Genomic DNA, 57,671 nt, shown 5'->3' with positions numbered 1-57,671 from the left:
CCGCACCCGGCGTTCGGAAATCCTCGAGGCGGCCGTCCCCCTGTTCGAGCGGGACGGCTTCGCCGCCGTCACCAACGGCATGATCGCCGAGGCCGTGGGGCTGGTGCCGTCCGCGCTCTACCGGTACTTCCCGGGCAAGGCCGACATCCTGGCGGCCGCGTGCCTGCAGGCCGCGGGGCTGCTGGCCCAGGCGGTCGAACAGAACCTCCGCCGGACGGCCGGTCCGCACGACGCCCTGATCGCCCTGACGGCGACGTACGTGGCGTACAGCTTCGAGCACAACGCCCTCAACAGCGTGGCGAACGCCGAAATCGTCGGCTTGCCGGCCGCCCTGCGCCGTCCTCTGGTCGCGGCGCAGCGCGAGCACATCGCCGTCTGGGAACAGCACTTGCGGCAGGCTCGTCCGGAGCTCGACGCGCGCCAGGCGCGGGTGCTGGTGCACGCGGGCTTCGGTGTGGTGGTCGAGGCCGGGCGCCGGCTGCGGTGGCAGGACAGCGCCGAGCACCGGGCCGCCGTCGCCGCTTTGGTGATGAGTGCGCTGGATCTATGACGTGAGTGCGGCCGGGGTGCGGGTTCAGCGGGTGGCGGTGCCCGCGGCCTGGCGGGCGCGGTAGGCGCGCATCTTGTGCCGGGCGCCGCAGACCGACGTCTCGCACCAGCGGCTCGCCGCGTTGGGGGAGCGGTCGTAGAACGCCCATTGGCAGTCCTCCGCGCCGCACGTCTTCAGGCGGGACAGGGAACCGTCGAGGCGGGCGGTGACCACGGCGGCGAGCACCCGGGTGATCGCCGCGTCCAAGGACGTAGTGCAGTCGCCGGTGAATTCCGCTCCGGGCGGGCCGGCCTGCAGGAGGGGACGGGTGCCGGTCCGCGCCAGTTCGCCGTTCAGGACGCTCACCGCGCCCGGTAGGCCGGCGCCGCCGCCCAGCAGCTGCCGCAGCGCTTCGCGGAGCCTGCGTACGCGGGTCAGGTCCGCCTCCGCCGGCCGGGCCAGGCCGGGCAGTCCCTCGGCTTCCGCCCACGCCGCCAGGCCGGCCGGGGTGCTCAGGTCGTCCCGGTCTTCGAGCAGTTCGCGGGTGTTGACCAGGCTTTGGACCAGGGTGAGCGGGGGCGGTGCGGCGGGGCGTGGAACCATTCCTGGAGGTTACCACCAGTCCCCGATTTGGGTTACGTCTCAGCGGAAAATACCAGGTGATTCGAGGTTTATTCAAAGAAATGCTGGGTACGACCACGCTCTCGGGTTACCACCAGACGGCTTTGCTAGTAACGTCGAGGTGTGCCGACTCCGAGGAGATGAGCTTCGTGACCGAAACGACCACCGAACCCCGTTCGCCGGCCCAGGTCGTGCGCCCGGTGCTGCCGGTGGCCGCGGCCGACCTGGCGGACGGCATGGCGTTCGGCGCGCTCGCGGCTTCCGTCGGCATGGGTGTGCTGGCCCCGGTGGCCATGTCGCTGCTGGTGTTCTCCGGCAGCGCCCAGTACGGCGCGGTGGCCGTCATCGCGCAGCACGGCTCGGTCTGGGCCGCGGTCGGCGCGGCGGCCGCGCTCAACGCGCGTTACCTGCTGATGGGCACCACGATCGCCCCGGCGCTGACCGGCTCCGCCTGGTCGCGGGCGGGGACGGCGCTGCTGATCACCGACGGCTCGTGGGCGATCGCCCAGCGCGGGGAAGGGCGTTACGACCTGCGGACCCTGCGCGTGGCCGGGTTGCTGTGCCTGTGCGGCTGGACCATCGGGACCGGGCTGGGCGCCGTCCTCGGCGACGCCATCGGCGATCCGGGACGGCTCGGGCTGGACGCCGCCTACCCGGTGTTCTTCCTCGGCCTGCTGCGCCAGCACCTGAAGAACGTGCGCGCGTGGGGCCTGGCGGTGCTCGGCGTCGTCACCGCGGCCGCGCTGGTCTTCTGGGCGCCGCCGGGTATCCCGGTGCTGGTGGCCGGGGCCGCGGGCGCCGTGGCGGGGGCGATCCTGGGGGTGCGGCGATGACGTACCACTGGACGATCGTGCTGGCGCTCGGCGTCACCGCGTTCACGTTGCGGGTGGTGGTGCCGCTGGCCGCGGGCGGCCGGGAGCTGCCCACCTGGCTTCGCAACGCGCTGACCTGCGCGACTCCGGCCCTGATCGCCGGCTTGGTGGTCACCCTGCTGTGGCCGTCCTCGGGTGACGTGTCCTCGATGCGGACGCTCACCGCGCTCGCGGGGGTCGGCGCCGGGGTCGTCCTGCTGGCGGCCAAGCGGTCCATCCTGACCGCGATGATCGGCGCCGCGGTGGTGACCGCCCTGCTGCGGCTGGCGTTCGGCTGATTCCTTTGTCTCGCGCGGAAGCGCTATCGGAAATCGCAGAAGGAAATGCCGGAGATCGAGAAATGAGTGTTTTCCGCAGGTATGGTGATTGAGGTGGCGAGTGCGTCACTGGTCTCTTGGAGTGAAGAACCCGCTGAACCGGCCACGTTCGGTGAGTAGTGTCCCCTTGTTTGCTGCCCGATAGAGCCAGTTTGTCGGTCATTGCCCGGTGGTATTCACAGTGAGTGGCGCGCAATGACTTCGGCGCCACTCGAAGGGGCGTCGATCGGGGGAACATCGCAGTGAAAGGTGTCGTGCCGACAGTGTGGATCCGGCAACCGGGAGGGCTCGTGTCCGGGACCGAGTTGTTCTACGACAGTGGGATTTCGACTGGGATTTCGACTGGGAGAACGGCCCTACCGGCCGATCGGGGTGCCCACCGGCAGAACGCCGCGGACCCGCGAAAACTCCCTCCGCCCCGCGCGGGAGACACCGGCGAGGACGCGGGGATCGCCCCCCGTGCCGCCCACCTGGGCCGGTGGTGATCCGCAGCTGTGGACACCGCATCGCTTGACACGTTCCTCACCGTGGCGGAGCAGTCGAGTTTCACCAAGGCCGCCAGCGACCTGAACCTCGCCCAGCCGACGGTCACCGCCCGGATCAAGAAACTGGAGCGCGACCTCGCCTGCGACCTGTTCAACCGCAGGGGTGCGCTCATCCGGCTCACCACGGCCGGCCAGCGGTTCCGGCGCTACGCGCACAAGATCGTGAAGCTGAGCCGGATGGCGGAAGAGACCGTGCTCGAGGCGGGGAGCGCCCCCGGTGACGCGCTGACGGTCGCCGCGGACAGCGGCCTCACCACCTACCGGCTGGTGCCGATCGTCGAGTACCTGTACCGGCGGTATCCCGACCTGGCACTGGAGATCCGGCCGCTGGAAGCCAGTCCGTGGACCCGGCTCGGCGACTCCGACGTCGACTGCGCGTTCTTCATCGACGTCTGCGCGTCCTCGCCGAGGGCCGATTCGACCCTGCTGTGCCCGGAGCCGCTCGTGGTGGTCGCCGACCGGGACGGGCCGCTGGCCCAGGAGCCGGTGACGACCCCGCAGCTGGCGAAGCAGCCCCTGCTGTGCGCACACCGGGGAAGTGGCTATCAGCGCATGTTCGAGCGGACGCTGGGCGCCGCCGGCGACACCGGGGTCCGGGCGTTGTCCTTCGGCTCGGTCGACGCGGTGAAACGCGCGTTGACCGCGGGGCTGGGCGTCTCGCTGCTGCCCCGGCTCAGCGTCGCCGCGGAACTGGCGGAGGGCCGGCTGACCGAGGTGCCGTGGACGGCGCCCTTCCAGGTCTTCACCCAGGTCGCCTGGCACCGCGAGATCCGCAATGACCCCCGGTTCTCGGTCCTGCTCGACGCGGCGGCCCGCGCGACCGCCGAACAGGTCGCGGACGCGGGAACGCGCCCGGCCCGCCGGTCCACCTCCTAGCGGCAACGCCGTGAAGGCCACCTTGAGGAACTTGAAGTTCCTCAAGGTGGCCTTCACGGCGTTTGCCACGGACCGTCAGGCGCCGAGCGGGTACTGCTCTCGTCCGTAGAGCACCGTCGGCGCCGCGTTCGTGTCCCGCAGCCAGACCACCTTGCCGACGACCACGGTGTGGTCCAGCAGGGTCGCGGTGTCACCCACCTCGCAGACCAGCGCCATGCCCGCGGCGGACAGCACCGGAGTCCGGCGCTCGGCCCGCCACGGCACCCCGGCGAACCGTTCGGCCGGGGTGCCGGTGGCGAACTTGCGGGTCAGCGCCCGCTGCGACCAGGACAGGGTGTTGACGGCGAATCGCCCGGCGTCGAGGATGGCCGCGAGGGTCCGGCTGTGGCTGCCCAGCGACACCAGCACGCTCGGGGTGTCGGCCGACAGTGACATCACCGCGTTGGCCGTGCACCCCACGGGAGCGTCGTCGGTGACGGTGGTCAGCACCGTGACTCCGGTCGGCAGCTTCGCGATCGCCCGGCAGAACCCTTCCGTGGGCACCAGTCCCGGGTCCGGTGGGCCCTGCGCCGAAGCCTCCCCGACCGGATTTCCTTGCGCCGCCTGGCTTTCCGCGGGCAAGCACGCGGTGCGGAGTGGCGGCTGGGTGACGTGTGCGGTTCCCATGCTCTTCCCTTCCGGGGGTGTGGTGGTCATCCGCGCTGCCCGATCGCTTCCGCGGTGAGGGCCGAGCGGTCGATCTTGCCGTTGACGTTGAGCGGCAGCGTGTCCAGCACGCTGAGCCGGCGGGGCACCATGTACCCGGGCAGCCGGCCGGCGACGGCGGCGAGCAACTCGTCGGGGTCGAGGCCCTGGCCCGTGCACACCGCTTCGAGCTCGGTGGTGCCGCCGCTGCCGGGCAGGGCGAGCACGATCGCGTCCCGCACCGCCTCCTGGTCCCGCAGCACGGCCTCGATCTCGCCGAGCTCCACGCGGTAGCCCTGGACCTTCACCTGCTGGTCCGACCGTCCCATGTGGACGAGTGAACCGTCCTGCCAGGACACTCGGTCCCCGGTGCGGTACCAGGCGTCGTCGTCGAGTTCGTCGTCCGGGCCGTGCGGCCGCGCTGTCTCGTCGCCCGGGCCGAAGTGGTAGAAGCGGCCTTCGTTGGCGGCCGGGTCGAGGTAGCCGGGGAACCGCTGGGGCCCGCGCGCGCAGAGTTCTCCTTCGACGGCGGGCCGCCCCTGCTCGTTGAGCACGATGTGGTTGACACTGGGGTAGAGCCGGCCGATCGGCACGGTCCCGTTCGCGGTGACCGGCCAGTCCGCCGGATCGGCAGGCAGCCGGAACTCCGCGCAGCTGATGGTCAGTTCCGTGGGGCCGTAGAGGTTCTCCACGACACCGCCGGGGGCGGCGCGCTGCCAGGCCTCGGCCTGCTGCGTCGTCAGCGGTTCACCGCAGAACAGGCTCCAGCGCAGCGAAGGCATGCTGCCGGGCCGCAGGCTGCGCAGGCGCTGGGCGTACGACACCATCGACGGCACGGCGAACCAGTGGGTGAGCTGCTTCTCCGCGACGAACCGCACCGGCGCGAGCAGGTCCTCACGGCTGGGGACGACGAGCGTCGCGCCACCGGCCCAGGCGGTGAACATGTCGAACACCGACAGGTCGAAGGTCAGGTCGAAGGTCTGGGAGACGCGGCTGCCCGGCGCCATGCCGTACCGCGGCACGACGTGGCCGAGGTAGGCGCAGACGTTGCGGTGCCGGATCGGCACGCCCTTGGGCTGCCCGGTCGAGCCCGACGTGAACAGGATGTAGGCCAGGTCCCCGGTCCGGGACTCCGGCGGTGTGCGCGGGGAGCCGTCCCCGGGTTCGGCCATCACCAGTTCGGGCACGCCGAGGCCGGCGCGGGCGTCTTCGGTGAGGAGCAGGTCCAGGCCGGCGGCCTCGGCGATCATGCGGTTGCGCTCGGTGGGGAAGGCGGGGTTGAGCGGCACGACGGTGCTGCCGAGCCGTTGCGCGGCGAGGTAGCCGGCGTAGGTGAGGACGCTGCGTTCGGCCAGCACGCCGATCCGGGCGGGCACGGCCCCCAGCGCGTCGACGGCCTCGGCCGCGATGTGCCCGGCGAGATCCCGCAGTTCGGCGTAGGTCAGGGTGCGCGCGCCGACTTCGAGCGCCGGGGCGTCGGCGTGCTCCGCGGCCGACGCGGCGAACCACTGGTACAGGGTTTTCATCGTGCTCAAGCCTCCTCGGTGGTCGTCTTTTCGCTGGCGTGCAGCAGGTCGTCGAAGGTCCGTTTCAGCAGTCCGGCCCGTGGCCTGCCGCGGGCGGCGGACTCGGCGGCGAACCGGACGACCTTGGGCAGCTCGCCCCAGCAGACGGCGGCCGCGGCGGCGTCCTCCGCGCAGATCTCGCCGTTCGCGGCGAGCACGCCGAGGCGGTAGGTGTAGTGCCTGCTCGCCGCCCACAGGTCGTCGCCGTAGCGGGCCGCGGCGGTCTCGTCCTCGGCCAGCACGTCGCTGACGCGTCCGAGCACCTCGGGCAGGCCGCAGATCCAGTCGCCCGGGGTGGCCGGGACTTCGCCGGTGGTGCGCGCCAGCCAGCGGAACTCCTCCGCGTGCACCGGCTCCACGGCGGCGCCCAGCGCGTGGCGGTCGCGGTTGGCGATCTCCGCCGGCCACGGGGCGTGCGGGGTCAGCGCGCGCTCCAGCGCGGCCTCGTTCAGCCAGCCGAGGAAGGGTTCCTGCGCGCCGAGCGGGGTCAGCGCGCTGAAGTGGTCGGCTACCAGCCACTGTTCGTCGCGCCGGTCGAGCAGCAGCAGCCAGTGCGGCGAGTGCGCGGTCTCGTGCGCGGGGGACCAGGGCAGGTGGAAGGTGTCGGCGACGGTCAGCACCCGCCCCGAGCGGGCGAGTTCGGCGTCGAGACCGGCGGCGGCCGTCGTCCAGTTCGCCGCGCCGCGGTAGCCGAGCGGGTCGTGCGCGGTCCCGCCGTCGATGCGGGTGTGCTGGGAGAAGACCAGGTCCGCGGAGCCGCCGTCGAGGACTGCGAGGCGCACGGCGTGCGCGAAGCGGGTCTTCGCGCCGGGTTCGTCGGTTTCGAGGTAGGCCACCAGGTTGGTGGTGTAGCAGCTGAGTTCCGGGACTACGTCCGGGGCGTTGATGAGGTGCATGTCGGCCTCCGTGGGGATCATCGGTGGGGGAAGGCGCAGCTGAGCGGCACGGGTGACCGGGTTCGCAGGCTCAGCCACGCGAACCGGCCCCAGCGCCCGGACACCGCGCCGGGCGGGACGTCGATCGACCAGGGCCGCCCGGCCAGGCCCGTGCCGGCGGCCTTGACGCACGCCTCCTGCACGGACCACACCCAGGCGAACTCCCAAGCCCGCCGGGCACGCGGCAGCGCGGCGACCTCCGGAGCATGCTCACCGAGGCACCGGCGCACGGCCGCGTCGGTCAGTTGTTCAGGCGGCAGCTGGACGTCGACGCCCACGTCCCCGTGCGCGCACACCGCCACGGCGATCCGGTCCCCGTCGTGGGAGATCGTGATGCCGGGCAGCGCGAGGTCCGGCGTGCCGCCGGGGTCCAGCCGCGGTTTCCCGGCCGGGTCGGTCCGGACGGGCAGCGCGGCCAGGCTGGGACGCACCCGCCGCAGCAGGCGCCGGAGAAGGTACCGGCCGGCGAGGAACTCCGGTCGGCGCCAGCCCGGCCGGGTGCGGGCGTCGGCGAGATCGTCGGCGAGGGCGGGTGGATCGCCGAAGTCGGCGCGAGTGGCCGACGCGACCCAGACGCCGGGGGCGACTTCGGTGCCGTCGACGGTCATCTCCGGGAGACCGCCCCCCGCGCCACTTTCCCGTGAAAGTGGCGCTTTCGGGACGGAGCTCGGGGGGTTCATGCGCGCAGTTCCTTCAGCACCGTCTCGGCGCCGTCGGCGACCGCGCCGAGCATCAGCTCCGTCACGCCGCCGCCGATGCCGAACACCGCCGCCTCCGCGCGTTCCAGCTGCAGGCCGTCGTCGGCGAAACCGTTCGCGCCCTGCCACTTCGCGCAGCGGGACAGCACCTCGTCCGCCGTGAGGCCGACCGCGGCCTTCAACATCGCCGCGCTCGTCAGGTCGTGTTCCTCCACGACCCGTTCGCCCAGTGCTTCGTACAGCGCTCGCAGTTCGCGTACCCGCACCAGGCAGCCCGCGAACTCCTGGCGGACCGAATCGTGGTCCCACAGCGCGCGCCCGTCGATCTCGCGCCGGGTCAGCTCTGTTCTCGTCCGCTCCAGCACCCGGCTCGTGAGCGCCGTCGCCCACTGGGCGCCGGCGAGCCGTTCGGTGCCCATGTGCCGGGCGAACAGGGCCAGCCCGCGGCCCGGCCGGCCGACGACGGCCGAGGCGGGCAGCCGGACCCCGGAGAACTCGACGTGCCCGATGCCCGCTCCCGCGAGCAACGTGGTCGTCGCGGGTGAGACCCGGACCCCCGCCGCGTCCGCCGGGACCAGGACCCACGTGAACGCCGTGAAGTGCCGTCCCGGCCGGTGGCGGGCCAGCACCAGGAAGTACGCCGCGCGGGTCGCCGTCGTCACCCACCGCTTCGCGCCCTCGAGCCGGACGGAGTCCTCGTCGATCTCGACCTCCGTGCCCAGCCCGGTGAGGTCCGACCCGGCCGCCGCGGCGTCCGTCGCGGCCAGCGCGACCTCGCACTCGCCGGCGACGACCCGGTCGAACGCCGGCCCCGTCGCGGTGGCCAGGATCGGCAGCGCGCTCGCCGACTGCACCAGCACGCTCAGCGTGATCCCGTTGTCCGCCCGGGCGTCGACCGCGCGCAGCGTGGCGCCCAGCCGGTCCGGGTCGGCGATCAGCCCCGCGGGCGTGCGCCGCCGGTACTGCTCCCGTAGCACGCCGGCCGAGCCGAGCTGTTGCCACACCCGGCCGCCGCCCGCGGAAGAATCCACAGTGGACAGGACCGCTGACTCAGGCAAAACGCACCTCCCGGTCGAGCAGGGCCAACCGGCCGTCGGCGAGGTGCAGCCGGTCGTTGCTGTAGTTCAGCACCGCCGAGCGCAGGTCCCGCAGCGCCTGCTCGAGCCGCGTGGGCGAGTCGCGCAGGTAGCCGTGGCGCATCCCGACGGCGTCGACCAGCTCGTCGACGGCGCGGTAGCACTCCTCGGCCGCGGTGATCTTCACGGCGTTGATCAGCAGCTGCACCTTGGGCGCGCTGAGGTCCGCGGTGGTCTCGACCACCTGGCGGGCGTGCCCGATCAGCGCGTGCACGGTGTCCAGCCGCTGGCGCGACCGCGACAGCCGCGTCAGCAGCAGCTCCGAGTTCAGGTCCGTCTTGCCGCGGCTGCCGCGCAAGGAGGTGATCACCCGGGACAGCGCGCCGGCCGCCGTGCCCAGCCAGCAGGACGCCCAGCCGAGGTGGGCCAGCGGGCCGAACACGGTCGTGACGATCGTGTGGAAGTCACCGTGGCGCCCGACGACCTGGTGCGCGGGCAGCCGCCCGCGCAGCTTCAAGGCCCCGCTGTCGCTGGCCCGCATGCCCAGCGGGTTCCAGCCGCCGGCCGGCTCGATCTCCAGCTGCCCGCGGGCGGCGTAGACCAGCGACACCTGGTTGTCCGCTTCCGCGTCCGGGGCGCGCATCGTGATGAGGAACCCGTCCGCGTGCCGGCCCCCGGTGACGATCGGGGCGAAGCGGTCGACGAGCAGTTCGCCTTCGCTCCAGGCCGCGGCGGACTCGGCGGTCAGCAGGTGCCCGCCCTTGCCCGCCTCGGTGGTGACCGAGCCGAGGTAGAGCCGGCCCGCGGCGATCTCGGGCAGCAGTTCCGCGCGCAACCTGCCTTCGGCGTGCGCGAGCACGGCCGCGACCTGCTGGCAGTGCATGGCGAAGATCATCGCCAGGGACATGTCGACCCGGCCCAGCTCGGTGCTGGTCTCGAGGACGTCGGCCAGCGAGCCGCCGAGCCCGCCGTCCTCGGCGGGGACGAGCAGCCCGAGCAGGCCGGTGGCACGCAGCTCGTCGAGCGCCTGCACCGGGAACGCGGCGTCGTCGTCGGCCTGGCGGACGTGCTCCTCGGCGACCTTGGTCACGCGCCCGACGAGTTCGGCGAGCGGGGCGGTGGTCATGACGAGACCTCCTGGCGCTCCAGCTGGGCGTGCACCGCGTTCCACAGGGTGGCGCCGGTGGCGAAGGTGGCGTCGGTGATGTCCTCGTCCGGCAGGGAGACGCCGAAGACGTCCTCGATCTCGAACAGGACGTTGATCGACTGCATCGAGTCCAGCCCGCGCTCGCGCAGCGAGTCGTCCGGGCCGAGCTCTCGGCCGTTGAGGAACTTGAGGTAGGGGGTGAGCAGTTCGGCCATGCGGGGGTCCATTTTTTCGCTCCTCATACTCGGTCCGCCGAAGCGGGGTCAGTGGTCCTGACCAGTTCCACGCGCGAGGTCCGCGCGGGGGCGCCGGGGCGGTCGCCGTCGACGACGACCTCCGCCGGCAGGGGGTGGCCCAGGAAGGCGACGAGGCTGGCGCAGAGCCCGTAGGCGCCGACGTTCGGCACCGCGACCAGGTCGCCGGGGTTCAGCTCGGGCAGCCGGGCGCCGCGGGTCCAGGTGTCCAGCGGCGTGCACAGCGGACCGGCGACGAGCGCGTCGAGCACGTCCGGGCCGGCCGGGCCGAGCAGGCGGGGCGCGAGCGGGGGCAGCCGCCGCATCCCCGACATGCCGCCGAGGTGGTTGATGCCGGACTCCAGCACCACGATGTCCTTGTCGTGCGAGCGTTTGACGTCCAGCACCGCCGTGACGAGGGTGCCCGCCGTGCCGACCAGGTACCGGCCGGACTCGAACACCACCTCCGGGCCCTGCTCGCGCCAGCCCGGCAGTTCCTCGCCGAGCAGCGCTTCGAGCCCTTCACACAGGCCGGGCAGTTCGATCGCGGTGCCGTCCTTCGCGAACGGGGCGCCGAAACCGCCGCCGAGGTCGAGGGTCCGGAAGCGGACCCCGTGCGGTGCCAGGGCTTCCCGCAGCCGCGCGGCGGTGCCCAGCGCGCGGCGGAACTGCCCGAGCAGGTCGTCGACGGCGGTGAGGTTGGTGCCCATGTACAGGTGCAGCCCGGACGCCTCGGCGTGCTCGCCCCCGGCGAAGCGGGCGGGCTCGGCGAGGATCCAGCCGGTGTCGGCGCCGAACTGCGAGGGCACCCCGGTCATCGCCAGGCCCTGGCCCGGCACCGGCTGGTCGTCGTTGACGCGCAGCAGGTAGCGAGCGCGGACCCCGGCCTCGCCGGCGAGCCGGTCGAGCTGGGCGACGGCGTGCGGGGAGTCCACGGAGAACTCCCGCACCCCGGCCCGCAGCGCGCACTCGATTTCGGCGTCCCGCTTCGCCGGTCCGGTGTAGAGCACCTGCGCGCCCGTCCAGCCGGCTTCGAGCGCGGCCCGCAGCTCGCCGGAGGAGCAGACCTCCGGGCGGGCACCGGCTGCGCGCAGCGTGCTCAGCACGTCCGGGTGCGGGTTGGCCTTCAGCGAGTACAGCAGCCCGGTGCCGTCGGGCAGGGCACTGTCGAGACGCCGGTGGTTGCGGCGGACCTCGGCCAGGTCGTAGACGTAGGCGGGGGTGGGCATCCCGGCGAGTTCGCCGGGCAGTTCCGCGAGCGCCGGGTGACGCTCATCGAGCAGCTCCACTGGACACCTCCTCGGCCATCGACGCCAGTGCCTTGCGGTCGACCTTTCCGTTTCCGGTCAAGGGAAGCGCCTCCACCCGCAGGCAGCTCGCCGGGATCTTGAACTCTTCGATCCGGGTACGCATCCCGTCGAGCACGCCCTCTGCGGCCAGCTCGCCGGTGACGAACAGCCACGCCGGGCGGGTGTCCTTCGGGACCAGCACCGCGGCTTCGCGGACACCGGGCACGCCGCGCGCGGCGGTCTCGACCTCGGTCGCGCTGACGCGGAACCCGCGCTCCTTGTAGATGTCGTCGCGGCGGCCGTCGAAGTAGAGGTAGCCCTCCTCGTCGAGCCGGCCGTAGTCGCCGGTGCGCAGTTCCGGGAACAGGCCGTCCACGCGCGGGAACTTCTGCGCGGTGAGCTCCGGGCGGCGCCAGTACCCGGCCATGACGTTCGGGCCGCGCACCACGATCTCGCCGATCTCCCCGGCCGGCAGCCGCTCACCGGACTCGCCGATGACGAAGACCTCCGTGCCGGGCAGCGCCTTGCCGCTGGAACCGGGCCGCTCGAGATCGCCGTCCACCGGCATGATGGTGGCGCGCTTGCACTCGGTCAGCCCGAACATCAGCTGCACGCGCAGGCCGGGAATGGCTTCGCGCAAGGACTCCAGCGTGCCCGTCGGCATCGCCGCGCCGGTGTTGGTGAGCAGCCGCAAGGCCGGCGCGGGCTTCGGGCGGCGCCGCAGCAGCGCGCTGAGCGCCTCGGCGACGGCCGGGACGGCGGGCAGCACGGTCGCGTTCGCGCGCACCAGGTTGCCGACCAGCGACGGGCCCACCTCGGTGGGAGCGCCCATGACCAGGTTCGACCCCGCCGCGACGGCCAGGAACACCTGGTACAGCCCGTAGTCGAAGGACAGCGGCAGCGGGCTGTAGACGACGTCGTCGGTGCGGTACTCCAGCACCGAGGAGATCGCCCCGGCGGCGAACAGCAGCTGCTGGTGGGTGCTGACCACGGCCTTGGGCAACGACGTGGTGCCGGAGGTGTAGATCAGGCACACCGGGTCGACCGGCAGCGGGGGAGCGGGCAGTTCGACGTCGTGGTCCGCGCCGGCGGCCAGGTCCTCGACCGAGGCCGCGGGGACGCCGGCCGCTTCGGCCGAGCGCCGCACGTCCTCGTCGCCGGTCACCATCAGCACCGGTTCGGAGTCCGCGAGCACGTGGTCGAGGCTGTTGCCGCGAACCTGTTCGTGCAGCAGGGAAAACGCGACGCCGGCCCGGGCGGCGCCGAAGACCACGGCGGGCAGCAGCGTGCTCGCCGGGGCGTTGATCAGCAGCCGGTCCCCGCGGCGGGCGCCCCGGGCGGCGAGCGCGGCGGCCACGCGGTTCGCGGCGGCGGCGAGTTCGCGGTAGGTCACCGAGGTGTCCCGGCAGGTCAGCGCGGTCCGGTTCGGCCACTGCCGGGCAGCGTGGCCGAGCAGTTCGTGGAGCACGCGTGGTGAGTAGGTCATCGTGTTCCTCCGGCGTCCAGGACGGCGCGGCAGAGGCCGTCGACGTGGGTGAGTTTTTCCGGGACCAGGTCCTCGGCGGCGAATTCGACGCCGAGGTCGCTTTCGATCCGCTCGACGATCTCCATCATCCGGAAGGAGCTGAAGCCGGGGATGTCGCCGAGCGCGTGATCGCCTTCGGCGGGCCCGGTGCCGAGCACGGTCCGGATCACCGCGGCGACGGACTCGCGGACCTCCGGCGGGACCCCGATGGTGTCCACTGTGGACTCCGTGGTGGTTCCGGCGGTGCCTTCGAACGCGGTGTGGTCCGCGGCGAGGCAGTCGGCGAGGCGGCCGAACACCGAACGTGGTTCGTCCCGGCCCGCGGTGACCCGGCGGCTCGCCAGGTAGACCTGCTTGGCGAGCGCGTCCCACTCGGCCAGGTGCGCGTGGACCGCCTCGGTGTCCAGTCCCATCGCGGCGGCGTGCAGGCGGCGGCTGCGGGTGAGCAGCCAGGTCTGCAAGGTCAGCCCCTGCAACGCCCGCACCCGGTCCGGGTGGTCGGCGTAGGTCGCGACGTACGCATGGGCGTCGGCCAGTTCCACCAGCGGCGCGCGTCCGGCCGGGCGGTCCCCGGCGACGATGGCGAACGTCAGCGCGCCTCCGGGAAGTGCTTCGGCGAGTTCCGCGTGGTCCAGCGTCCACCGGCCCGGCCGGGCCGCACCCCACTGGGTGTCGTTGTGGTAGCCGTCCACGACGGTGACGCCGTCTCCGGCCGGCTCGACCAGGAAGCTGTGCTCCAGGTGCTGCTTGCGGTGGTAGGGGACCCAGGGCAGGTGGTAGGCGTCCGCCACCACGTAGCAGCCGGGGCCGGGTTCGAGCTCGTCCGCGGAGGCGATCCGCGCACGCCGGGTGACGCGCAATCCCAGCAGGCCGGCGGATTCGGCCACCTGCGAGTCGACCAGCGGCTCGACGGTGGGTATCCCGTCCGCGCCCGGCCGGGGCCAGAAGCGCAGCACCCGGCCGAGCGCGAGGTGCGTGCCTTCGCCGTGCAGGCGGTCGGCGAGCTCGGCGAGGTTCACCTGGACGCAGTCGAAGAGGCGGTGGTCCAGCGGTTCAGGCACCATGACCACTCCCCGCGATCGCGAGCCCGGGAACGGGCTGCAGCCGGTCCATCGCCGCGTCCAGTGCCTGCTCCGCCGGGGGCTCGTTGCTGAGTTCGCCGTCGGCCAGCTGCTGGTAGGCGGAGAGGTCGAGATAGCCGTGCCCGCTCACGCAGGCGACGACGCCGCGGGAAGACCCGCCGTCCGAGGCCAGCTGGGCGGCGACGGCGAGCGCGTGCCCGGATTCCGGCGCGGGGAGCACCATCTCCGAGCGGGTGAAGACCTGCCCGGCCTCCAGTGCTTCGACCTGCCCGACGGCGCGGGCAGTGACCTGGTCCCGGTGCCGCATGGCGGAGATGACCTTCGCCGCGCCGTGGAAGCGCAGGCCGGCCGAGTGCGAGTCCGGAATCGGGTAGGTACTGCCGATCGTGTACATCGCTTCCATCGGGCTGACGCCGGTGGCGTCGGTCTTGTCGTAGGCGTAGACACCGCGGCTGAGCTTCGGGGTGGTGCTGGACTCCGCGGCCACCAGCCGCGGGCACGCCGTCCCGGTCGCGGCGGCCTCGGCGAAGAACGGCAGGGCGAGCCCGCCGAAGTTCGAGCCGGCGCCGACGCAGCCGACGACACTGTCCACTTCGGCCTCCAGCCCGGCGAGCTGCTCGATGGCCTCCAGTCCGATGACGGACTGGTGCAGGATGCTGTAGGTCTCGCCGCTGCCGATGCAGAACGCGGCCCCTTCGGTGCGTCCGGCGTATTCGACCGCTTCGCCGATGGCCAGGGCGAGGCTGTTCACCCCGCCGCCGGTGCGGGCGGCGACGTCGGTCAGGTCGCTCGGGCTGGCGTGCACGGTGGCGCCCAGAGTCCGCATCAGCGTGCCCCGGTAGGGCTTGCGCTGCAGGCTCGTGCCCACCATGAACACGCGGCAGCGCAGCCCGAACATCGCGCAGGCGGCGGCGAGCGCGGTGCCCCACTGTCCCGCCCCGGTGCCGGTGACCAGTTCCCGGACACCGGCCTTGGCGTAGTAGTAGGCCTGCGCGATGGCGGTGTTCAGCTTGTGGCTGCCGGAGATGTTGCCGCCTTCGTACTTGACGTAGATCGGCACCCGCGCGCCGACGGCTTCCTCGAACCGCCGCGCCCGCCACAGCGGGGTGGGCCGGAAGCTGCGGTAGGCGTCGAGCACCTCGGCGGGGATGTCCCAGAACTCCCGGTTCTGGGTGGACTGGCGCACCAGCGTGAACGGCAGGTTCACCGAAACCCCGGTGTCCGAGCCGCCCGCGGTGGCTTCCGGGCTGCGGTCGGGCGGCAGCGGCTCGTCCAGGTGCGGCAGCACGCTGCGCCAGCTGGTGGGCAGGGATGCGGGGGTCATCACGGCTCCTCCGTCGTCTCGCGGGCGCCTTCGGCGACGACTTCGACGAGGTCGTCGACCGTCTTGAACGTGCGGCCGACGAACAGGTCGTCGGGCAGGGTCACGTCGAGTGCGTCCTCCAGGTGCACGAGCATGCCGACGAAACCCAGCGAGTTGATGCGCAGCAGGTCGCCGTTGAGCGGCTCGTTGTCGGGGATCTCCTCCGGCGCGAGGGAAAGCCGGGATTCGGCGATCACCACGCGCTTGACGGATTCGGAGACCGCCGTGTGGTCTGGTCCGGTCGTCATCGTTGCCCTCCAAGGCATTTCGTGGATCGGTTTCGGTTTCCGGTCAGGAACTCGTCGAGGTGGGCCAGCACGGCCGGAAGCGCTTTCCGGCCGAACACGTCGAAGTGGCCGCAGTCCAGTTCGCGGACCCGCAGCCGCCCGGACAGCCGGGTCCAGTTCTCGACCTGGGTGCGGCGGTGCGGGCTCGCGCAGGCCATCAGCAGCGCGGGGCCCGGGTGGGTGCTGGTCACCTGATGCCGGCCCGACGCGGTGACGTGGGCGTGGGCGGTGGCCTCGGCCCAGCGCTGGTCGCGGGGGGCGACCCTGGCGTGCACCGACCGCATGATCCGCTCGATGACCGCGTCCCGCCGCGCCGTGGTGCCGAACTCGTCCCGGCGGGTGAAGCTGTCGATCATCACCACGGCCGGGGCCGGGCCGGTCGCGGCGAGCCGCGCGCCGAGCTCCCAGGCGAGCACTCCGCCCATCGACCAGCCGACCAGCAGTTCCGGACGGCGGGGCAGCGTGTCCAGCAGCGGCAGGTACCGCTCGGCCATCACCTCGACGTCGTCGTCGGGCCGCTCACCGGCGAACAGGCCGCCGGCGCGGATCCCGCTCACGCCGTGCCGCCGGCCCAGCCGCACGGCCAGCGGGGTGTACGGGCTCAGGCCGCCCCCGCCGGGGTGCACCAGCACCGCTTGCGGGGCCTGCGGCCGCCGGCTGAGCGGGAGCAGCAGCGGCGGCCGCGTCGCCGGAGCCGTCGCCGGGGCCGCCATCAGCTCGCCTCGCGCAGCCGGCCGTTGGCCTCGATCACCCAGCAGTAGTTCACCAGCGCGGCCAGGGTGATCGGCCCGCGGGCGTGCAGCCTGCTGGTGCTGATCGCGATCTCCGAGCCCAGCTCCAGCGTGGGCCCGTCGTTGAGCCGCAGGGAACCGTTGATCACGATGGTGGCCGCGTCCACCCGGTCGGTGAACTCGCCGGTGACCACCGGGTCGGTGGCGGCGATCGCCTCGCTGTGCCCGGAGCCGTGCCGCTGGATGAACTCCACGGCTTCGTCCGGGGAGTCCACGGCCACCACGCCGACGGTGCTGTCGAGGAACTCCCGGCCCAGGTCGTGCTCGGCCAGTGCCTCCACCCGCCACTGCCCGGTGGTTTCCGGCTGCCGGAGCCCCTCGCCGACCCGGATGGTCAGCGGCCTGCCGTCTTGGCGGGCACCGTCGAGCAGTGCCGCCACGAACTCGTCGGCCACCGGCCGGTCGACCAGCGCGATCTCCAGCGAGGTGCACCCGGCCGGGGCGGGCAGCTTGCTGTCCAGCGCGATCGCGACCGCCTGGGCGAGCTCGGCACTGCGGTGCACGTAGAGGTGGTTGACCCCGCCGCCGCTGGCCAGCACCGGGATGGTGCTCGCGCGGTGGCAGTAGTCGATCAGGGACGGGCTCCCGCGGGGGATGAGCACGTCGATCGCGTCGGGACGGCGAAGCAGGTCCCGCAGCAGCGAGCGGCTGGGGTCGTCCAGCACGGTGACCAGGCCCGCGGGCAGCCCCGCGTCCGCCAGTGCGGCGGTGACGGCGGCGCCGAGCGCGGCGTTCGTCCGCGCGATCTCCTTGCCACCACGCAGGATCACCGCGTTCCCGGCCGCCGCGTTGAGCAGCGCGCCTTCGACGGTGACGGTCGGGCGGGCCTCGAAGATCATCAGCACCACGCCCAGCGGCCGCGGCACGCGGTGGCGCACCCCCCAGTCGCCGATCGGGGTGCCCGGCGGGCGGCGGGTCAGCTCCCGCATCTCCCCGGCGACCGTCGACGTAAGGGTCACCAGATCGGCTAGGTGGTCGTCGGTCAGCCGGAGCCGGTCGACGAGCACGGCGGGCAGTCCCGCCTCCCTTGCCCGGCCGACGTCGACGTCGTTCGCCGCGCAGATCCGCGGCCACTCCGTCGTCAGCCGGCGGGCCAGCCCGGTGCAGAAACGCTCGTATGCCTCGTTGCCCAGCGGCGGTGCCGCCACGGTCGCCGCACGGGCGGCGCCGATCATCTTGTCGACCATTGTTCTCCCGACCTCGAACCGGATTCCAGCCGCGGCGACTCCGCGGCGATTCCGGTGATTCCCCCGACAGATGCCCCACGCTGCCATCGGGAAATCGCCGGGGCAAGGCGGAGAACAGCCCGGCTGATGGCCTCATAAAGATTTTCTATGACCGCATCGGCGGCACCTTGTTCCCCGGTTCTAAACGTTGACTGTGCCGGAAATTCCTTGGAGTGTCGTAAGGCATGGAACATCGTCGACTGGGCCGCAGCGGCCTCTCAGTGAGCAAGATTTCCTACGGCAACTGGATCACCCACGGGTCCCAGGTGGCCGAGGAACAAGCCAGGAAATGCGTGGAAGCGGCACTCGACGCCGGGATCACCACGTTCGACACCGCCGACATGTACGCCAACACCCGGGCCGAGGAGGTGCTGGGGCGCGCGCTGTCGGGTCACCGCCGGGAGAGCCTGGAGATCTGCACCAAGGTGTACTGGCCGACCGGCCCCGGCGGCCCCAACGACCAGGGCCTCGGCCGCAAGCACATCATGGAGTCCGCGCACGGCTCCCTGCGCCGGCTCGGGACCGACTACCTCGACCTCTACCAGGCCCACCAGTTCGACCCCACGGTCGAGCTGGAGGAGACCATGCTGGCCTTCGCCGACCTGGTGCGGCAGGGCAAGATCCTCTACGTCGGCGTCTCGGAGTGGACCGCCGAGCAGATCACCCGCGCCGCCGCACTGGCCCGCGAGCTGCGCGTCCCGCTGATCGCCAGCCAGACGCAGTACTCGATGCTGTGGCGGGTCATCGAGGCCCAGGTCGTGCCGGCCTGCGAGCGCGAGGGCATGGGCCAGCTCGTCTGGTCGCCGGTGGCCCAGGGCGTGCTCACCGGCAAGTACCTGCCCGGCGAGCAGCCCCCGGCCGGCTCCCGCGCCACCGACGGCGAGGGCAGCGGCTACATGGTCCGCTGGCTGCAGGACGACGTGCTGCGCAAGGTGCAGGAGCTGCGCCCGATCGCCGGCCAGCTCGGCCTGACCATGGCGCAGCTGGCCATCGCCTGGGTGCTGCAGAACCCCAACGTCGCCACCGCGATCACCGGCGCTTCGCGCCCCGAGCAGGTCTCCGACAACGTCAAGGCCGCCGACGTCGTGCTCGACTCCGCCGTCATGACCAAGATCGACGAGCTGCTCGACGGCGTCAGCCGCTTCGACCCGACGTTCATCGGCGTGCCGCTGACCGCCCTCGTCTGACCTCGACCCAGGGAGAACCGTGTCGGACACCGAGTGGGCCTACGACGGGAAGCGCTACCGGACGCACCGCTTCCCCACGGAAGTGCGGGCCCGGATGAAACGCCTCAACCGCAGCGACAACTGGCACGCCGGGCTCGCGTGGCTGGAGGACGTCGCCTGGATCGCGGCCTGCGTGTGGTTGTGCGTCGCCGTTTCGTGGTGGTGCTACCCGCTCGCGGTGCTGGTCATCGGCGCCCGGCAGCGGGGGCTGTCCACGATCCTGCACGACTGCGCCCACGGCGTCGGCGCGGCCGACCACCGGGTGCGGATGCTGCTCGGCACCGTGCTCACGGCGTACCCGATCTTCCAGCAGCACTACGCGTACAAGATCTCGCACGTGTTCACCCACCACCCGCGGCTGGGCGACCCGGACCGCGACCCGGACCTGCGGTTCTTCATCGAACAGGGTGCCTACCGGGCCGCCTCGCCGCGGGCGTACGTCCGCCGGGTGGTGCTGATGCCGCTGTTCGGCACCCAGACCTGGGCCTACCTGAAGTACCTGGTGCGCAACCGGTACCGGGTGCTGCGCGAAGGCCGCAGCCAGGAGGCACCCGCGGTCCACGGCCCCAGGCGGGCGTTCGACCGCGCGGGGTTCTGGGTGTTCTGGGCCGCCGTCGCCGGCGTGTGCTGGTCGCAGGGGTGGACGGCCGAACTGCTGCTGTTCTGGTTCGTGCCCTACCTGACGAGCTTCCAGATCCTGGGCTGGTACATCGAGCTGTCCGAGCACACCCCGCTCGTCCGGGACGCCCGGGTGGACCTGCACATGACGCGCAACCGCAAGAGCCGCGGCTGGGAGAAGTTCCTCACCGGCATCCACAACGACAACTACCACCTGGAACACCACCTGGACCCGCGCACACCGTTCTGGAACCTCGGCAAGGCGAGGCGGGTGCGGCTGGCCGATCCGGACTACGCCGCGGTCGACGCCGTGCTGGGCGGGCTGTTCACCCGGGGGCCGCAGGGCCAGCCCAGCGCGGTCGGCGCGATCGTCACCTCCATGTCCGAACCGAAGGAGCACGCCCATGCCGGTCGGTGACAGGCCCGCCAGCGAGCCGAAGAAATACCGGCGGCCGGAGTCGGCGGTGATGCACGCGGGGGCCGAGCTGCGCACCGGCCCGACCGCTCCGGTGGTCACCCCGATCTACCAGACCGCGGCCTACGAGCTGCCGGACACCGGCGCCGCCGCGGGGATCTTCGACCTCAGCGAGGACGGGCACGCCTACACCCGCCTCAACAACCCCACCTGCGACGTCCTGGAAGCGCGGATCGCCGCGGTCGACGGCGCGCCCGCGGCGCTGGCCGTCTCCTCCGGCCAGGCCGCGACCACCGTGGCACTGCTCAACCTGTGCCAGGCCGGGGACAACATCGTCAGCTCCGACGAGCTCTACGGCGGCACGTGGAACCTGCTGGCCAACACTTTCGCCCGGTTCGGGATCGAGACGCGGTTCGTCAGCCCGGAGAAACCGGCGAACTTCGCCGCCGCCACCGACGACCGCACCCGCTGCTACTTCGGCGAAACCCTGCCCAACCCCAAGCTGCGCATCTTCCCCATCGAAGACGTCGCCGGGCTCGCGCGGGAGGCCGGAGTGCCGCTGGTGCTGGACAACACGCTGCTCCCGATGGTCTGCCGCCCCCTGGAGTTCGGCGCGGACATCCTGGTGTACTCGGCGACGAAGTACATCGGCGGGCACGGCAGCGCTCTGGGCGGGCTCATCGTGGACGCGGGCACCTTCGACTGGACCCGCCACGCCGCGCGGCACCCGCTGCTCACCGAACCCGACCCCGCGCACGGCGGCGTCGTGTGGACCGAGGCCGGCGGCGGGCTCGACAGCGCGCTGGGGCGCAGCCCTTACCTGCTCAAGGCGCGGGAAACGCTCGTGCGCGACCTCGGGACGTGCCTGAGCCCGTTCAACGCCTTCCTGCTCATCCAGGGCATCGAGACGCTGCCGCTGCGGATGCGCGCGCACGGGGAGAACGCGGCCGCGGTCGCGCGGTTCCTCGCCGCGCACCCGTCGGTGGCGTCGGTCAGCCACCCGAGCCTGGCCGACGGCGAGCAGGAGGAGCTGCTGCGGCGCTACCTCGGCGGCAACGGCGGCCCGCTGGTGCAGTTCGAGCTCACCGGCGGGCAGGAGGCGGGCAGCCGGTTCATCGAAGCCCTCCGCCTGTTCTCGCACGTCACCAACATCGGCGACGTCCGGTCGCTGGCCACGCACCCGGCGTCCACCACGCACGCCCAGCTGCCGGTCGCCGACCAGCTCGCGGCGGGCGTGACCCCGGGCTCGGTCCGGCTGTCGCTGGGCCTGGAACACCCGGACGACCTGCTCGAAGACCTCGCCCAAGCGCTGGAGCGTGCCCGGTGACCCGGCCGCTGGTCGCACTGGCCGCGTCGGCCGAACCGGTCGACGAGGTGTCGCACGTCGCGGTGCGCGAGGTCTACGTCCGGGCCCTGGAACGGGTTTCCGGCTGCGCGGTGGCCGTCGTCGGCGGCCCCGCGCCGTACCTGGCGGAACTGCTCGGCCGGTTCGACGGCATCGTGTTCGGCGGTCACCAGACCGACGTGCAGCCCGCCCGCTACGGCGGTCCGCCCCGGCTCGCGCCGGCGGACCCGGCCCGCGACGAACTCGCGCTGCGGGTGCTGCCCGCCGCGGTGCGGGCGAGGCTGCCGGTGCTGGGCATCTGCCGGGGGCTGCAGGAGCTCAACGTCGCCTTCGGCGGCACCCTGCGCGACCTGCCCCACGGCAACCACCGCGAGGACCTTTCGCAGCCCAGGGACCGGCAGTACCTGCCCGCCCACGAGGTCCGCCTCCGCGACGGCGGGGTGCTGCGGCGGCTGCTGGGCACCTCGGTCGTCTCGGTCAACTCGCTGCACCACCAGGCCATCGACCGCCTCGCGCCGGACCTGCGCGTGGAAGCGGTGTCCGCCGACGGCGTCGTCGAGGCCGCGTCGGCGAGGGCGGACTCGTTCTGCCTTGCCGTGCAATGGCATCCGGAGTGGTACGCGGGCGCGGACCCGGTCTCCACCGCGCTGTTCCGCGAGTTCGGTGCCGCGGCTCGTCTCGCTGCCGGTCGTCACCTGGCGGCAGCCGGCTGAGCCGCCCTCACTTTTCCCGGTGGCGTTCCATGTCGAGCAGCGGCATGAAGAGGTGGGCCAGTGGCCCGATCGCGCAGGCGTACAGCGCGGTCCCGATGCCCAGGGTGGCGCCGAGCAGGAAGCCCATCACCAGCACCGCGATCTCGATGCCCCAGCGCACCGCCCAGATCGGGTGGCCGCGCTCGGCGAGCCCGGTCATCAGCCCGTCCCGCGGTCCCGCGCCGGCCCGGGCGCCGAGGTAGCAGCCGGTGGCGAACCCGTTGAGCACGATGCCCGCGACCAGCACGGCCCAGCGCAGCCACAGCTGCCCGAACGGCGGCAGCAGCGCCAGGGTGACGTCCATCGCGGTGCCGACGAGCAGGACGTTGCACAGCGTGCCCACGCCCGGCTTCTGCCGCAGCGGGATCCACAGCAGCAGCACCGCGGCGCCGATCAGGTTGGTCCAGAGACCGATGCTAAGCCCGGCCGTGCGGGTCAGCCCCTGGGCGAGCGCGTCCCACGGCTCCACGCCCAGCCCGGCCGCCACCACCATCGCGTCGCTGATCCCGTAGAGCACCAGCCCGGAAAGCAGCTGCGCCACCCGCCGGACCGGCCGGCTTCGCAGGCCGGTAGCCGTGTTCACGAAGACACCACCGTCCGGGCTCCCCTTTCCCGCCGGGTGATCCGCCGGCCGACACACTTCGGGTACCCCGTCGTCGCCCCGGCGACACAGGCACCGGCGAGCGTCCGGCTCAGCGGTCCTCCGGTTCGGCCGGCAGGCGGCTCGCTATCCCGCCGCGCCGCGATACGCCGAGCTTGGTCAGGAGCCGCCCGACGTGGACGGCGACCGTTTTCGGGCTGACGTAAAGGGCTTCGCCGATCTGGCTGTTCGTCAGCCCCTGCGCGACCAGCTCCGCGACTTGCCTCTCGCGGGCGGTGAGCGTGTCGTCTGCCCCGGACTCGGTGCGGCGACGCGGCTGCCGGGCGTTCACCCGCCGCTGCGTGCGCAGGGCCTGTTCCGCCTGCCGGGGCGCTCCGCATGCTTCGAACAGGGCACACGCCTCGCCGAAGTGCTCGCGAGCGCGGTTCACGTCCGCGACCGCCCCGAACGCGGTCCCGGCGACGACGTGTGCCCGGCCCGCCCGCACGCGGTCACCCGCCCCGCGCAACAACTCGACGGCTCGCACCGCGGCGTCCGCCGCGCCGTGGGGATCGGTCAGCGCGTGAGCTCGGGCGAGGTGGGCCAGGCCGGTGCGGCGAGGCAACCCGGCGGCCTGGGCGAAAGCCCGGCCGGCCCACTCTTCGGCTTCCTTCGCGTGGCCCAGCGACGCTTCGGCGGCCGCGAGGGTTTCGTACCAGTTGCCCCGCTCGAGCGGGTAGACCTGCCACAGGTCCGGCCCGCCACCCCCGCTCACCATCAGCTCCACGCACGTGGCCGCGTCACCGGCGAGGAAACAGGCGGCGCCGAGCGTGCCCGAGACCAGGCCGATCTCGGGAAGCTTCGCCTCCTCGGCGAGCGCGAGCGCTTCCTTGCCCAGGCGGACCGCCGCCTCCGCGTCGCCGAGGGTCATCGCCAGCATGCACTGGCTCCGCAACGCGAAGCTGCGCAGCGCGGGGCTGCCGGTCAGATGCGCCGAATCGCGTTCGTCGGTGAGGTGGCCGGCGGCACGGTCCAGGTTGCCCAGGACGAGATCGACCCCGCCGAGCATCGAGTACAGGTGCGTCACCACGTGGCTCTGCCCGGCCGCCCGCACGATCCGCAGTGCCCTCGTCAGGTGCCGGACGGCGTCGTCGAGCCGTTCGTGACACAGCTCGGCCGAGCCGAGCAGGGCGATCGTTTCGACCGCCGGAGCCAGGTCGGCGTCCCGCGCGGCATCGACGAGCATCGCCGACTCGTCCAGCCAGGCCACGGTCCGCTCGTCCACCTGGCCCAGCACATGGCTGTGCAAGGCGCACATGGCGAGCGCACTGGCCACCGGAGGACGGCCGGGATGCCGCCTCGCCGTCTCCAGCGCCTCGGCCGGCCAGTCGCGGCGGTGCTCCCGGTCGGCCCTGAGCACGACGCCGTTCGCCAAGCCGAGCTTGAGGTCCAGCGCGGCCTGGCCGTGCTGGTCGGCCAGCGTCGCCAGCTCGGCCAGCAGCTGCGCGCGGGCCTCGACGTGCCGGCCCATCAGCCGTTCGATCAACGCGCCGAAGGCGGCGATCTGTGCGTGCTGTTCGGTCAGCTCGGCCGGGAGCAGCCGCCGGAGTTCGTGGAGCGTGGCCCGGCTTTCCTGGAACTGCCCGGTCAGCCCGTAGGCCTGAGCCCGCATCACCAGCAGCTCGAGCCGGCCCGGATCCAGCCGCAGCGCGGCCTGCAGCCAGTGCACGGCGGCCGCGGGCGCCCGGTGCAGGGCGGCCGCGGCCGCCTCCCGCAGCACTTCGACGGCCGCCGCGTCGCCCGGCGCGGCCGACCGCTCGACGTGGTGCGCCAGTTCCGTGGCCGGCCAGCCGCCTTCGCGCAGCATGGCCGCCGCCCGGGCGTGGGCGGCCACCCGCCAGCCGGCGCCCGCGGCGTCGTAGGTGACCCGGCGGACCAGCGGGTGCCGGAACTGGAACCGGCCACCCGGCGCGGTCACGCGGAGGAGGTCCCGCCGGACGAGATCGTCCAGCACGGGAAGCACTTCGGGGAGCTCCGCACCGGCGGTCTTCGCGATCAGGCCGGCGGCGACGTCGTCACCCGCGACGGCGGCGGCCCGGACCACCACCAGCTGCTCGGGTGACAGGGCGTGCAGCTCGGCGAGAAGCGCCGCTTGCACGGGTTCCGGGATCTCGGCCGGCGCCGCGCCTTCGACGTCTCCCACGTCAGCACTGGCGTAGGGACCTGCCAAAGCCTGGACGTAGAACGGATTTCCTCCGCTGGCCGCGTACAGCGCCTGCTTGCGCGCCGCGTCGCCATGTACCGGCAGGAGTTCGTCCACCTCGGCCGGTGTCAGCGGTGCCAGCTCGATCCGGAGGACGTCGCCGTGCTGCGCCAGCGCGCGGCGCAGGAGGCTCGGGGCCTGCCGGGGCCGATGTGCCACGGCCAGCAGCACCCGGCCCTCCGGCGGCCGTCGGAGCAGGTGGTCCACGACCTCGGCGGTGCCTTCGTCGGCCCAGTGCAGGTCGTCGAGGATCACCACGAGCCCGGTGGGCGCCGCCAGCGTTTCCAGCAGCCCTCGCACCGCGCGGTGCACGCGATACCGTTCGGCGGGCGAGGTTTCCAGCGGTTCGGCTTCGGTGGACAACGCCGGGAACGTGGTCCGCAGCAGGCCGGCCTCACCGGGACCCAGCGCCGCGAGCCGGCCCGGGCCGACCTCCTCCAGCGCGGCGCCGAGGACGGAGAACGGCACATGCCGCTCGGCTTCGGCCGCCCGGCCGGACAGCACGAGCCACCCGGCTCGCCGTGCGCGGACCGCCAGCTCGGCCAGCAGCCGGGTCTTTCCCATCCCGGGCTCACCGACGACCTCGGCCGTCCCGGCGACGCCGGTGGCCACGTCGGCCAGCAGCTGCTCGAGCTGACCGAGTTCCCGGTGCCGGCCCACGAACGGCGGCGGTGCCGGAAAGCCGTTGCCGCCCATCGTTCAGGACACCGCCCGTCGCGGGCGCCGTACGCACATCTGCGGATGCTATCGATTCCGGATTCCGCCACGGTGGCCGGGAGCGGACCGGGGAGTCCGCGCAGGGGGGAAACTGTGCACACTGAAGGCCTTGTGAGCCGTGAGCTCGACGACGCGGTGGTCCGCCTCGGCGAGCGTGGTCCGGGTCGCCTCGCCGCCGCCGTCATCCAGGGGGAGACCGGGACCGGGAAGACCACGCTGTGGCGGGAAGCCGTGGCGCGCGCCCGCGAGCGCGGCTACCGGGTGCTGGCCTGCCGGCCGGCCGAGCCGGAGCGCACGCTGCCCTTCGCTGGTCTCACCGACCTCTTCGACGGGATCACCGACGCGGAGTTCGGCCGGTTGCCCGGGCCGCAACGCCACGCGCTGGACGTCGCCCTGCTGCGGACGACTCCGGATGGCGCGCCGCCGGACCCGCGGGCGGTGAACGTGGCCGCGCTCGGCCTGGTTCGGTCGCTGGCCGAACGCCGTCCGGTCGTCCTGGCCGTGGACGACACGCAGTGGCTGGACCCGGCCAGCGCCGGCGTGCTCGATTACGTCGCGCGCCGCTCACTCGAGCACGCGGTCGGGCTCCTGGTCGCCGTTCGCGGCGACGGTTCCCGCGGCGCACCGATTCCGTTCGGTCTCGACCCGGACCGGTTCGCGCGGGGCACCGTGATCGAACTGGAGAAGGAGAAGCGGCGCCTGACCGGTCGTGAACACGCGGTGCTCACCCTGCTCGTCGGCGGCCTGACCGCGACCGCGATCGCCCACCGCCTCGGCACCTCGCCCCGCACCGTGCACAAGCACCTCGAGAACCTCTACCGGAAGCTGGGTGCTTCGGACCGGCTCACCGCCGTGCTGCGCGCGCAACGGCTCGGGCTCCTGCCCGGTGCCGGCGAAACCGGCACCGGGCAGCCGAACCGGCCGATCAGCCGTTGACGAGGTAGAACTCCTGGTTCGCCGAACCGGGGAAGCAGGTCCACTGCCGGAGGGTCACCCGATCGGCCGAGGAGAAGTCCGGCACGTCGACGCACCTGCCGCTGCTGCGGTTCTTGATCATGACGCTGCCGTCCGTCCCGGGCAGCAGCTGCCACTGCTGCGTGCCGGTGGCCTCGCAGAACCACTGCTGCAGGCCGACGCCGTTGTCCAGCCGGCCGTTCTGGGGCTGGATGCACTTGTGGCTGTTCTGGCCCACGATCTCGAAGTAGCCGTTGCCCAGATCGGTGAAGAGGAACTTCGCCGCGGGCGTGTTGTCGCAGTGGTACTGCTGGATCCACGCGCCCGCGCTGTCCGAGCCACCCCGGACGTTGACGCACTTGCCGCTGTTGCGGTTGTGGGCCTCGTCCCAGAAGGAAGCGAGAACACTCGTCGGTTTCTGCGCGGCCGCCGTGGTCGCCGCGGTCGCTGTGGTCGCGGCGCTCGCGGCCGAAGCCGCGCCCAGCAACGCCGGCACGGTCGCAGCCGTGAGAAGGGCGGCCATCCGCAGGCGTCTGTTCATGGTGTTCTCCCCTGAAAGCCGGAATTCGACGACGCGTTTTCGCGCCGGGGACAGCTTGTCGGCCCGTCCTGCGGCGGAGACATACGCAGAAGTACGTACGTGACGCTGGGGACCGGCGTCCTTCGGCGCCCCGCGTTCAGCTCACGGCTCCGTCCGCGTCATCCGCAGTTAAGGCAGCGCTGATTGACTTCGGCGTCACCAACTTTCTTGCGACGAGTTTCTTGCGACGAGGACGAATTGACACAGTCAGTGCCTCCCGGCGGCGATCCCGGCGATCCGTTGGCCGCGTTCACCGCCGAGCTCGAGGAAATCCAGGCCAAGGCAGCGGCGGCACAGGAACGGCTCCGGTCCGCGGTCGCGACCGTGCAGGCGCCGGACGGGGCGGTCACGGTGACCGTCGGCCCGAGCGGGGTCCTGCAGGACCTCCGGTTCGGCCCCCGCGCGTACTCGCGTCCCCCGCAAGCCCTGTCCGGCCTCGTGATGCAGCTGATCGGCCGTGCGCAGCAGAAGGTCTCGGCCGAGGTCACCGCCGCGTTCAGCGGCATGGTGGGTGAGAACTCGGCCGCCCGCGAGATGCTCGAGGAGTTCTTGCCGGCGCCCGAGCCGGACGAGGCAACGCCCGCGGAGAAAAGCGAGACGTTCATGCCGGAGCAGGAGGCCGAGGACCGCCCGCCGCGGCCGCCCTCGCCGCCGCCCCTGCGGCCGCCGGACCCCCAGCGCCCGCAGCGTGATCAGCCGCGTCGTCGTCCCCGGCCCGAGCCGGAAGAGGACGACGGCGAAAGCAACCCCTGGTAAGCGGGAGGAGAACCGGTGGTTTCCGGAGCAGGTTTCTCGGTCGACCCGGCCGAGCTGCAGAAGTTCGGCCAGTTCCTGTCGGGCACCACGCAACCGGCGGTGCAGGACGCCGCGAACCGGATGCAGGCCGCCAACGGGTTCGACAACGCCGCGTTCGGCATCCTGCTCGCGCAGGTCCTCGCCGTGCCCTCGCGGATCACCATGGGCGTGATCACGGGGGAGATCAACAAACTTGTCGGCGACATCGGCAAGTCCGCCGACGACCTGAAGAAGGCCGCCGAAACGTACGAGACCCACGACTCGAACACGGCACAGGGTTTGAGCACCTTCGAGACGGAGCTGGGCAAGTGACCGTCCCCATCACGGCATCGAACTCCACGACCGGGGCCGGCGTCTTCGACAGCTGGAAGCTGGTCGGCGACTCGATCGGCAAGGTCCAGACCGAACACGGCGGCGACCTCGCGGCCGTCAGCGTGGAGCTGGGCATCAACCTCATCAGCGCCACGCTCGACACCGTCGCGTTCGTCATGGACCCCCTCTCGAAGCTGATCGCCGCGGGGCTGGGCTGGCTGATCGAGCACGTCTCGTTCCTGAAGTGGCCGCTGGACCAGGTCGCGGGCAACCCGGCCGAGGTCACGAAGATCGCCAACGAGCTGCACAAGATCGGCGAGGGGCTGCGCAACACCGGCACCGACCTGGACAACACGCTCAAGTCGACGATCACCCAGTGGCAGGGCAAGGGCCACGACAGCTTCGTCAAGTCGATCAACGACCGGAAGGGCTGGATCGACGCGAACGCGAAGGCGTCGGACGTCGCCGGCTACATGGTCGAGACCACCGGGGCACTGATCGCCGCGGTCCGCGCGCTGCTGCGCGACATCATCACGACGATCCTCGGCGACATCATCTCCACGATGCTGATCGCCCTCGCGATGGCCGCGTTCACCTTCGGCGCGTCGATCGCCATCGGCGTCAGCAAGATCGTCGTGCAGGTCTCGATCCAGGTGGCGGCGATGGCGGCCAAGCTCGCCAAGGTCGTCGCCTACGCCGGGCGCACGCTGGCCCGGCTCACCAAGCTGTCGAAGCTGGTCAAGCCGAAGCCGGGCGGCGCGAACCCGGGCCACGAGCTGACGCACCTGCCGCCTCCGGGCGGGAACACCGTGCCCAACTTCTCGCGGCCGCTGCCGAAGCCGCCGCCGGGCACCGCGGTCACCCACGACCTGCCGGGGGGCGGCGGCGCCACGCCGAGCACGAGGCCCCCGGGTGACGGCACCACGCCGAACTTCTCCCGGCCATTGCCGAAGCCGGCCGACCCGCCGCCCCCGCCGAAGCAGCCGTCCCCGCAGTCGCACCTGAGCGAGCACGACTTCCCGATGATCAAGAAGCACGAGGACTGGCTGAAGAACAAGTTCGGGGACAGCTACAAGAAGATGAAGTTCGTCGACGACTGGCTGAAGGCCAAGCACCCGGACTACTACCCGATGCTGAAGGCCCTTTCCGACGCCAAGAGCTCGAAGAACTTCGTCGGCTGGGGCGGCAAGAGCATCGTGCAGGTCGACCGCGGTCTCACCGACATCCAGATGCAGGCGGAAGCCGCGTGGGCCGAAGAGGACAAGCAGCAGCAGCAACAGAAGCAACAGCCGCAGTAGGACCGCGCGCCCGAGGTTCGTCGAGTGCGACCCGGTGATGGTCGGCGGCTGCCCGCACCGGTCCCTGCCACAGGCTCGCTGAGAGGACGCTGAGTGCGCCTTGCGTGGGGGAGTCACGCGTGGCGGACCGGCGGGCTCTAAGGTGCCCACTGTGGACGGCGTCTCGCGCGCCGGAGGGACCGGGAGCTTTGATGCGCACGTCGTTGACCAGACGCCACTTCTTCGGCCTCGCCGCCGGAGCGTCGGCGCTGGCCGCCTGCTCGGCGCCCGGCCAGGAACCGGCGCCCGCCGTGACGTCCCCGGCGCCCGCGCGGACGAGCCCGCCGCCGTCGTCGTCGACGGCTGCGTCGACCTCCGCCGCGCCGTCGGGACCGGCCACCGAGGTGGCCCACGCCACCTCCGGGCGCCCGGAGATCGCGCTGACCTTCCACGGCGCGGGCGACCCCCGGATCACCCGGCAGGTGCTGGACCTGATCCGGCAGCACGACGCGCACATCACGGTGCTGGCCGTCGGGACCTGGCTGGCCGAGCACCCGGACGCCGCGCGGATGGTGCGCGACGGCGGGCACGAGCTGGGCAACCACACCTGGAGCCATCCCGCGCTGGCCGGGTACAAGCCGGAGCCGATGCTGGCGGAGATCCAGCGGTGCCGGGACAAGCTCGCCGAGGTGACCGGGACGCCGGGCACGTTCTTCCGCCAGTCGCAGGGGCAGCACGCGACGCCCCAGGAGCTGGTCGAGGCGGGCCGGGCCGGTTACGCGCGGGTGCTGTCCTACGACGTCGACTCGCTCGACTGGAAGGACCCGGGGCCGGCCGCGATCCGGTCCGCGGTGGCGCAGGCCCGCGCCGGCAGCGTGGTCAGCATGCACCTCGGGCACGCCGGCACGGTCGCCGCGTTGCCAGGGATCCTCACCGACCTGCGCGAACGGGGACTGACCCCGGTGACGGCCACGGAGCTGCTGAAGTGACCCGTTGGACATGGCTAGCCGTCGTCCTGCTGCTCGCCGGCTGCTCGTCGCCGCCCGCGTCCGAGCACACCGGCATGCCGGACATGCCGGGAATGCCGACGAGCGGGCTGCCGCACGAGGCCACCCCGCCCGCGCCGGCGGGCAACCCGCTGCCCGGCATGCCGCCGGTCACCGACGCCCGCAACGTCGACGCCGCCGCTGGGGCGGGGCAGCTGTTACCGGCGGTGGCCGCGGACAAGCCGCTGGTGTACGTGCCGCACAGCGGCTCCGGCGACGTCTGGGTGATCGACCCGGCCACCTTCCAGGTGGTCGCGAAGTACCCGGCGGGCAAGGAACTCCAGCACGTGGTGCCGTCCTGGGACCTGCGCACGCTCTACGCCACCGACGACCAGGCCAACCAGATCATGCCGTTCGACCCCAGGACCGGCCTGCCGGGCAAGAAGATCCCGGTCGTCGACCCGTACAACATGTACTTCTCCCCGGACGGCAAGTACGCCATCTCGGTCGCCGAGGCACGCCGCAAGCTGGTCTGGTACGACCCGCACACCTGGCAGGCGCACGACGAAACCGCCACGCCCGACTGCGGCGGCATCGACCACGCCGACTTCTCGCCCGACGGCCGGACCGCGGTGTTCACCTGCGAGTTCGCCGGCCGGGTCGCCGTCGTGGACGTCGTCTCGCACAAGCTGCTGCGCATGATCGACATGCCGCACCGCAACACCCACATGGGCCCGCAGGACATCAAGCTCGCCCCGGACGGTTCGGTGTACTACATCGCCGATTCGGACGCGAACGGCGTCTGGGTCCTCGACGGCGCGGCGACGCACGTGCTCCGCTTCATCCCGACCGGAAAAGGCGCGCACGGCCTTTACCTGTCCCGGGACGCGAAGCAGCTGTACGTGACCAATCGCCACGAAGGCAGTGTCAGCGTGCTGGACGCCTACACCGGCGCCCCGGTGACCGTCTGGCACATCCTCGGTGGCGGCAGCCCCGACATGGGCAACGTCACTGCCGACGGCACGCAGCTCTGGCTGTCCGGCCGCTACAACGGCGTCGTCTACGTGCTGTCCACCAAGGACGGCGCGCTGCTCCGGACCATCCCGGTCGGCCGCGAACCGCACGGCCTGTGCGTGTGGCCCCAGCCGGGCCGGTATTCCCTCGGCCACACCGGCATCACGCGCTGACTGAAACTTTCCCGCTTAACTCTGGACTTAACGGCATGGCTGCGCTACGCATTTGTTAGCGCTCACATGGGTCGAGGGTTGCGGGAAGGACTTTCATGGCACGCCGTCGAACGTGGATCATGGGGCTCGTCGTGGCCACCGCCGTCGCGCTCGCGGGTGGTGGTCCCGCCCAGAGCGTGTCCGCGCGGGCCGCGGCCACCTACAGCAATCCGGTGGTGTGGCAGGACTTCGCGGACGGCGACATCATCCGCGTCGGCGACACCTACTACTACTCGGCCTCCACGATGCACTATTCGCCGGGTGCGCCGGTCCTGCGCTCCTACGACCTGGTGAACTGGGAGTACGCCGGGCATTCGGTGCCCCGGCTGGACTTCGGGGCGAAGTACGACCTCAACGGCGGCCGCGGGTACGTGCGCGGGATCTGGGCGTCGTTCCTCAACTACCGGAAGAGCAACAGCACGTTCTACTGGGGCGGCTGCGTCGACTTCGCCAACACGCACATCTACACCGCCGCCGATGTCGGGGGCCAGTGGCAGAAACTGACGACGATCAACAAGTGCTACTACGACGCCGGCATGCTGGTCGACGACAACGACACGATGTACGTTTCCTACGGAAACACCACCATCAGCGTCGCGCAGCTGTCGCCGGACGGGAAGACCGAGGTCCGGTCGCAGCAGGTGTTCAGCACCCCGTCGAACGTCGGCACGCTCGAAGGCTCCCGGTTCTACAAGCGCAACGGCTTCTACTACATCTTCCTGACCCGCCCCGCGAACGGGCAGTACATCCTCAAGGCGAGCAACCCGTTCGGCCCGTACACGATGCAGCAGGTGCTGCTGAACATGCCGAGCCCGATCCCCGGCGGGGGAGTGCCGCACCAGGGCGGGCTCGTGCAGACCCAGAACGGCGACTGGTACTACATGGCCTTCGTCGACGCCTACCCGGGCGGGCGGGTCCCGGTGCTCGCGCCGATCACGTGGACCGCCGACGGCTGGCCCCGCGTGACGACGGTCAACGGCGGCTGGGGCGCGAGCTACCCGTTCCCGAACCTGCCCGCCCACCCGGTGACACCGATGACCGGCGTGGACACCTTCACCGGCCCCGCGCTCGGGCCGCAGTGGGAGTGGAACCACAACCCCGACACCAGCAAGTACACCGTCGGCAACGGGCTGCGCCTGCAGACCGCCACCGTCACGAACGACCTCTACTCGGCCCGCAACACCCTCACCCACCGCATCCAGGGACCCAGTTCGACGGCGACGGTCACGCTCGACCTGTCCGCCATGCGGGACGGCGACCGCACCGGCCTCGCCATGCTGCGGGACTCCTCAGCCTGGATCGGCATCAAGCGCGACGGCGGCCGCAACCGGGTCGTCCTGCAGAACAACATCACGATGGACGGCAACTGGAACACGAGCAACACCGGAGGTGAGGCCGCTTCGGCCGCGTTCGGCGGCACGAAGATCTGGCTGCGGGCCAACGCGGACATCCGCCCCGGCAGCGGCCGGCAGGCCACCTTCTCCTACAGCACCGACGGCGTCACCTTCACCCGGTTCGGCCCGGCGTTCACGTTGAACAACGCCTGGCAGTTCTTCATGGGCTACCGGTTCGGCGTCTTCAACTACGCCGGCCAGGCTCTGGGCGGCGCGGTCACCCTCCAGCGGTTCGATCTCTCCACCCCGTGAGGAGTCGCATGATGGCAAGGAAAATCCTGGCGGTGATCGCGGCCACCGCGCTGCTCACCCTGGGCGCCGCCGTCCCGGCCGCCGCCGCGGGTGCCGGCACCGCCGCGGCGAGCACGGGCTGCGGCAAGGCTCCGGCGTTGACGAGCGGCACGCACACGATCCAGGCCAACGGGAAGAACCGCGAATACATCCTGAGGATTCCGGACGGCTACGACGGCAGCCACCCGTACCGGCTGATCTTCGGGTTCCACTGGCTGGGCGGCAACGACGTCGACGTCGACACCGGGCGGACCGTGCAGACGGGGACCTGGGCCTACTACGGTCTCCAGCGGCTGGCGAACAACACAGCCATTTTCGTTGCGCCCCAAGGGCTCAACAACGGCTGGGCGAACTCCGGCGGTGAGGACGTGACCCTGGTCGACAACATCCTCAACCAGATCGAAAGCGGCCTCTGCGTCGACACGACACAGCGGTTCGCACTGGGCTTCAGCTACGGCGCCGCGATGAGCTACTCGCTCGCCTGTTCAAGGGCGAACGTGTTCCGCGCGGTCGCGGTCCAATCCGGCGGGGTGCTCAGCGGGTGCAGCGGCGGCACCCAGCCGATCGCGTACCTCGGCGTGCACGGTATCCGTGACAACGTCCTCAATATCTCGGGCGGCCGGTCGTTGCGGGACACGTTCGTGCGGAACAACGGCTGTACGGCCCAGAATCCGCCGGAGCCGGCGCAGGGCAGCCTGACGCACCGCGTCACCGACTACTCGGGCTGCCGGACCGGATATCCGGTCGAGTGGGCCGCGTTCGACGAAGGGCACATCGCCGCGCCGCAGGACGGGGCGACCGGGGACAGCGGTTCCCGGACCTGGGTACCGGCCCTGGTGTGGAAGTTCTTCTCGCAATTCGGCTCCGACACCCCGCCGCCGCCCCCACCGCCTCCGCCGCCCGGCGGTTGCCAGGTGCACGACGCGGTCAACGCCTGGAACACCGGCCTGACGTCGGAAATCACCATCACCAACACGAGCACCGCCGCGATCGGCGGGTGGTCGCTGGTCTTCACGCTGCCCGGCGGCCAGACCATCACGTCCGGGTGGAGCGCGAGCTACTCGCCGTCCGCCGGGCAGGTCACGGCCACGAACGTCACGTACAACGCGGCGATCCCCGCCGGCGCCTCGATCGGCATCGGCTTCCAGGCCACCCACACCGGCAACCCGGCCGCACCCACCTCGTTCAGCCTCAACGGCGCGGCCTGCACGCTCGCCTGACCGGCACCGGGGGCCCGGGGACGCAGAGGGTCCCCGGGCCCCGTTTTGCGTATCGACAAGTCGTCATGTTAGCGCTAACGTTCCACCGCGCCTTCAGCCAGTGTTGACCGAGGGAAGGAAAATCCGGTGTCCACAAGTTTCACCCGGAGACGGATGTTGCAAGCCGTCGGAGTCACCGCCATCGCTTCCGTCGCCGGACCGGCCATCGGGTGGGAGCACGCCGTGGCGGCCACCGGCCCGGTGCGCCCGGACGCCGGGGTGTCCGCCTTCGCGTTCGACCTCGGCCAGGTGCGGCTGACCGCGAGCCGGTGGCTGGACAACCAGAACCGGACACAGAGCTACCTGCGGTTCGTCGACGTCGACCGGCTGCTGTACAACTTCCGGGCCAACCACCGCCTGTCCACGAACGGCGCGGCCACGAACGGGGGCTGGGACGCGCCGGACTTCCCGTTCCGGAGCCACGTGCAGGGCCATTTCCTGACGGCATGGGCCCAGCTGTGGGCGGTCTCCGGTGACACGGCCTGCCGGGACAAGGCCACGTCCATGGTGGCCGAGCTGGCCAAGTGCCAGGCCAACAACGGCGCCGCCGGGTTCGGCGCCGGGTACCTTTCCGGCTTCCCCGAGGCGGACTTCGACAACCTCGAAGCCGGGCGCCTGTCGAACGGCAACGTGCCGTACTACTGCGTCCACAAGACGATGGCCGGCCTGCTCGACGTGTGGCGGTACGTCGGCAGCACACAGGCCCGCGACGTGCTGCTGAACCTCGCGGGGTGGGTCGACCGGCGGACCGCCCGGCTCAGCTCGAGCCAGATGCAGTCGGTGCTGAACACCGAGTTCGGCGGCATGAACGACGTGCTGGCCGACCTCTACCAGTACACCGGCGACGCGCGGTGGCTGACCGCCGCGCAGCGGTTCGACCACGCCGCCGTGTTCGACCCGCTGGCGGCGAACCGGGACCAGCTCAACGGGCTGCACGCGAACACCCAGGTGCCCAAGTGGATCGGCGCGGCCCGCGAGTACAAGGCCACGGGCACCACCCGCTACCGGGACATCGCGACCAACGCGTGGAACATCACCGTCGGCGCGCACACCTACGCCATCGGCGGCAACAGCCAGGCCGAGCACTTCCGCGCGCCCAACGCCATCGCCGCGTACCTGAACCAGGACACGTGCGAGAGCTGCAACACCTACAACATGCTCAAGCTGACCCGGGAACTGTTCACGCTGTACCCGGACCGCGCCGACCTGGCCGACTACTACGAGCGCGCCCTGCTCAACCAGATGATCGGCCAGCAGAACCCGGCCGACGGCCACGGGCACGTCACGTACTTCAGCTCGCTCAACCCGGGCGGCCGCCGTGGCCTCGGCCCGGCCTGGGGCGGCGGTACGTGGAGCACCGACTACAACTCGTTCTGGTGCTGCCAGGGGACCGGCGTGGAAACCCAGACGAAGCTGGCCGACTCGATCTACTTCTACGCGGACACGACGCTGATCGTGAACCTGTACACACCCTCGGTGCTCACCTGGACCCAGCGTGGCATCACCGTCACCCAGACGACGTCGTACCCGGCGAGCGACACCACGACGTTGACGGTCACCGGGAGCGTGAGCGGGACCTGGGCCATGCGCCTGCGCATTCCGGGCTGGACCAGCGGGGCGACCATCAGCGTCAACGGCGTCGCGCAGAACGTGACCACCACCCCCGGCAGTTACGCCACCCTGTCGCGGTCCTGGACCTCCGGCGACACGGTCACCGTCCGGCTGCCCATGAAGGTGGCCCTGCGGCCGGCCAACGACAACGCGAACGTCGCCGCGGTCGCCTACGGGCCGGTTGTTCTGGCCGGCAACTACGGCACCAGCTCCCTCAGCGCGCCGCCGGCCCTCGACCAGAGCTCGATCACGCGGACCAGCGGCAGCGCGCTGACCTTCAGCGCGAAGGCGAACGGCTCCGCGGTCAACCTGGTGCCCTTCTACGACGCGCAGGGCTTCAACTACGCGGTCTACTGGAACACCAGTGGCTCGAGCGCGACGACCAGCCACCTCGTCAACGTGGGCAGCGGGCTGCTGCTCGGGGTGGAGAACATGGCCACCGCCGACGGCGGCCGCGCGCTGCAGTGGTCGGACAACGGCACCGCCGACCACAACTGGGAAGTGATCACCGACGGGACGGCCGTCCGGTTCCGCAACGCCAACAGCGGCAAGGTGCTCGGTGTCCTGGACATGTCGACCGCGGACAACGCCCGCGTCCTGCAGTGGTCGGACAACGGCACCGCGGACCACCGGTGGACCGTCGTCGACCAGGGTGACGGCACGGTGAAGATCCGCAACGTCAACAGCGGCAAGCTGCTGACCATCGAGAACGGCTCGACCGCCGCCGGCGCGTACGCCCTCCAGGGCCCCGACAACGGCGCCGCCGCCAACCGGTGGCGCATCGTCCGCACCAGCTGATCGCAGGGTGGATCGGGGACGGCCGTCTCCGATCCACCCCCGCGCCGGTGCCGCCCGGCTCGCCGGAGGTCTTGAATGACTCATTCAAGACCTCCGAAGACATGAATGAGTCATTCAAGACACTGCGGCGGCGGCCATGTGCGCCGGCGAGTGGGCAGGCGTTTCCAGAGTCCGGGCCGGGTCATTCCGGGCCGGCCGAGGTGAGGCGCTCCCGGACCTCGGCGGCCTCCGGCATGCACAGGTCGTCGTAGATCGGGAGGGCCGCCGACCACAGCCGGTGGGCCTCGGTGGCCGCGCCGGTTCGCGCGTGGGCGGCCGCCATTCCGTCCAGCGACCGCGCTTCCTGCTCGCGGTCCTCGATCGCCCTGGCGTGGGCGAGGGCCTGTTCGTGGTGCGAGAGGGCTTCGGCGCTCCGGCCGGCCGCGCAGGCCGCCCGGCCCTGCCCGTTGAGGGCGGCGCATTCGAGCCGGCGGTCGCCGAGCTTCGCGGCCAGCGTCTGGGCCTGCTGGTGCGCTTCGCCCGCTTCCCGGTGCCGTCCCGTGTCTTCGTAGGCGATGCCGAGGTTGACGAGCACCTCCGTTTCGCCGACCGGGTCGCCGATCTCCCGGAACACGGCGATCGCCTGCCGGTGGTGCTCGAGTGCCTCGGTGTGGCGGCCCCAGCGCGAGAGGATCCGGCCGAGGTCGGTGCGCGCAATCGATTCGGCGGCGCGGTCGCCGATGTCGTGCAGGATCCGCAGGGCGCGCTCGTGGTGGTCGTACGCCTCCTGCAGCCGTCCGTAGCTCTGCAGCGCGTTGCCGAGGTCGTTCAGGATCCGGCCCTGCCCGACCCGCTGGCCGGTCTCCGCGTAGATCGCGGCGGCCTGCCGGTAGCACGACACCGCGTCCTCGTGCCGTCCCATGCTGTGCTGCACCTGGCCGATGCTCGCCAGCGCGACGGCCTCCTGGACGCGGTCGCCCACCTCCCGGTTGAGGACGAGTGCCTGGCCGTAGCTGGCGAGCGCGTCATGGTAGCGGCGGACCCGGCCTTCGTTGTGGCCCAACGCGATCAGGGTCCGCGCCTCCCCGGCGCGGTCGCCGAGCCGCCGGAACAGCTCCAGGGCCCGCCGGTAGTGCTCGTCGGCATCCCCGTAGGCGCCGGACCGGGCGTGCGACCGCCCGAGCTCCAGCAGCCCGCGTGCCTGCCCGCCCGGGTCGCCGAGCCGCTCGGCCGCCGACAGCGCCCGCCGGTGGACGGAAAACGCGTCGGCGTTGTGGTAGCCGACGCTCAGGTACTGGTCGATCGCTCGCGCCAGCTTGACGGCGTAGCCGGCCAGCTCGCCGTCCGCGGTGCGCGTGATCGCCACCAGCGTCAGCCGTTCGGTGTCCAGCCACGCCTTCGCGGCGACCGCCGACGCGGGCGACGGCCGGTCCGGTCCGGCGTCGTCGCGGCGCCATCGCACGGATTCCGGGAACACGACGTCCATCGCGGCCAGCGCGGCCGACAGGTAGAACTCGTAGAGGTTCTTCAGCGCGCTCAGCCGGTCGGCCTCGGTGAGCCGCTGGAGGGCGCGTTCCCGGGCGAAGGCCCGCAGCAGATCGTGCATCGTCCAGCGGTCCGTGCCCGAAGCCTCCACGAGGTGGGCACCCTGCAGCACGTCGAGCAGCAGCCGGCCGCCGTGGGCGTCGGTCCCGGCGAGCACGGCGACCGCTTCGCTGTCGACATCCTGGCCGGGATGCAGGCCCAGCAACCAGAACAGGCGGTTCGCGGCCGGCGGCAGGTGCCGTTCCGACCAGGAGAACACCGCCCGCACGGCGGTGGCGTCATCCGCGCCGGCCTCCAGCAGGTCCAGCCGGCGGCGCTCGTCGGCGAGGTCCTCGAGACCCACCCGGCCACGCCGGACGACGAGTTCGGCCGCGACCCGCAGCGCCAGCGGCAGCCGGGCGCAGTGCGCGGCCAGGTCCTCCAGCTCCGCCGGGCCGGCGACCCGGTCGCCGACGAGCTGCCGGAGCAGCTCGACCGCCTCCCAGGGGCCCAGCACGTCCAGCGCGATCCGGCGGGCGCCGTCCCGGGCCACCAGCCCGACGAGTTCGTCCCGGCTGGTGATCGCCACGCTGCTGCCCGGCCCGCCGGGCAGCAGGGGGCGGACGTGCGCGGCGTCGCGTGCGTTGTCGAGCACCACGAGCACGCGTTTTTCCGCGGTCAGGCTCCGGTACAGCGCGACCTGCGTCTGCAGGGTGTCGGGCTGGTGCTCGGCGGCGACCCCGAGCGCGGTCAGGAACCCGCGCAGGGCCTCCTCGGCCGGCAGCACGCGGCCGGGGTCGAAGCCCTGCAGGTTGACGTAGAGCTGCCCGTCGGGGAACCGGGCGGCGACGCGGTGTGCCCAGTGCACCACCAGCGCCGTCTTGCCCACCCCCGCCGTGCCGCACACCGCGAGGACGGCGGCCGGGCCCGCCTGCTCCGCGGCGGCGTCGAGGGCGGCGAGCTCGGCCTGGCGCCCGGTGAACTGCGGCACGACGGGCGGCAGCTGGGCCGGCCGCGCCGTCCCGGACGCCCGCCCGGGACGGGGTGCGGCGAGCAGCCGGGGATCGTGGGCGAGGATGCGGCGCTGGATGTCCGTCAACGCGGGGGAGGGCTCCACCCCGGCGTTCTCGACGAGCTCGTACCGGGCCTGCCGGAACGTCTCCAGCGCGTCCGCCTGGCGCCCCGCGCGGTACAGGGCCGTCATCAGCTGCCCCCACAGCCGCTCGTGCGCGGAGTGGGCCGCGGTCAGATCCGTCAGCTCGGCGACGAGCTCTCCGCCGAGCCCGGCGAGCAGGTCGGCGTCGACGCGGTCCTGCACGGCGTCGAGGCGGACGCGTGCCAGCCGCGTCCGCTCCGCTTCCAGGGCGGCGATCCCGTCGAACTCGGCGTAGGCCGTGCCCCGCCACAGGCCGAGCGCCGCGGTCAGCCGTTCGCGTCCGGCCTCGGCGGCACCGTCGGCCAACGCCGTGTGCCCTTCACGGGCCAGCCGCCGGAACCGCACCGCGTCCACGCTCTCCGGTGCGAGCAGCACGTATCCCGGTGCCCGCGTGCCGATCAGCCCGGTCGCCGGTGCCAGTGCCCGGCGCAGCCGCGAGACGTAGGTGCGGACCGTCCGTTCGGCGTCCGGCGGCGGTTCGGGACCCCAGAGCTCGGACACGAAGACCGGCACGCTCACGGGCCGCCCGGCGTAGGCCGCGAGCAACGCCAGCATCGCCCGCAGCCGGGGACCGCCCGGATCGAGCAGGACGCCCGCGGCCTCGGCTTCGAACGGTCCCAGCACCCGAAGATCGATGTCCGGCGTCCGCCGACCCGTCATCCGCCCCTCCGCACAGCCACGTTCCGCCGGGGATGAGGAAGCACCGGCCCGGTGCGGGGATACGTCGCTGGTCCGAACGGTGCAGCCGGAGACGTACCGCCCCGCGCCGGGCCGGTCCCGGTGGTTTGGTGATCTTAGCGGCAAAAACCCGGACAGGGACCGGACATTCCGGTGAGCCGGTTAATCCACAATGGACACTACTCCGGCGGGACGGTCACCACCCACCGCCCGGGACGGCGCCGCAGGTAGCCCCACCAGTACAGCGCCGACACCACCAGGACCGCGAGCATGACGAGTGCGCCCGCGACGGAGGGGTTGATGTCGGCGGCGTCACGCAGCTGAGCGTCAGCAGCGTGCCGCCGCCGACGCCGATGGACCGGGTCAGCGTGCGGGCGGTCCCGGGGCCGGCGGCCGCGGTGACGTCGGGCGGGCGGGAGTACGGGGCATGGGCGTTCCCTCCGGCCGGGGCAAGGTGCGACGGATGGAACAGCACCGTTTCGGTGTTGTCGACGGGGGTGAGGACGACTGAATCCGTTGTCGGTCTGCCTCGCTTCCTTCGGATTTAGTCACTGGTGGTGACGGCGCGCCGGGTTTGCCCGGCGCCGCCCGTCGGGGATGATCCGGGACGTGAGCAGCCAGGACATCCCGAACCGGCCCGCGCCGCCGGTGCTTGACGACATCTCTCGGCAGATCATCGCGCAGCTGCAGGAGGACGGACGTCGCGCCTACGCGACCATCGGCAAGGCCGTCGGCCTGTCGGAGGCCGCCGTCCGGCAGCGGGTGCAGCGGCTGTCGGACTCCGGCGTCATCCAGATCGTCGCCGTCTCGGATCCCTTGCAGGTCGGGCTGTTCCGGCAGGCGATGATCGCGATCACCGTCGACGGCCCGCTGGAACCGGTCGGGGACGCGCTGGCCGATATGGACGAAATCGCGTACGTGATCCTCTGTGCCGGGCGCTACGACGTGCTCTGCGAGGCGGTGTGCGCCGACGACGAGGAACTGCTCCGGCTGATCTCGACGCGGATCCGCGCGCTGCCCGGCGTCCGGCACGCGGAGGCGATGGTCTACCTCAAGCTGCGGAAACAGACCTACCAGTGGGGCACTCGCGGAGGGTGACGACTAAATCCGAAGGTAGACTGAGTATCTTGACCATGAATTAGTCGTCCAAGTTCGGCTGTACGACTGAATCGCTTGCATCTGGGCTCGAGGCGTGCGATAACCGAGTCATGACCACTACCGCCGAGCCTGTTTCCGCCGACGCCGCCGGTCTCGCCCAGACCGCGCGCAACAACCTCTGGATGCACTTCACCCGGCACTCCGCCTACGACGAGACCGACGTCCCGGTGATCGTGCGCGGCGAAGGCCCGTACATCTGGGACGCCCGGGGGAAGCGCTACCTGGACGGGCTCGCCGGCCTGTTCGCGGTCCAGGTCGGCCACGGTCGCGAAGAGCTCGCCGAAGCCGCCGCGCGGCAGATGAAGCAGCTCGCGTACTTCCCGCTGTGGGGTCACGCGCACCCGGCCGCGATCGAGCTGGCCGAGCGGCTCGCTCTTGCGGCTCCGGGCGACCTCAACCGCGTGTTCTTCACGGTGAGCGGCGGCGAGTCGGTCGAGACGGCGTGGAAGCTCGCCAAGCAGTACTTCAAGCTGGTGGGGAAACCGGGCAAGCACAAGGTGGTCAGCCGCGCGCTGGCCTACCACGGCACTTCGCAGGGCGCGCTGTCGATCACCGGCATCCCCGGCGCGAAGGCCGACTTCGAACCGCTGGTGCCGAGCACCCTGCGCGTCCCCAACACGAACTTCTACCGCGCGCCCGAGCACGCCGGCGACTACGAGGCCTACGGCCGCTGGGCCGCCGACCAGATCGACCAGGCCATCGAGTTCGAGGGCGCGGACACCGTCGCCGCGGTGTTCCTGGAGCCGGTGCAGAACACCGGCGGCTGCTTCGTCCCGCCGCCCGGTTACTTCGAGCGCGTCCGCGAAGTCTGCGACAAGCACGACGTGCTGCTGGTGTCCGACGAGGTGATCTGCGCGTTCGGCCGGGTCGGGTACGACTTCGCCGCCAAGCGCTACGGCTACCAGCCGGACATCATCACCACCGCGAAGGGCTTGACGTCGGGGTACGCGCCGCTGGGCGCGGTGCTGGCTTCGGAGCGGCTGATGGAGCCGTTCACCCGCGGCGCCACGACGTTCATGCACGGCTCGACCTACGGCGGCCACCCGGTGTCGTGCGCGGTGGCGCTGGCCAACCTCGACCTGATGGAGCGCGAGGACCTCTACGGCCACGTGCTGTCACGGGAAACGGCCTTCCGGTCCACATTGGACAAGCTGACGGACCTGCCGATCGTCGGCGACGTCCGCGGCGCGGGCTTCTTCTACGGCATCGAGCTGGTGAAGGACAAGAAGACCAAGGAGACCTTCAGCGCGGACGAGTCCGAGCGAGTCCTGCGCGGCTTCCTGTCCGACGCGCTGTTCGAGGCGGGGCTGTACTGCCGCGCCGACGACCGCGCCGAGCCGGTCGTGCAGCTGTCGCCGCCGCTGATCTGCGACCAGCGGGAGTTCGACGAGATGGAGCAGATCCTGCGTGACACCCTGACCCGCGCCTGGGCCCTGCTCTGACAGCGCGCCTGCCTGGCCCGCAGCGAACGTCGTGAAGGCCACCTTGAGGAACATAGAGTTCCTGAAGGTGGCCTTCACGGCGTTACGACGGCTTGGCTTGCCGGTCTCAGCGGCGGTGGATGATCGTGCCGTCGACGATGGTCATCGCGATCGGTGCGTCGGCCAGCTCGTCCGGGGCCGTGCGCAGCGGGTCGAGCGTGAAAGCCGTGAGGTCGGCCCGTGCGCCGATCGTGATCCCGCCGATGGCACCCGCGGCCGCGGCGGCGAGTGACGTGTAGCCCTCCAGGGCCATCAGCGGCGTCAGGCCCTGGTGCGGCTGCACCGGCGGGATCTCCGGTTCGCCCGCCGGGCGGCGTAGCTGGGCGGCGGCGAGGGTGCCGCGCGGGTCGAAGGGGGCGATCGGCCAGTCGGAGCCGAGGACGACCGGGACACCCGCGTCGCGCAGGTCGCGGCAGCGCCACCCCCGGTCGGCGCGTTCGTGTCCGAGGCGGGACGACCAGTTGTCGGTGTGGTCGGCGCGGGTGAAGTGGGTGTGGGCCGGTTGCATGCTCGCGACGACGCCCTGGCGCCGGAACCGGCCGATCAGCTCGGTCGGCAGCGTCTCGATGTGCTCGATGCGGTGCGGTGCCGCCGCGGGGCTGTCGAGTCCGTCGAGGGTGTCGAGGGCGTAGCGGACGGCGGCGTCGCCGATGGCGTGGGTCGCGGTCGGGACCCCGGCCGCGGCGAGCACGTGCACGGCTTTCGTGTAGGCGGCGGGGTCGGTCCAGAAGCTGTCGGTCGATTCGCCGTGGGCGTCGGGTTCTTCCAGCCAGGCGGTGCCGTTGTCGATCGTGCCGTCGATGAAGAACTTCACGCCGCCGATCTCCCAGCGGCGGCCGCCGCGGCCCTGGAGGGCGATCAGCTCGGCCAGCTGTTCCGCCTCGGCGCCGGGTTCGCACCAGGGGGCGAACCGCAGGCGCAGCGGGAGGTCGCCGAGGTCTTCGGCGGCGGCGACCACCTCCGCGCTGTCGCCGAGCAGGTCCATGACGTGGCCGCCGGTGAGCCCGGTGGCGGCCATCTCGCCGAGCAGCGCGCGCAGCCGGGCCGCCCGGTCGGCGACCGGTTGCCGGGGGACGTGCGCGGTGACCAGGTCCATGGCGGCGGCCTCCAGCAGCAGGCCGGTCGGCCGGCCGTCCTCGTCGCAGACGACGCTCGAGCGCTGGGCGAACCGGCGGGGGCCGTCGACGCCGGCGATCCGCAGCGCGGCCGGGGTGGCCAGGGCGGAGTGGGCGTCGAACAGCCGCACGAACGCGGGACGGCCACCGACCGCCGCCTCGATCGGGGCGCTGGTGACCGGCCGGTCGCCGAAGACGTTGGGGTCCAGGCCCCACGCCTGGAGCCATTCGTCCGGTGCCCGGCCGGCGGCCGCGGTGGCGAGGAGGTGCTCCACCTCGTCGAGGGAGCGGGCGGCGGACAGGTCGACGTCGGCGGTGAGCTGCACGCCCATCACCGGGTGCGTGTGCGCGTCGATCAGGCCGGGGGTCACGGTGGCGCCGCCCAGGTCGACGACTTCGGTCCCGGGACCGCGCCAGTCGCGGACGTCCCGGCGGGTGCCGACGGCGGTGACGACGCCGCCGGTGATCGCGATCGCCTGGACCGGCCGGTCGTCGCCGGCCAGTGTGTGGACGGTGTCGGCGCAGAGGACGAGGTTCACGCGGGGATCCCTTCGGGGGCGGGCTGGGTTTCGCCGTCGCCTTCGCCGATGCGCGCGTACGCGGCGGGCCGCCGCTTGCGCAGCCAGAGGGCGACTGCGCCGCCGATCAGCATCGTCGCGGGGACGAGGCTGACGAGCACCACGTTCACGGTCGCCGAAGCGTTGGTGAGCAGGCCGACGCTGTCGACCAGGATGTAGGTGGCGACCGCCAGGAGCACGGAGGAGACGATCCCGGCGGTCACCGCGAGCGGGGTGCTCGCGGCCTTGTTCCGCCGCAGGAAGTACGCGACGGTGGCGATCGCGGTCAGGGTCTGCAGCACCAGGATGCCCACCACGCCCGGGGTGTTCACCCACAGCAGCAGTTTCGTGTACGGGTCGGCCCCGGTGACCGCGAACACCGCGATCACGACGACCGCCAGGACGGTCTGCACGATGCTCGCGCGGTAGGGCGAGCCGTAGCGGGGGTGGACCTTCCCGACCCACGCGGGCAGGAGCCCGTCCTGGGCGAGGGCGTGGGTGTAGCGGGTGATCGCGTTGTGGAAGGCGAGCTGGGCCGCGTAGACACTGCTGATCACGAGCAGGTGCATGACGGTGGCCGCCCAGGACCCGACGTAGGTGCCGATGGCGGTGAAGAACAGGCCGCCGACGTCCCCGGCGGCCGCGCCGACGACCTGGCCGCTGCCGAAGGCCTGGATGACCGCCCAGACGATGAAACCGTAGAAGACGGCCATGAACCCGACCGCGATGTAAGTCGCACGGGGAATCGTGCGCTCGGGGTTCCTGGCCTCGCGGCGGTACAGCACAGTGGACTCGAAGCCCATGAAGGCGGCGAAACCGAAGGCGAGCACGCCGCCCATGCCCGGGCTGAAGACGGCGCTCGGAGCGAAGGACTTCGCGTCGACGCCGGACGCACCGCCGTGCGCCAGGACGCCGACCGCCATCAGCAGCAGGATTCCCGATTCGAGGACGAGGAGCACGCCGAGCACCTTCGCGCCGACGTCGATCCCCAGCCAGGCGACCAGGAGCACCAGCGCGACGGCGGCGAAGGCGATGACCGGCCACGGGACGTCCAGCCCGAAGACGTCGGCCAGGGTGGCCTTGGCCTGCGCGGCGAAGAGCCCGTAGACCCCGATCTGGAGGGTGTTGTACGACATGAGCGCCAGCAGCGCCGCGACGAACCCCCAGGTCTTGCCGAGGCCCTTCGCGATGTAGGCGTAGAAAGCGCCGGCGCTGCCCACGTACCGGGTCATCCGGGTGAACGCCACGGCGAACACCGTCAGCACGATCCCGGCGGCCAGGTAGGCGACCGGGGCGCCGATCCCGCCGACCATGATGGCCAGCGGCGCGACGCCGGCCATGACGGTCAGCGGGGCCGCCGCCGCCACGACCATGAACACGAGGCTGCCCGTCCCGAGGACGCCGCGCTTGAGGGAGTCGGGGGCGAGGTCGGGGGAAGATCCGGCCATGGTGGCGTCCTCTCGGGCCTGGCATGCTTAACCGAACGACATTCGCTTAAGCATGCGCCCCGCGCGTCGAGGCCGTCAAGGATTTCGTCGATCGTTACCGTCAGTGGCAACCGATATAGTGGAGGATTTGTGGTACAGCGACGAAAACGGTTGCTTGATACCGAGGCGATCCTCGATGCCGCCCTGGCGTGCGTCGACGACACCGGCCGGCTGACGATGGCCGAGCTGGCCACGCGGCTCGGCGTGAGCGCGTCCTCGATCTACCACCACTTCAGCGGCCGGACCGCGATCGTCGAGGCGCTGCGCGCACGGATGGCCACGGCGATCGACCCGCTCCCGCTGGACGGGAGCGACTGGGGCGAGCAGGTCGGCCGGTGGATGCGCGGCTACCGGCGGGCGCTGGCCGAGCACCCCGCCCTGATCCCGCTGCTGAACGAGCAGACGATGACCGCGGGGCCGGTCCTCCACGCCTACGAACGCATCGCGATCCTCTTGCGCCGTACCGGCGTTCCCGTGCGCGAGGTGGTCCTGTGGATCGGCGTGCTCGACTGCTACGCGCTGGGAGCTGCCCTCGATCTCGCGGCGCCGGACGAGGTGTGGCGGCTCGAGCGGGACGACCTGCCCACCCTCGGCGACGCGATCAGCGCCGCGCCGCGCGGCCGCGACCGCGCCGACGAAGCGTTCGGCCTCGGCCTGGACGCCCTGCTGACGGGACTTCGCACGCGGCTGGCCGCCGGATAGGCCACCCGGCCCGGCAGGTTCGGCGAAACGGCCACGAGAAGTGCCCGTTTTCCTCTGCCGCCCGGCCGTGGGGTGGCCTCCAATGGAACAGTGGCGGAGAAGGCGCTGATGCGGAAAGTGCGGGAGTCGATCATCGGCGACGACCTGGCGATGACCGGCCCCTTCGGCCGCCGCCGCGTGACCTACGCCGACTTCACCGCTTCCGGCCGCGCTGTCTCGTTCATCGAGGACTTCATCCGCGACCACGTCCTGCCCTGGTACGCCAACACCCACAGCGACTCCTCGGCCACCGGGGCGCAGACCACCGCGCTGCGCGAGGAAGCCCGCTCGGCGATCCGGGACGCCGTCGGAGGCGGCGAGGACACGGTCGTCATCTTCACGGGCTCGGGCGCCACGGGAGCCATCGACAAGCTGATCACCATCCTCGGCCTGCGCCTTCCAGCCGCGCCGGATGACCGGCCAGTCGTTTTCCTCGGCCCCTACGAGCACCACTCCAACGAACTGCCGTGGCGGGAATCGATCTGCGACGTGGTCACGATCCCGGAAGACGCCGACGGCCACGTGTCCCTGCCCGCCCTCCGCGCCGAACTGGTCCGCCACCACGCCCGGCCCCTGAAGCTCGGGTCGTTCTCCGCGGCGTCGAACGTGACCGGCATCCTCACCGACACCGCGGCGGTCACCGACCTCTTGCACGAGCACGGCGCCCTCGCGTTCTGGGACTGCGCGGCGGCCGCGCCGCACGGAGACGTGCGCATGGGTGACAAGGACGCGATGTTCCTGTCGCCGCACAAGTTCGCCGGGGGTCCCGGCACCCCGGGGGTGCTGGTGGTGCGCCGGGCGCTGCTGCGGAACCGGGTGCCGAGCGTGCCCGGCGGCGGCACCGTGGACTACGTCAGCGCGACCGACCACCACTACATCGGCGACGCCGCGCACCGGGAGGAAGGCGGTACGCCGGCGATCGTCGAATCCGTCCGGGCGGGGCTGGTGTTCGGCCTGCAGCAGGCGGTCGGCGTCGAGGCCGTCCGCGAACGGGAGCAGGCGGTGCTGCGGCGCGCACTCGAGTCGTGGTCGGCCGAGCCGAACCTCGAGGTGCTCGGCAACGCCGACGCCGACCGGGTGGCCATCGTGTCGCTGCTGGTGCGCGGGCCGAGCGGGAAGCTGTTGCACCACAACTACGTGGTGGCGCTGCTCAACGACCTGTACGGCATCCAGGCCCGCGGTGGCTGTTCCTGCGCCGGCCCGTATGGGCACCGCCTGCTCGGGATCGGCCCGGCCCGCTCACGGTGGTTCCGGGACGAGGTGCTCGCCGGCCGGGAGGGCGGCAAGCCGGGCTGGGTGCGGATCAGCTTCGACTACACGATGTCCGACGCGGTGGTCGCCTACGTGATCGAAGCGGTGCGCCAGGTCGCGCTGAGGGGGTGGAGGTTGCTGCCGGACTACCGGTTCGACCCGGCGACCGGGCGGTGGCGCCACCACCGCGCGACGGAACCCCGGCTGAGCCTGGCGGGCCTGCGGTACACCGCGGACGGCGTGCGCCGGCCCCTCGCGGAAGACACGCTGCCGGAGGCCGTTTTGCCGGCGCACCTCGAAGACGCGGACCGGATCTTGGGCGCGGCGGGCGGCCCGGAGCCCGGCCGGGTGGCCGACGGCTTCGAGGACGCGCAGTGGTTCGAGCTGCCGTCGGAGTGCTCGGTGTGACGCGCCGGGGGCGTCACTGATCCCCGCGCAGGTAGCGGGTGACCATGGCGACCAGTTCGTTCTCGAACGTCTCGACGGGGACGGTTCCCGGGGCGGCCATGAACTTGTGCGTGTTGATCTCGACGGTGAGCAGGATGAGGTCCGCGGCGACGTCCGGGTCGCCCACGCGGACGTCGGGGTGCCGGACGATGACGTCGCGGACCTGGGCCGTGCGCAGCTTTCCGTGCCGGTCCATCGTGTCGCGCAGTTCCGGGGAGGCCGGCAGCTCCTCGATCATCACCCGCAGCAGCTGGGGATCGTCGTCGTGGTGGTCGATCGCGTCGCGGACGAGCGCCCGGACCGTCGCCTCCAGCGTCCCGGGCGAGAGGTCGAGTTCCTGGGCGCCGGTCCAGGTGCCGCGGTCGATGTGCCGGATCAGGAGCTCGACGAGGATGGCGTCCTTGTTGGGGAAGTACTGGTACAGCGAGCCGATGGAGATGCGGGCGCGCTCGGCGATGCGGTTGGTGGTGCCGGCGGCGTAGCCGTGGTCGGCGAAAACGTGAGCAGCCGCAGTGAGGATGCGCTCGCGGGTGAGCTCGGCGCGCACCTGGCGAGGCTTCCGACGTGGCTCCAAGCGACGGTTTCCGGTGGGCATCCTGGTTCTCCCGTGCCTCGGCAAAAGCGAGTAGCAAGTATCTGAGCTAATGCTCATAATAGTGCTGTGAGCTGCGAAAACAATACCCCGGTGCGGGCGCTGCCGCGCCTGGAGACGGCAGGCGAGGTCGAGGCGATCCTGGGGCGGCCGCCGTCGGTGATCATGCTGAAGCAGATCGCCACTCTCGACGAAGGCTGCCGGGCCGTCCTGGCGCAGTGCCCGCTCGCGGGCTTCGGCTACCGCGATGCCGGCGGCGTCAGCCGCACGACGTTCATCGGCGGCACGCCGGGGTTCGTCCGCGTTCACTCGCCGACGCGGATGTCGTTCACCCTCCCCGACGGCGAGGCGCACGGCCCGGTCTCGTTCGTCTTCCTGCTGCCGGGCGTCGGGGAAACGTTGCGCGTCAACGGTTCCGTGGCCAAGCGGAAGGGAGCCGAGACGTTCGTGGACGTCGAAGAGGCGTACGTGCACTGCGCGCAGGCCGTCATCCGCTCCCGCCTCTGGCAACCGCCGGTCGCCGCCGGGCCGATCCCCGAGGTCGGGGGAGCGGGCCCGTTGTGCGGTCCCGGCGTGGCGGAGTTCCTCGCCACCGCGCCGTTTCTCGCTCTGTCCACTTGGGACGACTCCGGTGGCGCTGACACCAGCCCGCGCGGCGACCGGCAGGCCGTCGCGCGGATCCTCGACGGCCGCACGCTCGTCATCCCGGACCGGAAGGGCAACAAGCGCGCGGACAGCCTGCACAACCTCCTGCGGGACGACCGGCTTTCCTTCGCCGCCCTCGTTCCGGGCCGGACCGGGGTGCTGCACGTGCGGGGCCGGGGCTCGATCACCGACGACCCCGCGTTGCTTGAGACGATGGCGTTGCGGGGGACACCGCCGCACGCGGCGCTGCTCGTCGACGTCGAACACGCCGAAGTGACGGCCAGTGAAGCCCTGACACGCTCGCGCGTGTGGACCGCGGAGCGTCCCGGCGCGGTGCCGGATCTGATGGTCGTGGCCGGCAACCACCTCGCCGCGAACCTGGCGGGCGCCGGTCTGCTCGCCCGCCTGCTCAAGGGCCTCACGAGGGTCCCGGGGATCGGCCGGATGCTGCGGCCGGTGATGAACCGCGCGTACCGGTCCGGGTTGCGGAAGGAGGGCTACGAGGACGTCGAGCTCGGGTCACCGCGTTCCGCCGTCGCGCCCGAAACGGCGAATCCCTTGCGGGAGGTGCGGATCGCCGAGGTGCGCCGGGAGACACCCGGCGCGGTCACGCTCGTGCTGGAAGACGCCGGGCGACCGGGCGCCTTCGACTTCCGGCCCGGGCAGTTCTTCACGCTGGTGACCGACATCGACGGCCGGCCGGTGCGGCGCGCGTACTCGGCGTCGTCGGCGCCCGGGACGCCACGGCTGGAGGTGACGGTCAAGCACGTCGACGGCGGCCGGTTCTCGACCCACGTCCACCGGAACCTGCGCGCCGGCGACCGGCTGTTCGTGCGCGGTCCCTCGGGAGCGTTCCACGTCGACCCGGCGGCGGCGCCCGAAGTCGTCCTGATCGCCGCGGGCAGCGGGGTCACGCCGATGATGAGCATGATCCGCACGCTCCTGGCGGCACCGGCGGCCGGCCGGATCGCGCTGCTGTACAGCAGCCGCAGCGAGGAAGAGATGATCTTCGCCGAGGAGCTTTCCCGGTTGGCGCAAGGGCATTCGGAGCGGCTGACGGTCACGCCGGTCCTGACGCGGGAGCACGGAAGGCTCGACGCTGCCGGAGTGCACGACTGGCTCGCCGGGCTGCGAACGTCGGAAGAGGCCCGGTACTACGTGTGCGGCCCCGAGGCGTTGACGGACCTGGTCCGAAGTGTCCTGACCGAGCGCGGGGTGCCGGCCGAGCACGTGCGCCACGAGCGCTACACCAGCGGGGCGGACCTGATCACCGTGGCCACCGTGCCGCGGAAGCTGATCGTCGAGGACGGAACGCACGAGGTCGGTTCCGTGGTGGTCGAGCCCGGCCAGACCCTGCTCGACGCCGGCCTGGCGGCGGGGCTGCCGATGCCGTACTCGTGCACGGTCGGCAACTGCGGGGACTGCATGGTGAAGCTCCGCGGCGGTGACGTCGCGATGAACGGGCCGAACTGCCTGACGCCGGAGCAGAACGCCGACGGTTACGTCCTGACGTGCGTGGGCCGGCCGCTGTCCGAAGTCACCCTCGACATCGCCGAGCCGTGACGGCTCCCTGGAAGGCCGTGAATGGCACATTGAGGGACTTCAAGTCCCTCAATGTGCCATTCACGGCCTTCCCCGGCGGGGCGGGTTCAGCGGAGCCGGCTTTCGAAAGTCGATCGAAACTTTTTGCGTGGCGCTCCGGCGGCGTGCTCTCCTGCTGGCAGTAGGTGAACTTCATCGATTCGTCCAGGTCGCCGGCGGACCCGTCCGCGGGCGGCGTCTCCTGGGCGTGTGCCCGGAAGGAGACCACGGATGGCAGGCAGTTCGTCGGGGCGGCGGTGGTGGCGGTCGCCGGCCGGCCGAGTATTCGCGGGTGTGGCCACCGTGGCCGCGACGGCGGCCGTCCTGGTGACGGCGCCCGGCGCCGATGCCGCGGCCGGCACGCTGGGTGCGGCCGCCGCGCAGTCCGGCCGGTACTTCGGCACCGCGATCGCCGGCGGCAGGCTGGGCGATTCGGCCTACACCACGATCGCGGCGCGCGAGTTCAACATGGTTACGGCCGAGAACGAGATGAAGATCGACGCGACCGAGCCCAACCAGAACCAGTTCACCTTCTCGGCCGGCGACCAGATCTACAACTGGGCGGTCAGCCACGGTTCCCGGGTCCGCGGGCACACGCTCGCCTGGCACGGGCAGCAGCCGGGGTGGATGCAGAGCATGAACGGAAGCACGCTCCGCAACGCGATGATCAACCACATCCAGAAGGTGATGGCCCACTACCAGGGCAAACTCGCCTACTGGGACGTGGTCAACGAGGCGTTCAACGAAGACGGCAGCCGCCGTCAGTCGAACCTGCAGGGCACGGGCAACGACTGGATCGAGGTCGCGTTCCGGACGGCGCGGGCCGCCGACCCGTCGGTCAAGCTCTGCTACAACGACTACAACATCGACAACTGGAGCTACGGCAAGACGCAGGGCGTGTACCGCATGATCCAGGACTTCAAGTCCCGCGGCGTGCCGATCGACTGCGTCGGCCTGCAGGCCCACTTCACCGGCGGCAGCTCGGTCCCGGGCAACTTCCAGACCACGATCTCCAGCTTCGCGGCGCTCGGCGTCGACGTGGCACTCACCGAGGTCGACGTCACGAACGCGTCCACTTCGCAGTACACGGCGCTGACCCAGGCGTGCATGAACGTCGCGCGCTGCGCCGGCATCACCGTGTGGGGCGTGCGTGACAGCGACTCGTGGCGGTCCAGCGAGAGCCCGCTCCTGTTCGACGGCGGCGGCAACAAGAAGGCCGCCTACAACTCGGTGCTGAACGCCCTCAACGCCGGCGGCCCGACGACGACACCCACCACGCCGACGGGCCCGACGACGACCACGACGACACCGATCACCACACCACCGACCACCACGACCACTCCGCCGGGCGGGGGCAGTTGCACCGCCACGCTGTCGGCGGGGCAGTCCTGGAGCGACCGGTACAACCTCAACGTCTCGGTCAGCGGCTCCAGTACGTGGACGGTCACCATGACCGTGCCGAGCCCCGCGAGGATCAGTGCCACCTGGAACATCAACGCCACGTGGCCCAGCAGTCAGGTCCTCATCGCGAAACCCAACGGCAACGGCGACAACTGGGGCGTCACCATCATGACCAACGGAAACCGGAACTGGCCCAGCGTCAGCTGCAGCGCCTCCTGAGGGACGAGGAGGGTGAGTGACTCGTTCGCGAAAGGGAGCTCGCGAACGAGTCACTCACGTCGCCGGTGCCGATCGCCTCAGGACGGGCCGGCGGTGATCGCCCGGAGCTGGTGCAGCCGGAGCCCGAGCCGCAGTTCCAGGTCGTTGCCGTGGCGCCAGTCGAAGCCGAGGACGGTGCCGGCCCGGTCCAGCCGCTTCAGCAGCGTGTTGACGTGCAGGTGCACCGCGCGGGCGGTCGCGGCCACGTTGGCGTGGTGACCGTAGTAGGCGGTGAGGGTGCCGACGAGGTCGGTGCCGCGCCGCCGGTCGTAGCCGAGGAGCGGGCCGATCGTGCCGGCGAGGAACCGCTCGAGCTCGCCGGCCCGCTCGGGGTCGAAGACCATGGCGTACAAGGCATATTCGCGGGTGGTGGCGCCGGCGTCGGTGCGCCCCAGCGCGCGCAGCACGGCGCCGCAGCGCCCGGCCAGGGAGAACGCCCGTGCCCAGTCGTGGCCACCCGCCCGTTCCCCGACGACGATGACGGCGGCGCCCAGCGTCCGCCGCAGTCTCGTGTGGACTTCCGCGACGGTCGCCTCGTCGTCGGCGCCGGGGAGGATCATCGTGGCCCGGCCCAGGTGCTCGCCGGCCAGCCCGGCGCGCTCCCGGGCGATGTCGTGCAGGTGGCGCGCGAGGTCGGCAGGCAGCGCCGCAGGGGAGTCCGCGACCAGGACGAGATCCAGGCGGTCGACGTCGATGTCGCGCGCCCGGGCGCGGGCGCGCTGGGCCGGGCCGATTCCGGGACTGCCGACCATGAGCTCGGTCAGCAGCTCTCCGCTCAGCCGCTCGCCGGCCTCGGCCACGGCCCGCTCCTTGAGGATCAGCAACCCCAGGATGTGGGTGGCGCGCTCGAGGGTCCGCAGGTCCGTGTCGTCCCCGGTGCCCGACGGCCGGCGCCACACCAGCGCGCCGAGGTAACTGTCGCCCGCCTGGACCGCCGCCACGCTGCGGGTGGTTCCGTCCGCGCCCACCGAGACCGCGCAGCGGCCCGAACGCCGGGCGGCTTCGACGGTGTCGGCCAGGTCGATCTCGCCCGCCCGGTCGAGGAGCGTGACGCTTCCGCCGAGCCGGTCGGCGAGGTGCCGCGCGACGTCGCCCGGGGTCCCGCCGCCCAGCACGACACCGGTCAGCGCTTCGTGGATCGCTTGCGCCCGCTCGATCTTGCGGTACGCGACCCGCAGTTCCCGCAAGGCGGTCCGGCTCGCTTCGTAGAGCCGGGCGTTGTCGAGCGCGACCGCGGCGTGGTCGGCGAACGCGTTCAGCAGCGCGATCTCCTCGGCCTGGAAGGACCGTTCGGAGCGGTCCGCGGCGAACAGGGCGCCCACCGCTTCGCCGCGGACGACCAGCGGCACCCCCAGCAAGGCGACCAGTTCCTCGGTCACGACCAGGCGGTCGAAGCCCGGGTCGTGCTGGATGAGCGTCGAGGTGGCGTAGTCGCGCACCCAGTGCGGGCTCTTCGAAGCCAGCACTTTGCCGCCGAGCCCCACGGTGGCCGGGATGGCCGCCGCGAGGAACCCGGCGGAGATCGTGCCTTCCGACGCGCGGGCCGACAGCCTGCCGTCCGCCCCGACCAGCGAGAGGTACGTGAAGTCCGTGCCGATCAGGTCGTGGGCGTGGTGGACGATCGACTGCAGGACCTCGTCGAGCTCGCCGAGCGCGGTGAGCGACTTGACGGTCGCGTACAACGACGCCAGTTCACGCTGCCGGCGCGGTTCCGCCGTACTGGTCACGGGAGCCGTCCTCCTCGGCGTCGAGTGGGCGAAAGTCCCACCGTTCCGGCGGGAGGAGTGGGTGGTCCACACCTCAGCCAGCAGCGTAACGGCGCCCTACCATCACCGCCATCACCTGCCTGTGCTCCTCGACGAAGGCGGCATCCATGGCCATCCCGCTCACCCAACCCGAAGGGCAGTCCGGCACCGGGTTGCCCGCGACCCGGCGCCGGGCGTTCCGCAAGCTGCTGGCGGCGGGGCTCATCGGCAGTTCGATCGAGTGGTACGACTTCTTCCTCTACGGCACCGCGGCCGCGCTGGTGTTCCCCAAGGTCTTCTTCCCGCACGCCTCGCCGCTGACCGGAACCCTCCTGGCCTTCAGCACTTTCTGGGCCGGCTTCGTGGCGCGGCCCATCGGCGGGGTGCTCGCCGGGCACCTCGGGGACAGGTACGGGCGCAAGCCGGTGGTCGTCACCTGCCTGGCGCTCATGGGCGCCGCGACGTTCCTGATCGGCTGCCTGCCCGGCGCGTCGGACGTCGGGGCGCTGGCGCCGATCCTGCTGGTCACCCTCCGGTTCGTCCAGGGGATCGCGGCCGGGGGCCAGTGGGGCGGGATCGTGCTGCTGCTCACCGAGTCCGCCGGTCCCAAGCGGCGCGGGTTCGCCGGCACTTTCGGCCAGACCAGCGTCCCGGTCGCGGTCATCCTCTCGAACCTGATCTTCGTGGCCGCCAGTGGCCTGATGCCGGACGCCGCGTTCCTCGGCTGGGGCTGGCGCATCCCGTTCCTGCTCAGCGTCGTGATGTTCGGGGTGGTGCTCTACATCCAGGCCAAGGTCGAGGACACGCCCGAGTTCCGCGAACTGCAGCGCGCGGTGTCGAAGCCGGTGGCCCGCGCCCCGCTGGCCGAGGTCCTCCGCACCCGGTGGGGGACCATCCTGCTCGGGTGCGGGCTGCTGTCCGCCACCAACAGCCTGTTCTACGTCAGCATTTCCGGGCTCCTGAGCTACGGCACCGGCACGCTGAAGCTCGAGCGGAATTCGCTCCTCGCCGTCGTGTTGATCGCGTCCGTGGCGATGCTCGCGATCATTCCGTGGTCCGGGTACCTTTCGGACAAGGTGGGCCGCCGCCCGCTGATCCTGGTCGGCGGGCTGGGCGTCGCCGTCTGGGCTTTCCCGTACTTCGGGCTCGTCGGCACCGCTTCGCTGCCGCTGATCTTCGTCGCGGTGACGGTGGGTTTCGTGTTCCAGTGCCTCACCTACGGCCCGATCGCGAGCTTCCTCGGCGAGCTCTTCGCACCCGGCGTCCGCTACTCGGGCGCGTCGCTGGCCTACCAGCTGTCCGCGATCGTCGTCAGCGGCGGCACGCCGTTCCTCATGACGGCGCTCATCGCGAAGACCGGGAGCACCCTGCCGGTCGCCGCCTACATCGCGGCGATGGGGCTGATCACGTTCGCCAGCGCGTGGTTCCTGCCCGAGACGAACCCCGCCGAAGTCCGTGCTGACCCGCTCGCCGTCCCGGGTGCGCACCTCCACTAGGCGTCCCGCGATCTCCGGAAAGAGGCCGTGATGAGGAGAACCTGTCGGCTCGCCGTGTCGGCGGCCGTGGTGCTGGCGGCGAGCGTGCCCGGACCCGCCGCGGCGACCTCGGCGGCACCGGGGTGTGCCGGGCTGGCCGGGCTGCGGATTCCCGCGGCGGTGATGAGCCTGCCGACCACCGGTGGCCGCGTCACGGCGGTTTCGGTCGTGTCCGATCCCGTCCGTGGCGAGTACTGCCAGGCCGACGCCGACCTCTTTCCGGTCGACCCGGCCGCGCCCGCCATCAAGCTGCGCGTCGCGCTGCCCCGCGCCTGGAACCACAAGGCGATGATGTTCGGCGGCGGCGGGTTCGACGGCACCATCCCGGACCTGACGGCGAACGTGCCGTTCGGTCCCGCCGACCGGCCGGTGCCACTGGCCCGGGGGTACGCGACGTTCGCGAGCGACTCCGGCCACCGGCAGAACCCGGCGTCCCCGCCGTCACTGGACGGCTCGTTCGGCGTGAACGACGAGGCCCTGCGGAACTTCGCCGCCGGTGACGCGCTCAAGAAGACGCGCGACGCGAGCCTTTTCCTCATCCGGCACGCCTACGCGGCGATGCCCGCCGAGGTCTTCTTCGCCGGCGGGTCGACCGGCGGCCGCGAGGCCCTCGTCGTCGCCCAGCGGTGGCCGGCCGCGTTCGACGGCGTGATCTCGGCGTTTCCGGCGTGGAACAACCTCGCCGAGATCCTGGACCTGGGCTACCTGACGCAAATCCTGTCGCGTCCCGGCGCTTTTCCCGGACCCGCGAAGCAGACGCTGCTCTACGACAGCGTCGTCGCCGCGTGCGACGGTCAGGACGGCCTCCGGGACAAGGTCGTCTCGAACCCGGGCGGCTGCCGCTTCGATCCGCGCACGCTTCGTTGCCCGGGAGGGGCCGATACCGGGCCGGACTGCCTGTCGGATCCGCAAATCGGGGCCGTGACCGCCCTGTCCTCCCCGTTCCGGTGGCCGTATCGGATCGCCAGCGGCGAAACCGGGTACCCGGGATTCCCGTTCCTCGCGGGGGCGGACATGCGGACCCCGTTCCTCGGGTTCGGCACCACCGCGCCGGCCGATCCCATGCCGGTGACGAGCGGGTACGGCACGCAGTACTGGGACCAGTGGGTCAAGTACTTCCTGACCCGGGACCCGCGCCACAGCCCCCTGGAAGTGGACCCCCGGCACCCCGGCCGGTGGCTCGGCCGGATCAGTTTCCTGTCCACAGTGGAGGATCGGAACGACGTGGACCTGCGCCCGTTCGCCCGCGCCGGCGGGAAGCTGATCCTGCTCCACGGCGC

The 57,671-nt window shown here is 71.9% G+C and carries 48 protein-coding genes (2 of these 48 only partly in view); 25 read left to right on the top strand and 23 right to left on the bottom strand.

Going from position 1 to position 57,671, the window contains the following annotated elements; all coding sequences use genetic code 11:
- A protein-coding gene (locus A3CE_RS0105465) for a TetR/AcrR family transcriptional regulator (RefSeq protein ID WP_020639059.1) crosses the window boundary here: on the top strand, positions 1–550 show its final stretch. The gene continues 605 nt to the left of window position 1, outside the view; 550 of the gene's 1,155 nt are visible here — the last part of the coding sequence; its start codon lies off the left edge, out of view; its stop codon occupies positions 548–550.
- A 24-nt stretch (positions 551–574) separates the two neighbouring features.
- Here the strand turns inward: A3CE_RS0105465 and A3CE_RS0105460 are convergent, their stop codons facing one another.
- On the bottom strand, positions 575–1,132 hold the full coding sequence (locus A3CE_RS0105460) for a CGNR zinc finger domain-containing protein (RefSeq protein ID WP_020639058.1): 558 nt from the start codon (positions 1,130–1,132) through the stop codon (positions 575–577).
- A 158-nt stretch (positions 1,133–1,290) separates the two neighbouring features.
- Here A3CE_RS0105460 and A3CE_RS0105455 point away from each other — a divergent pair, with 158 nt between their 5' ends.
- From A3CE_RS0105455 to A3CE_RS0105445, 3 genes are all read left to right on the top strand, one after another.
- Entirely contained in the window at positions 1,291–1,983 is a 693-nt protein-coding gene (locus A3CE_RS0105455) for an AzlC family ABC transporter permease (protein WP_020639057.1), read from the top strand.
- Positions 1,980–2,300 (top strand): AzlD domain-containing protein, encoded by a 321-nt coding sequence (locus tag A3CE_RS0105450; RefSeq protein ID WP_020639056.1) that lies wholly within the window; start codon positions 1,980–1,982, stop codon positions 2,298–2,300. Before A3CE_RS0105455 ends, A3CE_RS0105450 begins: the two co-directional genes overlap by 4 nt.
- A gap of 533 nt (positions 2,301–2,833) precedes the next feature.
- Positions 2,834–3,760: a LysR family transcriptional regulator gene (locus A3CE_RS0105445; RefSeq protein ID WP_020639055.1), complete on the top strand. Its 927-nt coding sequence runs from the start codon at positions 2,834–2,836 to the stop codon at positions 3,758–3,760.
- Between the two features lie 75 nt (positions 3,761–3,835).
- Here the strand turns inward: A3CE_RS0105445 and A3CE_RS50230 are convergent, their stop codons facing one another.
- The 14 genes from A3CE_RS50230 to A3CE_RS0105375 all read right to left on the bottom strand — a co-directional run bounded on the left by A3CE_RS50230 (position 3,836) and on the right by A3CE_RS0105375 (position 17,622).
- Positions 3,836–4,426, bottom strand: a complete 591-nt coding sequence (locus A3CE_RS50230) for a flavin reductase family protein (RefSeq protein ID WP_245589436.1) — start codon at positions 4,424–4,426, stop codon at positions 3,836–3,838.
- Positions 4,427–4,452: 26 nt separating this feature from the next.
- Positions 4,453–5,970 carry an amino acid adenylation domain-containing protein gene (locus A3CE_RS0105435; RefSeq protein ID WP_020639053.1) on the bottom strand — a complete coding sequence of 506 codons (1,518 nt, stop codon included), beginning with the start codon at positions 5,968–5,970 and terminating at the stop codon, positions 4,453–4,455.
- Between the two features lie 5 nt (positions 5,971–5,975).
- Positions 5,976–6,905 carry a hypothetical protein gene (locus A3CE_RS0105430; RefSeq protein ID WP_020639052.1) on the bottom strand — a complete coding sequence of 310 codons (930 nt, stop codon included), beginning with the start codon at positions 6,903–6,905 and terminating at the stop codon, positions 5,976–5,978.
- A gap of 17 nt (positions 6,906–6,922) precedes the next feature.
- Complete coding sequence (locus tag A3CE_RS0105425) at positions 6,923–7,552, bottom strand: 4'-phosphopantetheinyl transferase family protein (protein ID WP_020639051.1); 630 nt, start codon at positions 7,550–7,552, stop codon at positions 6,923–6,925.
- Between the two features lie 68 nt (positions 7,553–7,620).
- Positions 7,621–8,700 carry an acyl-CoA dehydrogenase family protein gene (locus A3CE_RS0105420; RefSeq protein WP_245589435.1) on the bottom strand — a complete coding sequence of 360 codons (1,080 nt, stop codon included), beginning with the start codon at positions 8,698–8,700 and terminating at the stop codon, positions 7,621–7,623.
- A complete protein-coding gene (locus tag A3CE_RS0105415) occupies positions 8,693–9,844 on the bottom strand; it encodes an acyl-CoA dehydrogenase family protein (protein WP_020639049.1) in 1,152 nt (383 codons plus the stop codon). Before A3CE_RS0105415 ends, A3CE_RS0105420 begins: the two co-directional genes overlap by 8 nt.
- Positions 9,841–10,092 (bottom strand): phosphopantetheine-binding protein, encoded by a 252-nt coding sequence (locus A3CE_RS0105410; RefSeq protein WP_026468174.1) that lies wholly within the window; start codon positions 10,090–10,092, stop codon positions 9,841–9,843. The genes A3CE_RS0105415 and A3CE_RS0105410 overlap by 4 nt, the downstream gene beginning before the upstream one ends.
- An 11-nt stretch (positions 10,093–10,103) precedes the next feature.
- A complete protein-coding gene (locus A3CE_RS0105405; RefSeq protein WP_020639047.1) occupies positions 10,104–11,387 on the bottom strand; it encodes a type III PLP-dependent enzyme domain-containing protein in 1,284 nt (427 codons plus the stop codon).
- A complete protein-coding gene (locus tag A3CE_RS0105400; protein ID WP_020639046.1) occupies positions 11,371–12,873 on the bottom strand; it encodes a class I adenylate-forming enzyme family protein in 1,503 nt (500 codons plus the stop codon). Before A3CE_RS0105400 ends, A3CE_RS0105405 begins: the two co-directional genes overlap by 17 nt.
- Entirely contained in the window at positions 12,870–13,976 is a 1,107-nt protein-coding gene (locus A3CE_RS0105395; RefSeq protein WP_020639045.1) for an acyl carrier protein, read from the bottom strand. The genes A3CE_RS0105400 and A3CE_RS0105395 overlap by 4 nt, the downstream gene beginning before the upstream one ends.
- The gene (locus A3CE_RS0105390; protein ID WP_020639044.1) at positions 13,966–15,318 is read right to left on the bottom strand and encodes a TrpB-like pyridoxal phosphate-dependent enzyme; all 1,353 of its coding nucleotides are present in this window, start codon (positions 15,316–15,318) and stop codon (positions 13,966–13,968) included. The genes A3CE_RS0105395 and A3CE_RS0105390 overlap by 11 nt, the downstream gene beginning before the upstream one ends.
- A complete protein-coding gene (locus tag A3CE_RS0105385; RefSeq protein ID WP_020639043.1) occupies positions 15,318–15,605 on the bottom strand; it encodes an acyl carrier protein in 288 nt (95 codons plus the stop codon). The genes A3CE_RS0105390 and A3CE_RS0105385 overlap by 1 nt, the downstream gene beginning before the upstream one ends.
- Positions 15,602–16,357 carry an alpha/beta fold hydrolase gene (locus tag A3CE_RS0105380; RefSeq protein WP_020639042.1) on the bottom strand — a complete coding sequence of 252 codons (756 nt, stop codon included), beginning with the start codon at positions 16,355–16,357 and terminating at the stop codon, positions 15,602–15,604. The genes A3CE_RS0105385 and A3CE_RS0105380 overlap by 4 nt, the downstream gene beginning before the upstream one ends.
- Positions 16,357–17,622: a glutamate-5-semialdehyde dehydrogenase gene (locus A3CE_RS0105375; protein WP_020639041.1), complete on the bottom strand. Its 1,266-nt coding sequence runs from the start codon at positions 17,620–17,622 to the stop codon at positions 16,357–16,359. Before A3CE_RS0105375 ends, A3CE_RS0105380 begins: the two co-directional genes overlap by 1 nt.
- 224 nt (positions 17,623–17,846) lie before the next feature.
- Here A3CE_RS0105375 and A3CE_RS0105370 point away from each other — a divergent pair, with 224 nt between their 5' ends.
- Genes A3CE_RS0105370 through A3CE_RS0105355 form a run of 4 tightly spaced genes read left to right on the top strand, consistent with a single transcriptional unit; the run spans position 17,847 to position 21,978 of the window.
- Positions 17,847–18,848, top strand: coding sequence for an aldo/keto reductase family protein (locus A3CE_RS0105370; RefSeq protein WP_026468171.1), 1,002 nt, complete (start codon positions 17,847–17,849; stop codon positions 18,846–18,848).
- Between the two features lie 19 nt (positions 18,849–18,867).
- Positions 18,868–19,923, top strand: coding sequence for a fatty acid desaturase family protein (locus A3CE_RS0105365; RefSeq protein WP_020639039.1), 1,056 nt, complete (start codon positions 18,868–18,870; stop codon positions 19,921–19,923).
- Positions 19,910–21,247, top strand: coding sequence for an O-acetylhomoserine aminocarboxypropyltransferase/cysteine synthase family protein (locus tag A3CE_RS0105360; RefSeq protein WP_020639038.1), 1,338 nt, complete (start codon positions 19,910–19,912; stop codon positions 21,245–21,247). The genes A3CE_RS0105365 and A3CE_RS0105360 overlap by 14 nt, the downstream gene beginning before the upstream one ends.
- The gene (locus tag A3CE_RS0105355) at positions 21,244–21,978 is read left to right on the top strand and encodes a gamma-glutamyl-gamma-aminobutyrate hydrolase family protein (RefSeq protein WP_020639037.1); all 735 of its coding nucleotides are present in this window, start codon (positions 21,244–21,246) and stop codon (positions 21,976–21,978) included. The genes A3CE_RS0105360 and A3CE_RS0105355 overlap by 4 nt, the downstream gene beginning before the upstream one ends.
- Positions 21,979–21,985: 7 nt before the next feature.
- On the opposite strand, the gene yczE is transcribed toward A3CE_RS0105355, so the two are convergent.
- Positions 21,986–22,600 carry a membrane protein YczE gene (gene yczE, locus A3CE_RS0105350; RefSeq protein ID WP_020639036.1) on the bottom strand — a complete coding sequence of 205 codons (615 nt, stop codon included), beginning with the start codon at positions 22,598–22,600 and terminating at the stop codon, positions 21,986–21,988.
- A gap of 109 nt (positions 22,601–22,709) precedes the next feature.
- Positions 22,710–25,556 (bottom strand): helix-turn-helix transcriptional regulator, encoded by a 2,847-nt coding sequence (locus A3CE_RS50225; RefSeq protein WP_020639035.1) that lies wholly within the window; start codon positions 25,554–25,556, stop codon positions 22,710–22,712.
- Between the two features lie 132 nt (positions 25,557–25,688).
- Between A3CE_RS50225 and A3CE_RS58350 the strand changes: the two genes are divergently transcribed.
- Positions 25,689–26,513, top strand: a complete 825-nt coding sequence (locus A3CE_RS58350) for an AAA family ATPase (protein WP_020639034.1) — start codon at positions 25,689–25,691, stop codon at positions 26,511–26,513.
- Here the strand turns inward: A3CE_RS58350 and A3CE_RS0105335 are convergent.
- Positions 26,503–27,072, bottom strand: a complete 570-nt coding sequence (locus tag A3CE_RS0105335; protein WP_084641297.1) for an RICIN domain-containing protein — start codon at positions 27,070–27,072, stop codon at positions 26,503–26,505. The genes A3CE_RS58350 and A3CE_RS0105335 overlap by 11 nt on opposite strands.
- Before the next feature lie 237 nt (positions 27,073–27,309).
- Here A3CE_RS0105335 and A3CE_RS0105330 point away from each other — a divergent pair, with 237 nt between their 5' ends.
- From A3CE_RS0105330 to A3CE_RS0105295, 8 genes are all read left to right on the top strand, one after another.
- A complete protein-coding gene (locus tag A3CE_RS0105330; RefSeq protein ID WP_245589434.1) occupies positions 27,310–27,867 on the top strand; it encodes a YbaB/EbfC family nucleoid-associated protein in 558 nt (185 codons plus the stop codon).
- 15 nt (positions 27,868–27,882) lie between these two features.
- Positions 27,883–28,218, top strand: a complete 336-nt coding sequence (locus tag A3CE_RS0105325) for a hypothetical protein (protein ID WP_020639031.1) — start codon at positions 27,883–27,885, stop codon at positions 28,216–28,218.
- On the top strand, positions 28,215–29,516 hold the full coding sequence (locus A3CE_RS0105320) for a WXG100 family type VII secretion target (protein WP_026468170.1): 1,302 nt from the start codon (positions 28,215–28,217) through the stop codon (positions 29,514–29,516). Before A3CE_RS0105325 ends, A3CE_RS0105320 begins: the two co-directional genes overlap by 4 nt.
- A gap of 191 nt (positions 29,517–29,707) precedes the next feature.
- On the top strand, positions 29,708–30,484 hold the full coding sequence (locus A3CE_RS0105315; protein ID WP_020639030.1) for a polysaccharide deacetylase family protein: 777 nt from the start codon (positions 29,708–29,710) through the stop codon (positions 30,482–30,484).
- Positions 30,481–31,668 (top strand): YncE family protein, encoded by a 1,188-nt coding sequence (locus A3CE_RS0105310; RefSeq protein ID WP_020639029.1) that lies wholly within the window; start codon positions 30,481–30,483, stop codon positions 31,666–31,668. The genes A3CE_RS0105315 and A3CE_RS0105310 overlap by 4 nt, the downstream gene beginning before the upstream one ends.
- A 95-nt stretch (positions 31,669–31,763) precedes the next feature.
- Positions 31,764–33,353 (top strand): glycoside hydrolase family 43 protein, encoded by a 1,590-nt coding sequence (locus tag A3CE_RS0105305; protein ID WP_026468169.1) that lies wholly within the window; start codon positions 31,764–31,766, stop codon positions 33,351–33,353.
- Between the two features lie 11 nt (positions 33,354–33,364).
- Entirely contained in the window at positions 33,365–34,612 is a 1,248-nt protein-coding gene (locus A3CE_RS0105300) for a CE1 family esterase (RefSeq protein ID WP_211231810.1), read from the top strand.
- 153 nt (positions 34,613–34,765) lie between these two features.
- Positions 34,766–37,060, top strand: coding sequence for a beta-L-arabinofuranosidase domain-containing protein (locus A3CE_RS0105295; protein WP_020639026.1), 2,295 nt, complete (start codon positions 34,766–34,768; stop codon positions 37,058–37,060).
- Positions 37,061–37,241: 181 nt separating this feature from the next.
- Here the strand turns inward: A3CE_RS0105295 and A3CE_RS53310 are convergent, their stop codons facing one another.
- Positions 37,242–40,379, bottom strand: coding sequence for an AfsR/SARP family transcriptional regulator (locus tag A3CE_RS53310; protein WP_020639025.1), 3,138 nt, complete (start codon positions 40,377–40,379; stop codon positions 37,242–37,244).
- Positions 40,380–40,994: 615 nt separating this feature from the next.
- Between A3CE_RS53310 and A3CE_RS0105280 the strand changes: the two genes are divergently transcribed.
- Both A3CE_RS0105280 and A3CE_RS0105275 read left to right on the top strand, forming a co-directional pair.
- Positions 40,995–41,495: an Lrp/AsnC family transcriptional regulator gene (locus A3CE_RS0105280; protein WP_020639023.1), complete on the top strand. Its 501-nt coding sequence runs from the start codon at positions 40,995–40,997 to the stop codon at positions 41,493–41,495.
- A 110-nt stretch (positions 41,496–41,605) separates the two neighbouring features.
- Positions 41,606–42,997, top strand: coding sequence for an aspartate aminotransferase family protein (locus A3CE_RS0105275; RefSeq protein WP_020639022.1), 1,392 nt, complete (start codon positions 41,606–41,608; stop codon positions 42,995–42,997).
- A gap of 106 nt (positions 42,998–43,103) precedes the next feature.
- On the opposite strand, the gene A3CE_RS0105270 is transcribed toward A3CE_RS0105275, so the two are convergent.
- On the bottom strand, positions 43,104–44,690 hold the full coding sequence (locus A3CE_RS0105270; RefSeq protein WP_020639021.1) for an amidohydrolase: 1,587 nt from the start codon (positions 44,688–44,690) through the stop codon (positions 43,104–43,106).
- Positions 44,687–46,156: an APC family permease gene (locus A3CE_RS0105265; protein ID WP_020639020.1), complete on the bottom strand. Its 1,470-nt coding sequence runs from the start codon at positions 46,154–46,156 to the stop codon at positions 44,687–44,689. Before A3CE_RS0105265 ends, A3CE_RS0105270 begins: the two co-directional genes overlap by 4 nt.
- A 150-nt stretch (positions 46,157–46,306) precedes the next feature.
- On the opposite strand from A3CE_RS0105265, the gene A3CE_RS0105260 reads away from it, so the two are divergent.
- Both A3CE_RS0105260 and A3CE_RS0105255 read left to right on the top strand, forming a co-directional pair.
- Positions 46,307–46,897 (top strand): TetR/AcrR family transcriptional regulator, encoded by a 591-nt coding sequence (locus A3CE_RS0105260; protein WP_020639019.1) that lies wholly within the window; start codon positions 46,307–46,309, stop codon positions 46,895–46,897.
- 108 nt (positions 46,898–47,005) lie between these two features.
- Complete coding sequence (locus A3CE_RS0105255) at positions 47,006–48,595, top strand: aminotransferase class V-fold PLP-dependent enzyme (RefSeq protein ID WP_051183871.1); 1,590 nt, start codon at positions 47,006–47,008, stop codon at positions 48,593–48,595.
- A gap of 13 nt (positions 48,596–48,608) precedes the next feature.
- On the opposite strand, the gene A3CE_RS0105250 is transcribed toward A3CE_RS0105255, so the two are convergent.
- Positions 48,609–49,181 carry a TetR/AcrR family transcriptional regulator gene (locus A3CE_RS0105250; RefSeq protein ID WP_020639017.1) on the bottom strand — a complete coding sequence of 191 codons (573 nt, stop codon included), beginning with the start codon at positions 49,179–49,181 and terminating at the stop codon, positions 48,609–48,611.
- Between the two features lie 114 nt (positions 49,182–49,295).
- Between A3CE_RS0105250 and A3CE_RS0105245 the strand changes: the two genes are divergently transcribed.
- On the top strand, positions 49,296–51,434 hold the full coding sequence (locus tag A3CE_RS0105245) for a 2Fe-2S iron-sulfur cluster-binding protein (RefSeq protein ID WP_245589433.1): 2,139 nt from the start codon (positions 49,296–49,298) through the stop codon (positions 51,432–51,434).
- Positions 51,435–51,683: 249 nt separating this feature from the next.
- Positions 51,684–53,072, top strand: coding sequence for a glycoside hydrolase family 10 protein (locus A3CE_RS0105240; RefSeq protein ID WP_026468163.1), 1,389 nt, complete (start codon positions 51,684–51,686; stop codon positions 53,070–53,072).
- A 77-nt stretch (positions 53,073–53,149) separates the two neighbouring features.
- Here A3CE_RS0105240 and A3CE_RS0105235 read toward each other — a convergent pair whose 3' ends face one another.
- Entirely contained in the window at positions 53,150–54,838 is a 1,689-nt protein-coding gene (locus tag A3CE_RS0105235; protein ID WP_020639014.1) for a helix-turn-helix domain-containing protein, read from the bottom strand.
- Positions 54,839–54,984: 146 nt separating this feature from the next.
- Between A3CE_RS0105235 and A3CE_RS0105225 the strand changes: the two genes are divergently transcribed.
- Together A3CE_RS0105225 and A3CE_RS0105220 are read left to right on the top strand one after the other, a co-directional pair.
- Positions 54,985–56,352, top strand: coding sequence for an MFS transporter (locus A3CE_RS0105225; RefSeq protein ID WP_020639013.1), 1,368 nt, complete (start codon positions 54,985–54,987; stop codon positions 56,350–56,352).
- 30 nt (positions 56,353–56,382) lie between these two features.
- Positions 56,383–57,671, top strand: partial view of a tannase/feruloyl esterase family alpha/beta hydrolase gene (locus A3CE_RS0105220; protein ID WP_026468162.1) — the 5' portion only. The gene runs 325 nt beyond the window's last position; the window shows 1,289 of its 1,614 coding nt (coding positions 1–1,289); it begins with the start codon at positions 56,383–56,385; its stop codon lies off the right edge, out of view.

Source organism: Amycolatopsis balhimycina FH 1894 (assembly GCF_000384295.1).
Classification (GTDB): Bacteria; Actinomycetota; Actinomycetes; order Mycobacteriales; family Pseudonocardiaceae; genus Amycolatopsis; species Amycolatopsis balhimycina.
This window is presented reverse-complemented; position numbering and strand designations above follow the sequence as displayed.

Coding starts and splice junctions, on each gene's coding strand:
- A3CE_RS0105385 (WP_020639043.1), bottom strand. CDS start 15,605: ATGACGACCGGACCAGACCACACGGCGGTCTCCGAATCCGTCAAGCGC.
- A3CE_RS0105430 (WP_020639052.1), bottom strand. CDS start 6,905: ATGCACCTCATCAACGCCCCGGACGTAGTCCCGGAACTCAGCTGCTAC.
- A3CE_RS0105455 (WP_020639057.1), top strand. CDS start 1,291: ATGAGCTTCGTGACCGAAACGACCACCGAACCCCGTTCGCCGGCCCAG.
- A3CE_RS0105375 (WP_020639041.1), bottom strand. CDS start 17,622: ATGGTCGACAAGATGATCGGCGCCGCCCGTGCGGCGACCGTGGCGGCA.
- A3CE_RS0105435 (WP_020639053.1), bottom strand. CDS start 5,970: ATGAAAACCCTGTACCAGTGGTTCGCCGCGTCGGCCGCGGAGCACGCC.
- A3CE_RS0105450 (WP_020639056.1), top strand. CDS start 1,980: ATGACGTACCACTGGACGATCGTGCTGGCGCTCGGCGTCACCGCGTTC.
- A3CE_RS0105380 (WP_020639042.1), bottom strand. CDS start 16,357: ATGGCGGCCCCGGCGACGGCTCCGGCGACGCGGCCGCCGCTGCTGCTC.
- A3CE_RS0105370 (WP_026468171.1), top strand. CDS start 17,847: ATGGAACATCGTCGACTGGGCCGCAGCGGCCTCTCAGTGAGCAAGATT.
- A3CE_RS0105390 (WP_020639044.1), bottom strand. CDS start 15,318: ATGACCCCCGCATCCCTGCCCACCAGCTGGCGCAGCGTGCTGCCGCAC.
- A3CE_RS0105300 (WP_211231810.1), top strand. CDS start 33,365: ATGGCAAGGAAAATCCTGGCGGTGATCGCGGCCACCGCGCTGCTCACC.
- A3CE_RS0105335 (WP_084641297.1), bottom strand. CDS start 27,072: ATGAACAGACGCCTGCGGATGGCCGCCCTTCTCACGGCTGCGACCGTG.
- A3CE_RS0105360 (WP_020639038.1), top strand. CDS start 19,910: ATGCCGGTCGGTGACAGGCCCGCCAGCGAGCCGAAGAAATACCGGCGG.
- A3CE_RS0105425 (WP_020639051.1), bottom strand. CDS start 7,552: ATGACCGTCGACGGCACCGAAGTCGCCCCCGGCGTCTGGGTCGCGTCG.
- A3CE_RS50225 (WP_020639035.1), bottom strand. CDS start 25,556: ATGGGCGGCAACGGCTTTCCGGCACCGCCGCCGTTCGTGGGCCGGCAC.
- A3CE_RS50230 (WP_245589436.1), bottom strand. CDS start 4,426: ATGGGAACCGCACACGTCACCCAGCCGCCACTCCGCACCGCGTGCTTG.
- A3CE_RS0105275 (WP_020639022.1), top strand. CDS start 41,606: ATGACCACTACCGCCGAGCCTGTTTCCGCCGACGCCGCCGGTCTCGCC.
- A3CE_RS0105315 (WP_020639030.1), top strand. CDS start 29,708: ATGCGCACGTCGTTGACCAGACGCCACTTCTTCGGCCTCGCCGCCGGA.
- A3CE_RS0105265 (WP_020639020.1), bottom strand. CDS start 46,156: ATGGCCGGATCTTCCCCCGACCTCGCCCCCGACTCCCTCAAGCGCGGC.
- A3CE_RS0105305 (WP_026468169.1), top strand. CDS start 31,764: ATGGCACGCCGTCGAACGTGGATCATGGGGCTCGTCGTGGCCACCGCC.
- A3CE_RS0105395 (WP_020639045.1), bottom strand. CDS start 13,976: ATGGTGCCTGAACCGCTGGACCACCGCCTCTTCGACTGCGTCCAGGTG.
- A3CE_RS0105400 (WP_020639046.1), bottom strand. CDS start 12,873: ATGACCTACTCACCACGCGTGCTCCACGAACTGCTCGGCCACGCTGCC.
- A3CE_RS0105415 (WP_020639049.1), bottom strand. CDS start 9,844: ATGACCACCGCCCCGCTCGCCGAACTCGTCGGGCGCGTGACCAAGGTC.
- A3CE_RS0105410 (WP_026468174.1), bottom strand. CDS start 10,092: ATGGACCCCCGCATGGCCGAACTGCTCACCCCCTACCTCAAGTTCCTC.
- A3CE_RS0105460 (WP_020639058.1), bottom strand. CDS start 1,132: ATGGTTCCACGCCCCGCCGCACCGCCCCCGCTCACCCTGGTCCAAAGC.
- A3CE_RS0105240 (WP_026468163.1), top strand. CDS start 51,684: ATGGCAGGCAGTTCGTCGGGGCGGCGGTGGTGGCGGTCGCCGGCCGGC.
- A3CE_RS53310 (WP_020639025.1), bottom strand. CDS start 40,379: ATGACGGGTCGGCGGACGCCGGACATCGATCTTCGGGTGCTGGGACCG.
- A3CE_RS0105225 (WP_020639013.1), top strand. CDS start 54,985: ATGGCCATCCCGCTCACCCAACCCGAAGGGCAGTCCGGCACCGGGTTG.
- A3CE_RS0105295 (WP_020639026.1), top strand. CDS start 34,766: ATGTTGCAAGCCGTCGGAGTCACCGCCATCGCTTCCGTCGCCGGACCG.
- A3CE_RS0105255 (WP_051183871.1), top strand. CDS start 47,006: ATGCGGAAAGTGCGGGAGTCGATCATCGGCGACGACCTGGCGATGACC.
- A3CE_RS0105280 (WP_020639023.1), top strand. CDS start 40,995: ATGATCCGGGACGTGAGCAGCCAGGACATCCCGAACCGGCCCGCGCCG.